Origin of the sequence: Streptococcus sp. 2021WUSS126, from assembly GCF_044427255.1 — a bacterium.
Classification (GTDB): domain Bacteria; phylum Bacillota; class Bacilli; order Lactobacillales; family Streptococcaceae; genus Streptococcus; species Streptococcus hashimotonensis.
The window spans coordinates 1-57,671 of record NZ_JAOTGI010000012.1; the positions used below are offsets into that span (position 1 = coordinate 1).

The 57,671-nt window shown below is 41.4% G+C and carries 51 protein-coding genes (1 of these 51 running past the window's edge); 41 read left to right on the top strand and 10 right to left on the bottom strand.

The window, feature by feature from the left end:
• From ODU39_RS06045 to ODU39_RS06110, 14 genes are all read left to right on the top strand, one after another.
• On the top strand, window positions 1-967 hold a 967-nt coding region (locus ODU39_RS06045), incomplete at its 5' end, for an IS110 family transposase (RefSeq protein WP_398581436.1).
• Between the two features lie 930 nt (window positions 968-1,897).
• Complete coding sequence (locus ODU39_RS06050) at window positions 1,898-2,713, top strand: gluconate 5-dehydrogenase (protein WP_105135053.1); 816 nt, start codon at window positions 1,898-1,900, stop codon at window positions 2,711-2,713.
• A 50-nt stretch (window positions 2,714-2,763) separates the two neighbouring features.
• On the top strand, window positions 2,764-3,405 hold the full coding sequence (locus ODU39_RS06055; RefSeq protein WP_002936092.1) for an RpiB/LacA/LacB family sugar-phosphate isomerase: 642 nt from the start codon (window positions 2,764-2,766) through the stop codon (window positions 3,403-3,405).
• Between the two features lie 16 nt (window positions 3,406-3,421).
• Window positions 3,422-4,423, top strand: a complete 1,002-nt coding sequence (locus ODU39_RS06060) for a sugar kinase (protein WP_205014820.1) — start codon at window positions 3,422-3,424, stop codon at window positions 4,421-4,423.
• Window positions 4,424-4,433: 10 nt separating this feature from the next.
• Window positions 4,434-5,075, top strand: coding sequence for a bifunctional 4-hydroxy-2-oxoglutarate aldolase/2-dehydro-3-deoxy-phosphogluconate aldolase (locus tag ODU39_RS06065; RefSeq protein WP_024399468.1), 642 nt, complete (start codon window positions 4,434-4,436; stop codon window positions 5,073-5,075).
• A gap of 286 nt (window positions 5,076-5,361) precedes the next feature.
• Window positions 5,362-5,796 carry a PTS sugar transporter subunit IIA gene (locus ODU39_RS06070; RefSeq protein ID WP_032505021.1) on the top strand — a complete coding sequence of 145 codons (435 nt, stop codon included), beginning with the start codon at window positions 5,362-5,364 and terminating at the stop codon, window positions 5,794-5,796.
• A gap of 11 nt (window positions 5,797-5,807) precedes the next feature.
• Complete coding sequence (locus ODU39_RS06075) at window positions 5,808-6,998, top strand: glycoside hydrolase family 88 protein (protein ID WP_105178646.1); 1,191 nt, start codon at window positions 5,808-5,810, stop codon at window positions 6,996-6,998.
• Window positions 6,999-7,007: 9 nt separating this feature from the next.
• Window positions 7,008-7,499 carry a PTS system mannose/fructose/N-acetylgalactosamine-transporter subunit IIB gene (locus ODU39_RS06080; RefSeq protein WP_024412368.1) on the top strand — a complete coding sequence of 164 codons (492 nt, stop codon included), beginning with the start codon at window positions 7,008-7,010 and terminating at the stop codon, window positions 7,497-7,499.
• 18 nt (window positions 7,500-7,517) lie between these two features.
• Window positions 7,518-8,294, top strand: a complete 777-nt coding sequence (locus ODU39_RS06085; protein WP_002936077.1) for a PTS mannose/fructose/sorbose/N-acetylgalactosamine transporter subunit IIC — start codon at window positions 7,518-7,520, stop codon at window positions 8,292-8,294.
• The gene (locus ODU39_RS06090; protein WP_002936073.1) at window positions 8,281-9,096 is read left to right on the top strand and encodes a PTS system mannose/fructose/sorbose family transporter subunit IID; all 816 of its coding nucleotides are present in this window, start codon (window positions 8,281-8,283) and stop codon (window positions 9,094-9,096) included. The genes ODU39_RS06085 and ODU39_RS06090 overlap by 14 nt, the downstream gene beginning before the upstream one ends.
• A 6-nt stretch (window positions 9,097-9,102) precedes the next feature.
• The gene (gene yajC, locus ODU39_RS06095; protein WP_024399466.1) at window positions 9,103-9,411 is read left to right on the top strand and encodes a preprotein translocase subunit YajC; all 309 of its coding nucleotides are present in this window, start codon (window positions 9,103-9,105) and stop codon (window positions 9,409-9,411) included.
• A 93-nt stretch (window positions 9,412-9,504) separates the two neighbouring features.
• Window positions 9,505-13,020, top strand: a complete 3,516-nt coding sequence (hylA, locus tag ODU39_RS06100; RefSeq protein ID WP_398580096.1) for a hyaluronate lyase — start codon at window positions 9,505-9,507, stop codon at window positions 13,018-13,020.
• Between the two features lie 256 nt (window positions 13,021-13,276).
• Window positions 13,277-15,253 carry a heparinase II/III family protein gene (locus ODU39_RS06105; RefSeq protein WP_398580097.1) on the top strand — a complete coding sequence of 659 codons (1,977 nt, stop codon included), beginning with the start codon at window positions 13,277-13,279 and terminating at the stop codon, window positions 15,251-15,253.
• 94 nt (window positions 15,254-15,347) lie between these two features.
• Window positions 15,348-16,349, top strand: coding sequence for a LacI family DNA-binding transcriptional regulator (locus tag ODU39_RS06110; protein ID WP_029188556.1), 1,002 nt, complete (start codon window positions 15,348-15,350; stop codon window positions 16,347-16,349).
• A 265-nt stretch (window positions 16,350-16,614) separates the two neighbouring features.
• Here ODU39_RS06110 and nrdF read toward each other — a convergent pair whose 3' ends face one another.
• The 3 genes from nrdF to nrdH form a co-directional block, all read right to left on the bottom strand.
• The gene (nrdF, locus tag ODU39_RS06115) at window positions 16,615-17,574 is read right to left on the bottom strand and encodes a class 1b ribonucleoside-diphosphate reductase subunit beta (protein WP_002936057.1); all 960 of its coding nucleotides are present in this window, start codon (window positions 17,572-17,574) and stop codon (window positions 16,615-16,617) included.
• Between the two features lie 305 nt (window positions 17,575-17,879).
• Complete coding sequence (gene nrdE / locus ODU39_RS06120) at window positions 17,880-20,039, bottom strand: class 1b ribonucleoside-diphosphate reductase subunit alpha (protein ID WP_029751857.1); 2,160 nt, start codon at window positions 20,037-20,039, stop codon at window positions 17,880-17,882.
• A 32-nt stretch (window positions 20,040-20,071) separates the two neighbouring features.
• Entirely contained in the window at window positions 20,072-20,290 is a 219-nt protein-coding gene (gene nrdH / locus ODU39_RS06125; RefSeq protein WP_004299071.1) for a glutaredoxin-like protein NrdH, read from the bottom strand.
• 386 nt (window positions 20,291-20,676) lie between these two features.
• Between nrdH and acnA the strand changes: the two genes are divergently transcribed.
• The 5 genes from acnA (at window position 20,677) to ptsP (ending at window position 27,802) form a co-directional block, all read left to right on the top strand.
• Window positions 20,677-23,346 carry an aconitate hydratase AcnA gene (gene acnA / locus ODU39_RS06130; RefSeq protein WP_398580098.1) on the top strand — a complete coding sequence of 890 codons (2,670 nt, stop codon included), beginning with the start codon at window positions 20,677-20,679 and terminating at the stop codon, window positions 23,344-23,346.
• Window positions 23,343-24,461, top strand: a complete 1,119-nt coding sequence (locus ODU39_RS06135; RefSeq protein ID WP_398580099.1) for a citrate synthase — start codon at window positions 23,343-23,345, stop codon at window positions 24,459-24,461. Before acnA ends, ODU39_RS06135 begins: the two co-directional genes overlap by 4 nt.
• A gap of 2 nt (window positions 24,462-24,463) precedes the next feature.
• On the top strand, window positions 24,464-25,645 hold the full coding sequence (icd, locus tag ODU39_RS06140; RefSeq protein ID WP_141600418.1) for an NADP-dependent isocitrate dehydrogenase: 1,182 nt from the start codon (window positions 24,464-24,466) through the stop codon (window positions 25,643-25,645).
• A gap of 155 nt (window positions 25,646-25,800) precedes the next feature.
• Window positions 25,801-26,064, top strand: a complete 264-nt coding sequence (locus ODU39_RS06145) for a phosphocarrier protein HPr (protein WP_002936050.1) — start codon at window positions 25,801-25,803, stop codon at window positions 26,062-26,064.
• Window positions 26,065-26,068: 4 nt separating this feature from the next.
• Entirely contained in the window at window positions 26,069-27,802 is a 1,734-nt protein-coding gene (ptsP, locus tag ODU39_RS06150) for a phosphoenolpyruvate--protein phosphotransferase (protein ID WP_105148367.1), read from the top strand.
• A 43-nt stretch (window positions 27,803-27,845) separates the two neighbouring features.
• Here ptsP and ODU39_RS06155 read toward each other — a convergent pair whose 3' ends face one another.
• Window positions 27,846-29,333, bottom strand: coding sequence for a DUF1846 domain-containing protein (locus ODU39_RS06155; protein WP_002936048.1), 1,488 nt, complete (start codon window positions 29,331-29,333; stop codon window positions 27,846-27,848).
• A gap of 271 nt (window positions 29,334-29,604) precedes the next feature.
• On the opposite strand from ODU39_RS06155, the gene ODU39_RS06160 reads away from it, so the two are divergent.
• Together ODU39_RS06160 and ODU39_RS06165 are read left to right on the top strand one after the other, a co-directional pair.
• A complete protein-coding gene (locus ODU39_RS06160; RefSeq protein WP_398580100.1) occupies window positions 29,605-30,873 on the top strand; it encodes an MFS transporter in 1,269 nt (422 codons plus the stop codon).
• Between the two features lie 11 nt (window positions 30,874-30,884).
• Window positions 30,885-31,925, top strand: coding sequence for a helix-turn-helix transcriptional regulator (locus ODU39_RS06165; RefSeq protein WP_136670368.1), 1,041 nt, complete (start codon window positions 30,885-30,887; stop codon window positions 31,923-31,925).
• Between the two features lie 191 nt (window positions 31,926-32,116).
• Here ODU39_RS06165 and ODU39_RS06170 read toward each other — a convergent pair whose 3' ends face one another.
• Complete coding sequence (locus ODU39_RS06170; RefSeq protein ID WP_398580101.1) at window positions 32,117-33,106, bottom strand: acyltransferase family protein; 990 nt, start codon at window positions 33,104-33,106, stop codon at window positions 32,117-32,119.
• Between the two features lie 188 nt (window positions 33,107-33,294).
• Here ODU39_RS06170 and rnc point away from each other — a divergent pair, with 188 nt between their 5' ends.
• From rnc to ftsY, 5 genes are read left to right on the top strand one after another with little or no spacing between them, the layout of a single operon-like run.
• Window positions 33,295-33,981: a ribonuclease III gene (gene rnc / locus ODU39_RS06175; protein WP_205014996.1), complete on the top strand. Its 687-nt coding sequence runs from the start codon at window positions 33,295-33,297 to the stop codon at window positions 33,979-33,981.
• 2 nt (window positions 33,982-33,983) lie between these two features.
• On the top strand, window positions 33,984-37,517 hold the full coding sequence (gene smc / locus ODU39_RS06180; protein WP_398580102.1) for a chromosome segregation protein SMC: 3,534 nt from the start codon (window positions 33,984-33,986) through the stop codon (window positions 37,515-37,517).
• On the top strand, window positions 37,514-38,323 hold the full coding sequence (locus ODU39_RS06185) for a Cof-type HAD-IIB family hydrolase (protein ID WP_398580103.1): 810 nt from the start codon (window positions 37,514-37,516) through the stop codon (window positions 38,321-38,323). The genes smc and ODU39_RS06185 overlap by 4 nt, the downstream gene beginning before the upstream one ends.
• On the top strand, window positions 38,313-39,125 hold the full coding sequence (locus ODU39_RS06190) for a Cof-type HAD-IIB family hydrolase (protein ID WP_024399453.1): 813 nt from the start codon (window positions 38,313-38,315) through the stop codon (window positions 39,123-39,125). Before ODU39_RS06185 ends, ODU39_RS06190 begins: the two co-directional genes overlap by 11 nt.
• Before the next feature lies 1 nt (window position 39,126).
• Window positions 39,127-40,401 (top strand): signal recognition particle-docking protein FtsY, encoded by a 1,275-nt coding sequence (ftsY, locus tag ODU39_RS06195; protein WP_398580104.1) that lies wholly within the window; start codon window positions 39,127-39,129, stop codon window positions 40,399-40,401.
• 45 nt (window positions 40,402-40,446) lie between these two features.
• Here the strand turns inward: ftsY and ODU39_RS06200 are convergent, their stop codons facing one another.
• The 5 genes from ODU39_RS06200 to ODU39_RS06220 form a co-directional block, all read right to left on the bottom strand.
• Entirely contained in the window at window positions 40,447-41,121 is a 675-nt protein-coding gene (locus tag ODU39_RS06200) for a DNA alkylation repair protein (RefSeq protein WP_398580105.1), read from the bottom strand.
• Between the two features lie 42 nt (window positions 41,122-41,163).
• Entirely contained in the window at window positions 41,164-42,651 is a 1,488-nt protein-coding gene (zwf, locus tag ODU39_RS06205) for a glucose-6-phosphate dehydrogenase (RefSeq protein ID WP_024407440.1), read from the bottom strand.
• Between the two features lie 78 nt (window positions 42,652-42,729).
• Window positions 42,730-43,545 carry a TIGR03943 family putative permease subunit gene (locus ODU39_RS06210; RefSeq protein WP_105242739.1) on the bottom strand — a complete coding sequence of 272 codons (816 nt, stop codon included), beginning with the start codon at window positions 43,543-43,545 and terminating at the stop codon, window positions 42,730-42,732.
• Entirely contained in the window at window positions 43,542-44,447 is a 906-nt protein-coding gene (locus ODU39_RS06215; protein WP_024407438.1) for a permease, read from the bottom strand. Before ODU39_RS06215 ends, ODU39_RS06210 begins: the two co-directional genes overlap by 4 nt.
• 1 nt (window position 44,448) lies before the next feature.
• Window positions 44,449-44,595: an SPJ_0845 family protein gene (locus tag ODU39_RS06220; RefSeq protein WP_002936026.1), complete on the bottom strand. Its 147-nt coding sequence runs from the start codon at window positions 44,593-44,595 to the stop codon at window positions 44,449-44,451.
• Between the two features lie 122 nt (window positions 44,596-44,717).
• Between ODU39_RS06220 and ligA the strand changes: the two genes are divergently transcribed.
• The 15 genes from ligA to ODU39_RS06295 form a co-directional block, all read left to right on the top strand.
• On the top strand, window positions 44,718-46,676 hold the full coding sequence (gene ligA, locus ODU39_RS06225; RefSeq protein WP_172030055.1) for an NAD-dependent DNA ligase LigA: 1,959 nt from the start codon (window positions 44,718-44,720) through the stop codon (window positions 46,674-46,676).
• A 10-nt stretch (window positions 46,677-46,686) separates the two neighbouring features.
• Window positions 46,687-47,730 (top strand): diacylglycerol kinase, encoded by a 1,044-nt coding sequence (locus tag ODU39_RS06230; protein WP_172030054.1) that lies wholly within the window; start codon window positions 46,687-46,689, stop codon window positions 47,728-47,730.
• Between the two features lie 136 nt (window positions 47,731-47,866).
• Window positions 47,867-48,067 carry a F0F1 ATP synthase subunit C gene (locus tag ODU39_RS06235; RefSeq protein WP_002936021.1) on the top strand — a complete coding sequence of 67 codons (201 nt, stop codon included), beginning with the start codon at window positions 47,867-47,869 and terminating at the stop codon, window positions 48,065-48,067.
• Between the two features lie 36 nt (window positions 48,068-48,103).
• Window positions 48,104-48,820, top strand: a complete 717-nt coding sequence (gene atpB, locus ODU39_RS06240) for a F0F1 ATP synthase subunit A (protein WP_002936020.1) — start codon at window positions 48,104-48,106, stop codon at window positions 48,818-48,820.
• 17 nt (window positions 48,821-48,837) lie between these two features.
• Window positions 48,838-49,344, top strand: coding sequence for a F0F1 ATP synthase subunit B (gene atpF, locus ODU39_RS06245; protein WP_002939801.1), 507 nt, complete (start codon window positions 48,838-48,840; stop codon window positions 49,342-49,344).
• A complete protein-coding gene (locus tag ODU39_RS06250; RefSeq protein ID WP_024400742.1) occupies window positions 49,345-49,878 on the top strand; it encodes a F0F1 ATP synthase subunit delta in 534 nt (177 codons plus the stop codon). It abuts the gene before it with no gap.
• Window positions 49,879-49,881: 3 nt separating this feature from the next.
• On the top strand, window positions 49,882-51,402 hold the full coding sequence (atpA, locus tag ODU39_RS06255; protein WP_032497571.1) for a F0F1 ATP synthase subunit alpha: 1,521 nt from the start codon (window positions 49,882-49,884) through the stop codon (window positions 51,400-51,402).
• 11 nt (window positions 51,403-51,413) lie between these two features.
• Window positions 51,414-52,292, top strand: coding sequence for a F0F1 ATP synthase subunit gamma (locus ODU39_RS06260; RefSeq protein ID WP_002936012.1), 879 nt, complete (start codon window positions 51,414-51,416; stop codon window positions 52,290-52,292).
• 19 nt (window positions 52,293-52,311) lie between these two features.
• A complete protein-coding gene (atpD, locus tag ODU39_RS06265; protein WP_024407431.1) occupies window positions 52,312-53,718 on the top strand; it encodes a F0F1 ATP synthase subunit beta in 1,407 nt (468 codons plus the stop codon).
• A 9-nt stretch (window positions 53,719-53,727) separates the two neighbouring features.
• Entirely contained in the window at window positions 53,728-54,144 is a 417-nt protein-coding gene (locus tag ODU39_RS06270) for a F0F1 ATP synthase subunit epsilon (protein WP_002936007.1), read from the top strand.
• Between the two features lie 59 nt (window positions 54,145-54,203).
• Window positions 54,204-54,428 (top strand): DUF1146 family protein, encoded by a 225-nt coding sequence (locus tag ODU39_RS06275; RefSeq protein WP_012775178.1) that lies wholly within the window; start codon window positions 54,204-54,206, stop codon window positions 54,426-54,428.
• A gap of 23 nt (window positions 54,429-54,451) precedes the next feature.
• Complete coding sequence (gene murA, locus ODU39_RS06280) at window positions 54,452-55,735, top strand: UDP-N-acetylglucosamine 1-carboxyvinyltransferase (RefSeq protein ID WP_105249204.1); 1,284 nt, start codon at window positions 54,452-54,454, stop codon at window positions 55,733-55,735.
• A complete protein-coding gene (locus ODU39_RS06285) occupies window positions 55,728-55,919 on the top strand; it encodes a DNA-directed RNA polymerase subunit beta (RefSeq protein ID WP_012775177.1) in 192 nt (63 codons plus the stop codon). The genes murA and ODU39_RS06285 overlap by 8 nt, the downstream gene beginning before the upstream one ends.
• A gap of 29 nt (window positions 55,920-55,948) precedes the next feature.
• Entirely contained in the window at window positions 55,949-56,788 is an 840-nt protein-coding gene (locus ODU39_RS06290) for a DNA/RNA non-specific endonuclease (protein ID WP_105106242.1), read from the top strand.
• A 186-nt stretch (window positions 56,789-56,974) separates the two neighbouring features.
• On the top strand, window positions 56,975-57,671 hold the beginning of the coding sequence (locus ODU39_RS06295) for an MFS transporter (RefSeq protein WP_398580106.1). It continues 857 nt past the right edge of the window; only the first 697 of its 1,554 coding nucleotides appear in the window; its start codon is at window positions 56,975-56,977; its stop codon lies beyond the right edge, outside the window.

A 57,671-nucleotide genomic window follows, 5' to 3' on the forward strand; every position in this document is an offset into this window, starting at 1 on the left:
ATGTGGCTACGAAGCCGGATGTCTTGGATTTACCCTATATCACCAGCTACAAGCTCACGGGATTCCCTGTATCGTGATGGCGCCTACAACGGTGATGAAGGAAGGATCTAAGCGTGTTAAGACTGATAAAAAAGATGCAGCTCAGCTCGCAAAAGCTCTGGCCTTTCGTAGCTATCGGCCTGTTCATATTCCTACTGTTGAGGATGAACAAGTCAAAGAATATATCCGCATGAGAACAGACCACAAAGTGGCTCTGAAGAAAATCAAACAACAAATTTTTGCCTTCTGTCTCCGACATGATTTTCGCTATACCAAGGGAAGCAGTAATTGGACACAGAAACATGTCCGCTGGCTCCATTCTCTAAATCCTAAGGGACTTTACGCAGAGATTTTGACAGAATACCTATTGACCTATGAGAAATTAGTAGATCAAATAGAACGGTATGATGCGCGAATTGTGCAACTGGCTCAAAGCGACAGTTATCAAGAGAAGATCTCTCAGCTTTCTTGCTTTATTGGCGTCAAAACACTAACCGCTCTTTCCATTGTGACGGAAATCGGTGATTTTAACCGCTTTGCGACAGCTCAACATTTTGCTTCTTATCTTGGGCTAACTCCTAGCGAAAATTCTAGCGGCGACAAGGAGAGAAGAGGTGCTATCACCAAAGTTGGGAATAGCTATGTGAGACGACTTCTGATAGAAGCTGCACAATCATTGGCTAAGGGAACGATTGGGTATAAATCCAAAGAATTGAAAAGGAGACAAAGTGGAAACCGAGTGGAGGTGATTGCTTATGCAGATAAGGCTAATGAACGCTTAAGAAGACGTTATCGCACACTTGTTCTAGGAAAAAATAAGAAACAAAATGTTGCTAAAACAGCTATTGCACGGGAATTATCTGGTTTTATTTGGGGGATGATGACAGAAATAAGGATTGAAATAATGTTTGAATGGAGAGTATCTTGAAGGAGTTTAGGACTTCAAGGTTTGAGTTATCTACGAAATGACTAAGTGGCACAATTGTGATACACGCTTATAGAGAGTAGGACTCGCGGCAGAACCATTGACCTGTAGGTAACCAATCCACGAATATCAGAGTGGCCAATGCCCGAAGCTAAGAACTAGGCTCTTTCTAGATACTTTTCATTTTTTATCAGTTCGATTGTTTTTACTTGACAAAGGGCTTTACATATCAGTCATTTAGTTTGCTTTTAGTACTCGCTTCAAAGGTTCGGGAGCCTTTGAAGGCTGGAGATAGGGCGAAACAAGTTCGCCTCAATAGCTACAGGTTGCTAGAACAGCCTAAAATCTGTTCTAGGTTGGAAATAAGGAAACGACGTTTCCTCGCTCGTCGAAGTAATTAAAGATAAACTGATATGACTATATAAAATGAATTACAGAATATATGATTGAGATAGATGGTACCTTGTTGCACGTTGCAACAGGGTATTTTTTATTTAGAGTAGTAAACACAGGGTAAAAATGTTAGTGTTTGAGTTCCTGTTAACATCTCGGAGGAGTGGTTGATTTTTCGAATATTCTGGAGATTGTTTGAGGTGGGAAATTGGTAGTAAGGGAGTCAGTCGTATCACTTCCCGCTCCCATTTTGTATGGTTTACTTTCGTGAATGTAGTATAGTCCATTTTGGATAGTATATGAATAATGACATGTAAAATGTTTACTAATGATTGATAAAATCGAAGAAGAAAATCATATTTGTGCTAAGTATATTTTATTGCTTGGGGAATGAAGATACTCGAATTTTATAAGATTATATCAAGATTCGTTTTGAAAGTATTTAAAATAAATGATAAAAATCGTTGACAAAACCGGTTTACTATATTACAATACAATTTGTAAACGCTTTAAAAAATAAAATACAAGGGAGTTACGAATATGAATCAGCAATTTTCATTGGATCAATTTTCTCTGAGAGGAAAAATTGCATTGGTAACAGGAGCATCGTATGGGATTGGCTTTGCGATTGCATCAGCCTATGCCAAAGCAGGGGCGACAATTGTTTTTAATGATATTAATCAAGAGTTGGTTGATAGGGGAATGGCAGCCTATAGGGCAGCAGGTATTAATGCGCATGGCTATGTTTGCGATGTAACTGATGAGGATGGAATACAGGCTATGGTTGCTCAAATTGAATCAGAAGTTGGAGTTATTGATATTCTAGTGAATAATGCTGGTATTATTCGTAGGGTTCCAATGATTGAAATGACAGCAGCTCAATTTCGTCAAGTTATTGATATTGACCTAAATGCTCCGTTTATTGTTTCTAAAGCGGTTATTCCATCTATGATTAAAAAGGGACATGGGAAAATTATCAATATTTGTTCCATGATGAGTGAGTTAGGACGAGAAACAGTGTCTGCTTATGCAGCGGCTAAAGGTGGGCTTAAGATGTTGACGAAGAATATTGCTTCGGAATACGGTGAAGCCAATATACAATGTAACGGCATTGGTCCTGGGTATATTGCAACTCCACAAACAGCTCCGTTACGTGAACTCCAGAAGGATGGTTCTCGTCATCCATTTGATCAATTTATTATCGCGAAGACCCCTGCAGCTCGTTGGGGTGAAGCTGAGGATTTGATGGGTCCAGCAGTCTTTTTAGCAAGTGATGCTAGTAATTTTGTGAATGGGCACATTCTTTATGTTGATGGAGGAATTCTAGCTTACATTGGTAAACAGCCGGAAGCGTAATAAACGAATTAACAAATTTAACAAATTTTGATATAAGAAGGGAAAAAACGATGAAAATTGCACTTATTAATGAAAATAGTCAGGCGGCTAAAAATAGTCTTATTTTTGAAACATTGAAGTCAGTAACAGATGCTAAAGGGTATCATGTTTTTAACTATGGAATGTATGGTAAAGAGGGAGAAAGTCAGTTGACTTATGTACAAAATGGTCTGCTGGCTTCAATCCTTCTAGTTAGTAAGGCAGCGGATTTTGTTATTACAGGTTGTGGCACGGGGGTAGGTGCCATGTTGGCGGCTAATAGTTTTCCAGGGGTAGTTTGTGGCTTTGCGGTAGATCCGACGGATGCATACCTCTTTTCACAGATAAATGGAGGAAATGCTTTGTCTCTGCCATTTGCAAAGGGATTCGGTTGGGGAGCTGAATTAAATCTCAAATTACTTTTTGAGCGACTGTTTGCAGAGGAAATGGGGGGCGGTTATCCCCGTGAACGCGTTATTCCAGAACAACGAAATGCCCGTATTTTGAATGAAATGAAAGCAGTCACCTATAAAGACTTACTGACAGTACTTCAAGAAATTGATCAAGATTTTTTGAAAGAAACTATTTCAGGTGAACATTTCCAAGAATATTTCTTTGCCAACTGTCAGGACGAGTCAATTGCAGCATATTTAAAAACAGTATTAGAAAGTTAAAGAGTGAGGGGCGGTTATGAAGAAGGTATTACTGATTGGTGAACCTTTAATTCGCATTACACCAACAAACTATCAAGAATTGACAGATGGTGTAGAAAGTCGTGTGTTTTTTGGAGGTTCAGAAATCAATGTCGCTTGTAATCTTCAAGGATTTGGATGTGAAACCAAGCTTTTGACCGCACTACCACAAGGCTCTCTAGGTGATAGATTTTTAGATTTCTTAGATGGGAAAGGGATTGATACTTCCAGTGTTCAACGTAAGGGGGAACGTGTGGGAGTATACTACATGGAAGCAGGATTTGGTTGCCGTTCTAGTCAAGTCTACTATGATCGGGGGCAGTCTAGTTTGGAAGCTATTCAAGTCGATCATTTTGATATGGATCAATTATTTTTAGAGGTTGGTTTGGTTCACTTTAGTGGTATCACCGTGGCCATTGGTTCAGCTGTTAGGGCATGGCTTGTTCAAGTATTAAAAGAAGCAAAGCGTCGTAAAATTCCGATTTCGATGGATCTTAATTGGCGTTCTAAGATGATTGGATTAAGAGATGCAAAAAAAGTGTTCTCGCAATTTGCGACCTATGCAGACTATTGTTTTGGTCTGGAACCTATTATGGCTAATGAAAAAGATTGGGAATTATTTGAAAGAGATACGGCTACTGTCCATACAATAAGAGAACGGATGCAAACTTTAAAGGAAGCCTATAAGTTTCAAGCAATCTTCCATACGATTAGGCAGACAGATGAACTAGGCAGAAATTTATATAAGGCTTACGGATTAGCTGATGAATTTTGTTGCTCTCAAGAATTGAAAACTCAGGTGTTACAACGTGTTGGCAGTGGTGATGCGTTTGTTGCTGGGGCATTATATAAATTGTTAGAGAGGACGTCGTTAAAGGCGATTTTAGATTTTGCTGTTGCTAGCGGAACTTATAAATGCAGCATAGAAGGGGATCACATGCGGCAATCTCTTAGCAAAGTTGAGTCTTTATTAGAGGGGAAAAATGACATTATACGATAAAGGAGAAAAAATGAGTCCATCACAAATTATTTCAAAATTGAAGGAGCAAGGGCTTGTTGTAGTCGTTAGAGGAGATGACAAAGAAGTCGGATTTAAGACGGCACAGGCCTGTATTGCAGGAGGAATTACAGCTATAGAGGTTGCTTATACAAATCCTGACGCGAATATGATTATTACAGAACTTAGTCGATGCCATAAAGATGATGTTTCTGTTTTAATTGGGGCTGGAACGGTTCTAGATTCTGTAACGGCCCGGCAAGCCATTATGGCGGGAGCAAGTTATATTGTTTCACCATCTTTTAATATAGAAGTTGCAAAAATCTGTCATCTTTATGCAGTGCCATATCTTCCGGGCTGTATGACTCTAACGGAGATTACAAATGCTTTGGAAGCAGGCTGTGAAATGGTTAAACTGTTTCCTGGTAGTGTTTTGGGGACAAACTATATTACTGCAATCAAAGGACCATTACCGCATGTTTCAATCATGGTAACCGGTGGAGTAAAGCTTAATAATGTTTCAGAATGGTTTAACGCTGGTGCAACTGTTCTTGGTATTGGTGGGGAATTTAATCAATTAGCTACTAAAGGAGAGTTCGGTACAATTCAAGAATTAGCGTCCTCTTATACAAGTGTTAGAGATAAGATGAAGTAGTTTATTTCAAAATAAGGACTGTATTTTAACGTTTTCACTTTCTCCTGCCTCCAACGGGGTTGAATGTGGGAGAAAGTGAGATGTTACAGGGGAAATTTTGAACGGAAACATGGAGAGATTTGGTGCTCCTGTTTATGAAAAGAGGGAGCTGGAGAATATTTTTTAAATAAAAGTCCAACAAAATATAAAACGCTTACATTTTTTTTATAAAATCTATTGACAAGTGGTTGTCAATAGTCTACAATACAAAGTGTAGGTAAACCGGTAAAGTTAAAAGGAGAGAATTATGATTAAAGTGATTGTCGTTGCTCATGGACAGTTTGCTAGTGGGATTCTTACTTCACTAAAGTTAATTGCAGGAGAGGTGGAGAATATTGAGGCAATTGATTTTAGTGAAGGAATGTCGGCGCAAGAACTAAAAGCACGCATCAAAGCAGCTATATTAGGCGAAAGAGAGGTTTTGATTTTAACTGATTTACTAGGAGGTACGCCTTTTAAAGTTAGTGTAGAATTAGCAGCAGAACAGAAAGAGCAGAATGTTGTCGTTCTTTCAGGTTTAAATCTTGCGATGATTTTGGAAGCGAATTTTTCACGGTTAACAGATGATTTAGAACAATTGGTTGGTAAATTGATTACCACTTCTAAAGATGGAATCGTTGATTCTGTCAGTCTGTTAGCAGAGGATAACCATGATGAAGAGTTATTTGAAGATGGTATATGAGGGAGAAATACATGATTAAGGACGTTTTGATTGAGTCAATTGCCAAAAAAAGAGAGTTTAGAAATTCCACTCTATTGAGTAAGAAAGAAGTTGAGGCTGCAATAGAATTGGCGATTCAACAACTTGTTATCAATTGTGAATATTTTGGTGAGTCGTTCCCGACTCCGGCCACATTTGATAACCATTATCCAAAGATGGATAATACAGAGTGGACAAATGGTTTTTGGACGGGCGCGCTTTGGTTAGGACATGAGTATTCTTTGAACAACAAAATGAAAGCGTTAGCAAAAAAGAATACGGCATCTTTCTTGGAACGTGTCAAACAAAGAATTGAATTAGATCATCATGATTTGGGATTCCTGTATTCACCATCAACGGTAGCTGATTATAAATTGACAGGTAGCAAAGAGGCTTTAGAAGCTTCGCTCTTGGCTGCTGATAAATTAATGGAGCGCTATCAAGAAAAGGGCGGTTTTATTCAGGCCTGGGGGCAACTTGGTAAAGCAGAAGATTATCGACTGATTATTGATTGTTTGTTGAATTTACAATTACTTTTCTTTGCTTATGAGGAGACAGGTGAGCAGAAATATTATGATGTAGCTCTTAGTCATTTCTACGCTTCTGTTAATACAGTTATTCGAGATGATGCTTCAACATTCCATACCTATTACTTTGACCCTGAAACAGGAAAACCGCTCAAAGGGGTTACTCGACAAGGATTTAGTGATGACTCTTCCTGGGCGCGTGGTCAATCTTGGGGTATTTACGGTATTCCGTTAGCTTACCGTAAAATTAAAGATCCCGCATGTTTAAATTTGTTTAAAGGAGTAACCAACTACTTTCTTAACCGTTTGCCAGAGGATAACGTTTCCTATTGGGACTTAATTTTTAATGATGGTAGTGGGCACGCTCGTGATTCTTCTGCGACAGCAATAGCGGTTTGTGGTATTCACGAGATGCTTAAATATTTGCCAGAAGTTGATGAGGACAAGGAAACTTATAAATACGCTATGCACACGATGCTACGGTCCTTGATTGATAACTATGCTAACCGTGAGTTAGCTCCAGGTCGCCCATTGCTTCTACATGGGGTCTACTCTTGGCATTCAGGAAAAGGTGTCAATGAAGGAAATACTTGGGGCGATTATTATTACTTAGAAGCTTTGCTTCGTTTTTATAAAGATTGGGAATTATATTGGTAGGAGGTTAAAATGGCAACACCAAATATTGTAATGGCTCGTATTGATGAGCGACTAATTCATGGACAGGGACAACTATGGGTTAAATCCTTAGGTTGTAATACTGTCATCGTGGCAAATGATAAGGTTAGTGAGGATAAGATTCAGCAGACATTAATGAAAACGGTTATTCCAGATTCAGTAGCTATGCGTTTCTTCCCTTTGCAGAAAGTGATTGATGTGATTCATAAGGCTAATCCTGCTCAAACTATTTTCTTAGTTATTAAAGATTTGCAAGATGCACTAACTTTGGTTAAAGGTGGAGTGCCAATCACAGAATTAAATATTGGAAATATTCATAATGCGCCTGGAAAAACGCAAGTAACACGGTCTATCTTTTTTGGTTCAGAAGATAAGGCTATAGTGAGAGAGTTGAACGATGTTTATAAGATTCGCTTCAACACAAAGACAACGCCTTCTGGTAATGATGGGGCAGTTGAAGTTAATATATTGGATTATATTTAAAAAATAAGGAGAATTATCATGACGATCAGTCTAATTCAAGCAGCTCTTATTGGTCTGTGGACAGCTTTCTGTTTTAGCGGTCTATTATTGGGGCTTTACACAAACCGATGTATCGTGCTTTCTTTTGGGGTCGGAATCATTTTAGGAGATCTACCAACGGCTTTAGCTATGGGTGCTATCAGTGAGCTGGCATACATGGGATTTGGTGTTGGTGCTGGGGGGACCGTTCCTCCAAATCCAATCGGACCTGGTATTTTTGGTACTTTGATGGCTATTACAAGTGCTGGAAAAGTAACACCAGAAGCAGCTTTAGCACTTTCAACACCTATTGCGGTAGGTATTCAATTCTTACAAACTTCAGCATATACTCTACATGCGGGTGCTCCAGAATCAGCTATCAAACATCTTCGTGCAGGAAACCTTTCTAAATTTAAACGTGTTGCAAATGGTACAGTGATTACTTTCGCCTTTTTAGGATTTGCTCTCGGTTTCTTGGGTGCCTATTCAATGGATACTCTTTTGAAATTGGTTGAAATGATTCCGCCAGTATTATTAACCGGATTGAGTGTAGCAGGTAAGATGCTTCCAGCTATCGGTTTTGCAATGATTTTGTCTGTAATGGCTAAGAAAGAATTGATCCCGTTTGTATTGCTTGGCTATGTTTGTGCAGCCTATCTACAACTGCCTGTAATTGGTATCGCAATTGTCGGTAGTATCTTTGCACTTAAAGAATTCTTTAATAAACCAGAACAAGTGGCAGTGAAACAGGAGGAAGCACACGATGACTGGATCTAAACTAACTAAAAAAGATTATCTCAACACATCTCTACGGGCCTTCTTCTTGCAGAATGGTTTCAATTACAGTAATTATCAAGGGATTGGCTATGCAAATGTCATGTATCCAGCTTTTAAGAAGCATTTTGGTGACGACAAAGAAGGATTAACTAAAGCTTTAGAAGAAAACTGTGAGTTTTACAATACCAATCCGCATTTTCTTCCATTCATTACTAGTCTTCATTTGGTCATGTTAGAAAATGATCTCCCAGAAGAAGAGACTCGTGGGATTAAGATGGCACTGATGGGGCCGTTGGCAGGGATTGGTGATTCACTTTCACAATTTGTATTAGCTCCCCTTTTGTCTACGATTGCTGCTTCTCTAGCAGGTCAAGGACTGGTTATGGGACCGATTCTTTTCTTCCTTGGAATGAACATTATCTTGACCTCTATCAAGTTGTTGACTGGTTTGTATGGCTATAAATTTGGTACCAGTGTGATTGATAAATTGAGTGACCAAATGGCAACAATTTCTAAGGTAGCTAATATCATCGGTGTGACAGTTATCTCTGGTTTAGCAGTAACCTTTGTAAAAATTTCGGTGCCAATTACCTTTGCGGCGGGTGAATTAACAGAAGGAGCAGATCAGAAAATTGTAACCATCCAGGGAATGTTAGACAAGATTGCCCCTGCATTGCTTCCTGCCTTGTTTACGATTTTAGTTTATTATCTCATCAAGAACAAGAAATGGACTACTTATAAATTGGTTATCTTGACCGTTATCATCGGTATTTTGGGTAGCTGGTTGGGCATCCTTGCATAAGCAATTATGGATCAACAAACACTCTACTATGCACTAATTATTTTAGTAGCTCTATCGACCATACTTCCTGTACTTACGTCTTATGTCAATCGTAAACGACAACAAAAAGCTCTTGAGGAGCAACTGGAAAAACGCCAACGCTACTTATCAACCTTACAGGCTGGAGATGAGGTTATCCTCTTCTCTGGACTGCATGGTAAAATTATCAAACTAACAGATAGCTTGGTAGAACTACAGATTGCAAAAGGCATTATTGTTTACGTTGAAAAAGAGTCGATTATGGGAAAAGCCAAAGAACTACTTTTTACGAAGTAGTTCTTCTTTCTTTAAGAGAGAAAAGCGATTGCGAAATAAAAAATGTTGTAGTAACATTGTTTTACACTGTATAAAAAAGGAGAGGAAATACCAATGGGGATTTTTACCAGTCAAACGAAGCGATATTATAGCATTCGTAAATATAAAATTGGAGTTTGTTCAGCTCTTATTGCGCTGTCTATATTGGGAACAAGGGTTGCAGCCAATCAGTTGCCAAGTACAGAAACAGCTAGTCCACAAACCAGTCAGTTAGTGGAAACCACTTCAGAAGCGACAGAAGTAGCTAATCATACGACAGAACCAGTAACGACAAGTGAGGTCAGCTCTGAAGCTAGTCCTGTTACGTCAACAGAAAGCCAGCCTTCAAGCACCGCTGTAGAAACTGTTGCCAGTCCGCAAGCTGTTCAGGCGACAAAAGAAGAGAAGAACCTAGTAGCCAATGGGGAGTTCATCAGTACAACGGCACCATCAGGAAACTGGAAAGAATCGGCTGCTACAGACTGGGAAACGTGGATTCCGAATGATATTAAAAAAGAAAATGGAGCTGTTTCTATTGATGATGGGAAACTTCATATTTCTTCAACAAATACTTACCGAGTGGCGGTGTACCAAACAGTGGATGTAGATCCTAGCAAGCGCTATCTCTTTAGCTATGATGTCGAAACCAAGGATCTGAAGGGGAGCGGTGTTCGTGTTCGCTTGCGCAGTTTGACTGCAGAAGGCAAGGATTTGAGCCAGCAAGAATTTACTTTCACAAATTTTGTGGCTGGTACACAACAAAGAAAGGTGGAGAAAGGGTTAACAGTTTCTCCCGAAACTCGTAAATTGAAGGTGGAGCTGTTTTTTGAGAATGGTATAGGCCAAGCCTGGCTGGATAACATCTCGCTGGTAGAATATGCTGAAAAAACACCAGAAACACCAGAGTCAAGCCCAGAACTTGTCCAACCTGAAACAGGGGAAATTACCCTTGCCAGCAATAAGGTTTACCTGCCTGTTCGCCCAGACCTGACCTATCGTATTGCGAATGCGACTGTGGCCACTGTGGAGAAAAATATGATTCGTCCGCTTGTGGCTGGAAAAACTCAGGTAGATATTTATGATAAAGACACCAAACTATCTAGTTTCGAGCTGACAGTTACGAAGCATCAAGCAACAGTCTTTGATACCTTAAGGAACAACTGGGAAGATATTTCTTTAGCCAATAAACGCTACCAATCTAATGATACTCAGATGAAAGCCTTTCTAGGGCGTTTAGATGCCGGCGTAGCTTCTTCTCTTAAAAAATGGGTTGAACCAACAGAGCAGGGCAAAACGATTTTCAACGATATTGACTTTAGTAAATCCAGCCACCTGACAACGGTCTATCGCCGCTTGGAGCAGATGGTCCAAGTAGTTGAGAATCCAGACTCAGCCTATTACCACGACCGCTCACTTATCGATTTGGTCAGAAAAGGAATGAACTGGCTTTACACCAATGTTTATAATGAAAATAAGTCAATTGATGGGAATTGGTGGGATTATGAAATTGGGACTCCGCGTGCAGTTGTCAATACATTAATCTACATGTATCCCTACTTTAGTCAGGAGGAGATTCTAACCTATACCAAACCGATTTCGAAATTTGTACCAGATCCAACCACTATCCGTAAAACATTGACCAATCCAGTCCCAGCAGTTGGTGGTAATCAGACGGATTTGAGCAAGGTGGCCATCTTGGAAGGAGCTCTTCGCGAAGATGCTGACCGTGTGAGGGCTGGTGCGCAAGGTTTGACAACGATTATGAAATTTGTAGATAAGGGAGAGGGCTTCTACAAGGACGGCTCCTTTATCGACCACACCAATGTTGCCTACACAGGAGCGTACGGAAATGTCCTCATTGAAGGTTTTTCACAGTTACTACCAGTTATTCAGCCAACGGAGTTTGCCCTCAAGGAAGAACAGACCAACATTCTTTATGAATGGATTGAAAAAGCCTTTATGCCAATATTGGTTCGCGGTGAATTGATGGATATGACCCGCGGTCGTTCCATCAGTCGGGCAACTGGTGAATCACATGTTCAGGCCATGGAGATTTTAAGGTCTTTGGTCCGCATTGCAGAATCGGCTCAGCCTGAGCAAAAAACCAAACTTCTCTCCTTTGTTAAGGCGCAGCTGACCTCTGATACCTTCTATGACAGCTACCGCAGCCTCAAATCCTATAAGGATATTGATTTGGTCAACAAGCTTTTAGCTGATAATCAAATCCCTGCTGAAGTGGATAAAGATTATATTGCAGCCTTCAACAATATGGATAAGTTTGTTTATCGAAGTGCTCAAGAAGGCTTTACCTTTGCTTTGTCCATGTACTCTTCTAGAACTCAAAACTATGAAGATATGAACAATGAAAACCGCAAGGGTTGGTATACAGCAGATGGTATGTTTTACCTCTACAATGATGATTTGAGTCATTACAGTAACCACTACTGGGCAACAGTTGACCCGTATCGCTTACCGGGAACGACAACGACCAAGGACAAACGAGAAGACGGCAGTGGCGAGGTAACTCTTGCAAGTGACTTTGTTGGAGCAAGCCAGTTAGGCAACCGCTTGGCGACGATTGCAATGGATTTCAATAACTGGAACAATAGTCTGACTGCTCGTAAGGCTTGGATTGTTCTGGGAAATAAGATTGTTTTCCTAGGTACTGATATACAGCATCAATCTGCTCAAGGCGCCGTGACAACGATTGAAAATCGTAAACTCTTGACCGGAGAAAAATATAGCTATTACATAAATGGCCAGCCAGTTGATTTGTCCAAAGAAGTAGTGACAGATAAGACTCAATCCTTTTACATGACCAATGGCAAGGACAATCAGTCCATCGGCTATGTCTTCTTGAACCAATTGCCGACTCATGCCAAGTTAGATCAGCGAACCGGCAAATGGAGCGACATCAACCACAATCAGTCCAAAGAAGAAGTGAGCAATTCCTTTGTTAGCCTATGGCATGAACATGCACAAACATCAAGTAACTATGCTTATGTCCTTGTTCCAAACCAATCTATGGAAAAAGTAAATCAGGCAGCTGCTAGTGTGAAATTGCTTCATCAAGACAGGGATTTGCAAGTGGTATACGACCAAGAACAGAATGTCTGGGGCGTTGTGAAATACACGGATACAGCCTACAAGCTGACAGATGATATTACCTTAACAGATGCCGGTTTGTATACCATTCAGAAAGTCGAAGGTGGCTATCGCATCGCCTTTTACAATCCGTCTACCCGAACCGTAAAGAATGGCATTGAGCTGACAAAGGCAGGTTCCAGTCTGACTGTTGAGATGGAGCCAACGGCGGCTTATCCATCCACTGTCTGGAAGGTTACTATGCCAGAAGGTTCTGATAAACAAACTGGAAGTGTCGAAAAAACAGAAAAAGAAGAAAAACAACTCAAGGAAAACCAACCAAGTTCAGAGGTGAAACAAGTGGTTCATCATGCCGCTGAAAAAACAAAGCCGAGTAAGCCCCGTCTGCCCCAGACAGGAGAAGAAGCAAGTCTAGGTCTTGGTTTCTTAGGTTTGCTAACCTTGGGGGCAGTGGTGGATTTCAAGTGTCGCAGATCGCACTCCTAAATGAAATTCGTGGGTGAAGGGGGAGCGTGAAAGAACTCGACGGATAAAAAAGTTCGTCAACAAGTCTTTATTTCTAGTTGTTGAGCTGAAACAGTCTATTCCCAGACTGTTTCACCCTCACCCCCGCATAGTTGATTAGATCAGATTTGGAGTGTGAAATACGAATTGCTGAGATTTGTTTTGGAACTCCTATCTCCAACCTTTAACAGTCCACTGAACTGTTAAAGCCGATCAATCACTGCGCTGAGATGTTGATATGAACTTTGAAGAGTGGATCTGGGCTTTGTCCAGCCTCTCTTCTTTTGGAGAAGCGATAGAGAAAGGACTTGTTATGCAAACAATATTCGAAAAAATAGTAGCTAATCAGTCAGCAGAGTCGGTCAAAACCTATATTCTCAATCAACAAGATGCAGCTTATAAAGAGCTTCTCCTTTCCTGTCAAAATTTATTAAATGATATTTTTATCTTTGAAGACAATTGGGATATGGAACCTTGTTCAGTCGGGTATCATCTTGCTCCTCTTGACTGGACAGCCGACTGCCATGGGGATGAGGAATGGACCTTTATGCTCAATCGGCAGGAATACTTGTGGAAATTAGTTTTGGCCTATCTGGTTGAAAAAGATTCGCGCTACATGGAGCAGGTTAAACGGTTTATCTTTAGTTGGATAGAACAAGTGACAGATTGGCATCCTAAAAGAACGAGCAGTCGCACCTTAGATACGGCTATCCGCTGTCTAAGCTGGCTCAATATTCTCCCATTTTTAATTGATTGGGGCGGACTAAGTGAAGCTGAGCGTAGCCAACTGTTAGTATCCATTCAAAAACAATTATTTTATCTTCACAGTCATTACCGTGCCAAAGATACGTTGAGTAATTGGGGAATTTTCCAGACTGGCGCAATGCTCTTGGCCCATGCTTATATCGGCGATCAGGTGGATTTAGTAGAGCTTCACCATTTTGCTCGTCAGGAAATCGAAGAGCAAATTCAAACTCAGATATTGGAAGATGGAACTCAGTTTGAGCAGTCTTTTCTCTACCATGTGGAAGTTTATAAACTCTTGCTAAGACTAGCTTTCAGCTTGCCAGATTATCGAAAACAGTGGACACCTATTTTGAAAAAGATGGCAGACTATGTCTTACAGATGACGGGACCAGATGGTAAAAGTGTGGCTCTTGGCGATAGCGATGTTCATTGTACTTCTGACATCTTACAGATGACTGCGATTTTCTTTGAAGATGGCACCTACCTAGTAGATAATTCCAAGCTAGATTTAGGCGTTCTCTTCTTGGTCGGAGAAAATGGCTTGCGCATATTTGAACACTTGACCGCTCAACCCAGCTCGTCAGGGGGACAACATTTTTCTGAATCAGGTCACAGTATTGTCAAAGAAGTGGACAGCTATTTATGTTTCAAGGCCGGTCCCATGGGAAGTGCCCACAGCCACTCTGACCAAAATAGCTTGTGCTTTTACCATAAAGGACAACCAATCGTAATTGACAGCGGTCGTTTCAGCTACCGTGAATGCGAGGAGCGCTACTTGCTTAAAAGTGCTTGGGCTCACAGCACTTGTATCCTTGATGACAATGCTCCAGAGCAGATAAAGGGTTCATGGGAATATGACACATATCCTCAGTTTATTAGTCACAGTTATAAGGGTTTTGAACGCTGTCATTGGATGCAGGGCATTTATCAGGCTCAGACCAGCCAAGGCTTGCCTTACTGGCATAAACGACAGCTCCTTATGGTTGGAGGTGATTTATTGCTGATAGTGGATAGCGTTGATTGCTCAGGCCAGCATGAGTTGACCAGTCAATTGATTTTAGATGAAAGGGTCAAGATTGGAGAAGAGCAGTTAAATGATCTTCGGCTATATAGCCAAAAGGATTTTGAAATCCAGAAAACCGTGCGTTCTCCCCGATACAACCAACTAGTAGAGACCAATAAACTGGTCAAAAAAGAGAGTTTTCGAGATCGATTAGTTACATTTACTCTATTAGCAGATGAAGCAATTCGTGTCAAGCAATTGCCAGTTTACCAAACAGACTATCATTTGATAGAAAGTGGTTTGGCTTTTAGCTGTCAAGGAAAGGGAATGAATATTCTGTTAGTGGTTTCTGATAATGATATATATAAGGGAGAGAAATTACTTCAAGTGGCTGGTTATAAGTTGAGAGGTAAGTGCTTAGTAGTGGATAGGGATAAGAGACAAGTTGTCCGACTCAAAAATTAGAAGGGACAGAAAAATACAGTCATTTCTGTGCAAAATAACTGATAAAGTACGGATAGTATGATAGAATAAAGTAATAAAAGGAGGTATCGGTAAGGTGTCAGAGAAGTTTACCATCAAAGATATTGCAGAACTGGCTCAGACTTCAAAAACAACAGTTTCCTTTTACTTAAATGGTAAATATGAAAAGATGTCCAAAGAGACACGCGAAAGAATTGAGAGAGTCATTCGCGAAACAGACTATAAACCCAGCGTTGTTGCGCGGAGCCTAAATTCAAAAAATACTAAGTTGATTGGAGTATTGATTGGAGATATTACAAATACATTTTCCAATCAAATTGTCAAAGGTATAGAAGAAGAAGCGCATAAGAGTGGCTATCAAGTTATCATCGGAAACAGCAATTACAATCAAGAAAGCGAAGATAAGTATATTGAGAGCATGCTGATGTTGGGTGTAGATGGTTTTATTATTCAGCCGACATCGCATTTTAGAAAATATTCGCGCATTATTGAGGATAAGAAAAAGCATATGGTTTTCTTTGACAGTCAACTTTACGAACATCGTACCAGTTGGATTAAGACAAATAATTACGATGCTGTCTATGATGCAACTCAACTATGTGTAGAAAATGGCTATCAAAAATTTATTCTTATTACAGCTGACATTAGTCGCTTAAGTACACGGATTGAACGAGCTACAGGGTTTATGGATGCTTTGTTAGATTGTAAACAAAGTTATCAAGATTTAACAATTGCAGATGAAAATACGGACATAGAGGAAATTAAACGTTTTCTTCAAGGGGTGGTAAATCCTCAGGAAAAGACCTTAGTGTTCGTTCCGAATTGCTGGGCGTTACCTTTAGTTTTTAATGCTATGAAAGAACTTAAATATGACTTTCCTCAGGTTGGTCTTTTGGGGTTTGACAATACTGAATGGACAAATTTTTCATCCCCTACTATCTCTACCATTGTTCAACCCGCTTTTGAAGAAGGGTGTCAAGCAACAAGGATGCTGATCAATCAGATTGAGGGTGGAAACCAAGTGGAACGACAGCAGGTTTTAGATTGTACAGTTCATTGGAAAGAATCTACATTCTAAGTTAAGTTAAATTTTACTTCTTAGGAAGAGGAGCAGAACGAAGTAGGATATTCGGATTGAGAGCTCACTGAAATCCTCCTTGACTCGCCTAATATATACAAAAAAATAGGAATTTTCCCTTAACTGGTGGGAGAATTCCTATTTTTATACCAATCTTCTTAAGATGGTATATCAATATTATGAATTATGATAGCGATATCATACATATGATTTAAAACTCAACAGATTTCTAAACCAGAAAAATAGAAATGATATTTTTCCAGATCTACAACCCATATAAATAATCATCATCTGTCATAGCTTCTACTTCACCAAGAAGATAGCCGTTACCAACTTGGGAGAAGAAGTCGTGGTTAGATGTACCGGTTGAGATACCGTTCATGATGATTGGGTTGACATCATCTGCTGAATCTGGGAAGAGTGGATCCTGTCCCAAGTTCATGAGAGCTTTGTTGGCATTGTAACGAAGGAAAGTCAAGACTTCCTCAGTCCAGCCAACTGCATCATAGAGGGAGCGTGTGTAGCCCTCTTCGTTTTCGTAGAGCTGGTAGAGCAAGTCGTACATCCAGTCGCGGAGTTTGTCCTGTTCTTCCTCGGACAATTCATTGAAACCAAGTTGGAACTTGTAACCGATGTAGGTACCGTGAACTGACTCGTCACGGATGATCAGCTTGATGATTTCCGCAACGTTGGCCAATTTGTTGTTACCAAGGTAGTAGAGTGGCGTGAAGAAACCAGAGTAGAAGAGGAAGGTTTCTAGGAAAACGCTGGCTACTTTCTTTTCAAGTGGTGTACCTGTTTCGTAGATTTCGTTGATAATCTTTGCCTTGCGTTGCAAGTATTCGTTGCTGTTGGTCCATTCAAAGATGTCTTCAATCTCAGACTTGGTGTTCAAGGTTGAGAAGATAGAAGAGTAAGACTTGGCATGGACTGACTCCATGAATTGGATGTTGTTGTAAACAGCTTCTTCGTGCGGTGTACGAATATCGTTGCGAAGAGCTTGGACACCTGTTTCAGATTGAAGGGTATCCAAGAGGGTCAAACCGCCAAAGACCTTACCAACCAGGTCTTTTTCTTCAGCAGTAAGTTTACGCCAGTCATCCAAGTCGTTTGATAATGGGATACGTGTATCGAGCCAGAATTGCTCGGTCAACTTTTCCCAAGTTGACTTGTCAATAACATCCTCAATGGCGTTCCAGTTTATGGCTTTGTAGTAGGTTTCCATCATATTCTCTTTCTTTTTCTTATACTTCAAATATTATATCACAAATAGATAGTAGCCTGTAAAAAAATCCCCTAAAAGGGATTTGTAATCGAGCGCTCATTAGTTGCTTCACATCATGAACGACAGTGTCGTAAGGTAGTCAGTACCGTTCATTCATTTGATGCTTTAGCATCAATGTCTTACGACACGTAGAAACTGAAGACGATATTTCTTCAGTTTCGGAGTTAGTGAGGTAGCTAGCTAATCCGCCGATAGCGGTTAGCGTAGATTAGCTAGTTGATTTATCAACAGCTAATCTTGCTACGTTAGATCACACAACTTTCACATTGATTTGCGCCGACTTCTTCGCCGTCATCGGTAAAGGTACGGATGTAGTAGATAGACTTGATACCTTTGTTGAAGGCGTAGTTACGAAGGATAGAGAGGTCACGTGTAGTTTGTTTGTTCTCTTTTTTCCATTCATAGAGTTCTTTTGGAAGTTCGCTGCGAAGGAAAAGAGTGAGCGACAAACCTTGGTCGACGTGTTCTGTTGCAGCAGCGTAGACATCGATGACTTTGCGCATATCCATATCGTAGGCAGACTTGTAGAATGGAATGGTTTCTGTTGCCAAGCCAGCTGCTGGATAGTAGATTTTGCCGATTTTCTTCTCTTGGCGTTCCTCAATCCGTTGTGTGATTGGATGAATAGAAGCAGAGACATCGTTGATGTAGCTGATAGAACCGTTTGGAGCAACAGCTAGTCGGTTTTGGTGGTAAAGACCATCTGCCATGACTTTCTCACGTAGGTCAGCCCAATCTTGTCCGCTTGGAATGAAAATCCCTTCAAAGAGTTCTTTGACACGCTCGGATTGTGGTTGGTAATCCCCAGTCACATACTTGTTGAAATAAGTGCCGTCTGCGTATTTTGATTTGTCAAAATTATGGAAGGTTGCCTTGCGTTCGCGGGCAATGTTATTTGATTCTACTAAAGTCCAGTAGTTGAGGAGCATGAAGTAGATGTTGGTAAATTCTACGGCAGTTTTTGAACCGTAATCAATCAAGTTCTGAGCCAGGTAAGAGTGAAGTCCCATAGCACCAAGCCCGATAGAATGAGCACGTTCGTTTCCAGCCTCGATAGACGGCACCGCAGAAATATGCGAATGGTCAGTCACGTAGGTCAGGGCACGAGTCATGGTACGGACAGAACGACCAAAGTCAGGCGATTTCATCAGGTTGACAATGTTGGTTGAGCCAAGGTTACATGACACATCTGTTCCCATAGTCAAGTATTCCTGAGAGTCGTTGATCACGCTCGGTGTCTGAACTTGAAGGATTTCTGAACAGAGGTTGGACATGATAATCTTGCCGTCAACAGGGTTGCTACGGTTGGCAGTATCGATGTTGATAACGTATGGATAGCCAGACTCTTGTTGTAGTTTGGAAATTTCTGTTTCCAAGTCACGTGCCTTGATTTTTGTCTTACGAATGCGAGGGTTTGCCACCAATTCATCGTATTTTTCTGTGATGTCAAGGTAGCTATAAGGGACACCGTATTCCAACTCAACTGAGTATGGGCTGAAGAGGTACATATCTTCGTTTTTACGTGCCAATTCGTAGAATTTATCAGGAACGGTGATACCGAGTGATAAGGTCTTCACACGAACTTTCTCATCGGCATTTTCTTTCTTAGTAGAAAGGAAGGAAATAATATCTGGGTGGAAAACATCCAGATACACTACCCCAGCCCCTTGGCGTTGCCCAAGCTGGTTAGAATAGGAGAAGCTGTCTTCGAAGAGTTTCATAACAGGAACAACCCCAGAAGCCGCCCCCTCATAGCCCTTGATTGGAGCACCTGCCTCACGCAAGTTGCTGAGGGAAATACCAACACCACCACCGATACGGGACAATTGCAGAGCAGAGTTGATAGAACGTCCGATCGAGTTCATATCGTCAGTGACTTGGATGAGGAAACATGATACCAACTCACCACGACGGGCACGACCTGCGTTGAGGAAAGAAGGAGTTGCTGGCTGGTAACGAAGGTGAATCATTTCGTTAGCCAAGTTCAAGGCCAACTCTTCATTTCCTTCTGCAAAATACAAGGCGTTGAAGAGAACGCGATCTTCCATACTTTCCAAGTAATAGGCTCCATCATTTGTTTTGAGGGCATACTGATTGTAGAACTTGTAAGCTGCCATGAAAGACTTGAAGCGGAAATTTTGGTCTTTCAAGAATTGATCAATTTTGATGATAAATTCTGGACTGTATTGGTCCAAAAACTCTTTTTCAAGGTAATTTTCTTCTAATAGATAAGCAATTTTGTCTAAAATACTATCAAATTGCTTGGTATTTGGGAGGACGTTTTCTTTAAAGAAGGCCTTAACCGCTTCTTGGTCCTTGTGGAGTGGGATTTGCCCATTAACAGGACGGTTGATTTCGTTATTTAAACGGAAGTAGGACACATCGCCTAGCTCTTTTAAACTCATAGTCGCAATCTCTTTCTATAAACAGTAGGGAGTTAAACCAAGGCTTTTAGTTTTCCTGGTTGAAAACCTGAGAAAACATCATTTTCAGTTTCGATAACAGGTGCAGCTGAGAAACCGAGACCTTTTACGTGATCGATAAATTCAGGCTGTTCATCTAGATTGATTTCTTTATAATCTACACTATGTTGGTCCAAGAATTTCTTGGTCATTTTACACTGTACACAATCATTTTTTGAATAGATCGTTACCATTCAATTTCTCCTTTGTCCATGAGGGATTAATAAAAAATCCCAATTTTGTTACCAATCTAGGATACAAGATTTTAAGGTTAAAGTCAAGAAGGAAGTTTATTTAAAATCACAAAATATAGTGCACAATATTTTTATAAAACACCATATATTGTACCTCCGCTCATTGCCACTAAGTCGAAAAATAGCGTTTACATAGCTGTTTCTATTTAGTTTGATAACCCTAACAATCTCTCAGTAAAATATAGATTAGCTTTTTTACAAATGTCATAATATTTTGAAGGAAATATTTGATGTTACAAAATGTAACATTTATGGTTATACATGTATTGAATATATATTACCTTTTGTACTATACTATTCAATAATGCTGAAAGAGGTTATAAAATATGGAAAAATCACATAGAAAAAGCTTGTTTCATAAAGGGAAAGAATATTCATATTATGCATTGGATTCGGTTTCAATAGAAGAAAAAGTGGATATTCATTCACTTCCCTATACCATTCGTATTTTATTAGAAAGTCTTTTCAGAAAAGAAGATGGTGTGGATGTTACAAAAAATCACATAATGGAGTTGCTTCATTATCAGGCTGCATCTCCTAAAGGAGAAATCCCCTTTAAACCTAGTCGTGTTATTTTGCAAGATTTTACAGGTGTTCCTGTTGTGGTAGATTTAGCCTCCATGCGTGATGCGGTGGTGAAAGCAGGTGGAAACCCTGAATTGATTAACCCAGAAATTCCAGTGGATTTAGTCATCGACCACTCTGTTCAAGTTGATTTTTTTGGGACTGAAGATGCTCTGGAGAAAAATATTGCCTTAGAGTTCGAGAGAAATAATGAACGCTATGAATTTCTGAAGTGGGCAGAGAATTCCTTTGAAAATTATCGTGCTGTGCCTCCAGCGACAGGAATTATCCATCAGGTAAACATTGAATTTCTAAGCGATGTTATTATCAACAAGGATGGCTTGCTTTATCCAGATTCTATGTTTGGTACAGACAGTCATACGACCATGATTAATGGTCTTGGTGTACTTGGTTGGGGTGTAGGTGGTATTGAGGCGGAAGCTGCAATGTTGGGTGAAGCATCTTATTTTCCTATCCCTGAGGTGATTGGTGTTCGCCTAGCTGGGCAATTGCCTAAGGTTGCTACTGCAACGGATTTGGCTCTTAAGGTCACTCAACTTCTACGTCAGGAAAATGTAGTTGGGAAGTTTGTCGAATTCTTTGGACCAGGTTTATCTTCTCTTACATTAGCGGATCGAGCAACTGTTTCCAATATGGCTCCAGAATACGGTGCGACTTGTGGCTATTTCCCGATTGATGAAGAAACTTTACATTATATGAGATTGACCAACCGTTCGGAGGAGCACGTGGAGTTGACAGAAGCCTATGTTAAGGCTAATTATTTATTCTATGATGCTGAACGTTTTCCGTCTTATAGCAAGGTTTTAGAATTGGATTTATCGACAGTAGTTCCATCTATTTCTGGTCCTAAAAGACCACAAGATTTGATAGAACTAACAGATGCAAAAGCAGAGTTTCAGGCTAGTTTAATACGTGAAGTAGGTGTGCGTGGATTTGGTTTGGAGGAAGCAGAGTTAGATAAAACAGCCACGGTTAAGTATGTTGAAGGAGAGGAGCAAATTCAAACAGGTCATGTTGCTATTGCGGCGATTACCTCATGTACAAATACCTCCAATCCGTATGTCCTTTTGGCGGCAGGATTACTGGCAAAAAATGCGGTAGAAAAAGGTTTGGCAGTTTCTAAGACGGTCAAGACGTCATTGGCACCAGGCTCAAAAGTAGTGACTGGCTATTTGAAAAAATCAGGTTTGCAGATCTATCTAGATGCCTTAGGGTTCAATTTGGTTGGTTATGGTTGTACAACTTGTATCGGTAACTCAGGTGATCTGCGTCCTGAAGTAGCAGAGGCGATTAAGGAAGAAGATTTATTGGTTTCTGCGGTATTATCTGGAAATCGTAACTTTGAAGGACGGATTAATCCATTGGTAAAAGCTAATTTCTTAGCGAGTCCACCACTAGTTGTTGCCTATGCTATTGCGGGGAATATGAATGTAGATTTAACAAGGGATCCGCTGGGGTATGGTGAGAAGCAACAAGCTGTCTACCTTGCGGACATTATGCCAAGTCGTGAGGAGGTAGACGACTACATTGAGCGTTATGTGACTCGTGACCTTTATAAGGAAGAATACCAACAGGTATTTACAGATAGTCAGGCTTGGAATGCGATTGAAACAAAGACAGATAAGAATTACAATTGGAATTCCTCTTCTACCTATATTCAAAATCCGCCCTATTTTGACAATATGCAGGCAGATTTATCCATAAAACCACTGGAAAATTTATCTGTTTTGGCTAAATTTGGCGATTCTGTAACGACAGATCATATTTCCCCGGCAGGGAATATTGCACGATTGAGTCCAGCCGCTCGTTATCTCGAAGAGAATGGTATTGTTTATAAGGATTTTAATTCTTATGGAAGTCGTCGTGGAAATCACGAAGTCATGATGCGTGGGACTTTTGCAAATATTCGTATAAAGAATGAGCTGGCAGATGGAAAAATTGGTGGTTGGACAAGAGTTGGTGATGAGATTCTTCCAATCTATGATGCGGCTATGAGTTATAAGGAAGCTGGTGTCGGTAGTATTGTTATTGCTGGTAAAGACTATGGGATGGGGTCAAGCCGTGATTGGGCAGCCAAAGGTTCAAGTTTACTTGGTGTGAAGGCTGTTCTTGCTGAGTCATTTGAGCGGATTCACCGTTCAAACTTAGTGATGATGGGTGTTCTTCCTTTACAATTTTTAGAAGGTCAGTCGGCAGAAAGTCTTGGCTTGACTGGACACGAAAGCTATACAATCGACTTGCCAGAAGATGTCGGTGTTGGTCAAATTGTAACAGTCCATGCGCAAACAGACGATGTTACAAAGGAGTTTCAAGCTCTGGTGCGGTTTGATGCGGAGGCGGATATTCGTTATTATCGCCACGGAGGTATTTTACCTATGGTAGTAAGAAAGAAACTAGGAGGAAAGGTATGACAGAAACGAATGGGTTAAAAGATGCGATTGCCTGTGATACGCGAATCAGTGCAATTGAAAATGACCGCTTGTCCTATGCAGGATATGACATTGCTGAATTGATGGAGAATAACGCTTCTTTTGAGGAAGTCATCTATCTTCTGTGGAACCTGCATTTGCCAACTCAGATTGAATTAAATTATTTTGAGAAAAGCCTGCGAAAAGAATATGCGATTTCAGATGCGGTAGAGCAATGTATTCTGATTCAATCGCGGCGACATTTGCATCCTATGAGCGTATTGCGTTCGACAGTATCTCTCCTTGGAGTATATAATGTACACGCTGAAGAGAATTCGTTAGAAGCTTTGTATGAACAATCTATTCAGATTATGGCCAAGGTTCCGACGATTATTGCAACATTTGCTCGTTTGAGACGCGGATTGGTTCCAATCGAACCGCAGTCTGATCTGGGTTTTGCGGCGAATTTTCTTTATATGCTGAATGGTGAGGAGCCGAGTGATTTGCAAATCAAAGCGTTTAACAAAGCTTTGGTGCTTCATGCTGATCATGAATTGAATGCATCTACTTTTGCTGCGCGTGTCACGGCATCAACGTTAACGGATTTATATTCTTGTGTCACCACGGCAATTGGGACTCTGAAAGGCTCATTGCATGGTGGTGCAAATGAACGAGTGTTTGACATGTTGCTAGCTATTCGTGAGAGTGGTGATACCGAGAGATATTTGCAGAAGAAGCTGGATTCGAAGGAAAAAATTATGGGATTTGGCCATCGAGTCTATAAAACGGTTGATCCTCGTCAAGAGTATTTGAAGGAGATGGCGCGTGATTTGACATTCGGAACAGATGATGAAGCATTTTATAGATTGTCAGAGGAAGTAGAGAGCTTTATTAAAAACAAAAAAGGTTTAATTCCAAACGTAGATTTTTATTCGGCGACAGTTTACCATGTGCTAGGTATTGATAGTGATATTTTTACATTGATTTTTGCAATGAGCCGTATGGCGGGGTGGATTGCACATGTCCAGGAACAACGGAAAAATAATAAATTGATTCGTCCGCGCTCTTCCTACTTAGGTGGTAGGAATTTGGTTTACATCCCGATTGGAAAGAGGTAAATATGGCAGAAAAAATCCTGATGAGAGAGGGACGGTTAATTGTCCCAGATTGTCCCGTTATTCCTTATATTGAAGGAGATGGTATTGGCAGGGATATTTGGTCAGTCAGTCAAAAAGTTATTGATGCTGCAGTGAAAAAAGCCTATGCAGGTCAACGTTCTATTCAGTGGAGGGAGGTTTTTGCAGGAGAAAAGGCTTATGAATTAACGGGAACTTCTTTGCCGAATGAGACATTGTCAATAATCCGTGAGTATTTAGTTGCAATCAAAGGTCCCTTGGGGACGCCGATTGGGAAAGGTCATCGTTCTCTTAATGTTGCACTTCGTCAAGAATTAGATTTGTATGCCTGTGTGCGCCCGATTCGCTATTTTAAGGGAGTGCCAAGTCCGCTGAAAGAGCCTGAAAAGACGGATATTACTATTTTTCGTGAAAATACAGAAGATATTTATGCAGGTATTGAATGGGAGGCTGGTTCAGATGAAGTTGCCAAAGTCATTTCCTTTCTGCAAGAAGAAATGGGAGTGATAAATATTCGTTTTCCAGAATCTTCAAGTATTGGTATCAAACCGATTTCGGAAGAAGGGAGTAAACGCCTCATTCGCTCTGCAATAGAATATGCCTTAGAACATCAACTGAAGATAGTGACCTTAGTTCATAAGGGAAATATTCAAAAGTTTACAGAAGGCGGTTTCCGCAAATGGGGTTATGAATTGGCGAAAGAAGAATTTGCTACAGAACTTGCAGAGGGGACTTTGGTAGTAAATGACATTATTGCGGATAACTTTCTGCAGCAGATTTTATTGGCGCCGGAAAACTTCCAAGTGGTTGCTCTTACAAATCTAAATGGAGATTATGCATCAGATGCTCTTGCGGCACAGGTCGGAGGAATAGGCATCTCACCAGGTGCTAACATTAATTATCAGACAGGTCATGCTATCTTTGAAGCGACACATGGAACTGCTCCTGATATTGCAGGGAAGAATCTGGCTAATCCATGTTCCCTCTTGCTTTCGGCTTGTATGATGTTGGAATATATAGGCTGGAAAGAAGCAGCTACTTTAATTATTCAGGCCTTGGAAGATGCTTTTATAAATAAAAATGTTACGCTTGATTTTGCTAAAATTTTGGACGTTGCTCATCTATCTACTAGTCAATTTTCAGAAGTTCTACTAGACTCTATTTAATGAAGAAAAAGTAAAATGAACCTCTCTTTGTATGACGGAAACATGAAAGAAAGGTAAAAAAATCTTGAAAATGATTTCAAAAAGTGGTATAATGTCCTTTGTAAGGGTTATCACAAATAACTCACAATTTTGTAAAAATAAAGGAGAATCCAAATATGGCTTCAAAAGACTTCCACATTGTGGCAGAAACAGGTATCCACGCACGTCCAGCAACTTTGCTTGTGCAAACAGCTAGTAAATTTGCTTCAGACATCACTTTGAACTACAAAGAAAAGTCTGTTAACCTTAAATCTATCATGGGTGTTATGAGTCTTGGTGTTGGTCAAGGCGCTGACGTAACAATCTCTGCTGAAGGTGCTGATGCTGACGATGCAATCGCAGCTATCACTGAAACAATGGAAAAAGAAGGATTGGCATAAGAATATGACAGAAATGCTTAAAGGAATCGCAGCATCAGATGGTGTTGCTGTTGCTAAGGCATATCTACTCGTTCAGCCAGATTTGTCCTTCGAAACTGTTACAGTTGAAGATACAAATGCAGAGGAAGCTCGTTTGGATGCTGCTCTAGAAGCATCTCAAAACGAGCTTTCTGTTATTCGTGAGAACGCAGTAGCTAGCCTAGGTGAAGAGGCCGCAGCCGTATTTGATGCACACTTGATGGTTCTTGCTGACCCAGAAATGATTGGTCAGATTAAGGAAACAATTCGTGCGAAGAAAACAAATGCTGAGACTGGTTTGAAAGAAGTTACGGATATGTTTATCGCTATCTTTGAAGGTATGGAAGATAACCCATACATGCAAGAGCGTGCCGCAGATATTCGTGACGTAGCAAAACGTGTATTGGCACACTTGCTTGGTGTTCGCTTGCCAAACCCAGCAACTATCGACGAAGAGTCAATCGTTATCGCGCATGACTTGACACCTTCAGATACAGCGCAATTAAACAAACAGTTTGTAAAAGCTTTTGTAACGAACATTGGTGGTCGTACAAGTCACTCAGCTATCATGGCTCGTACACTTGAAATTGCTGCTGTTTTGGGTACAAATAACATTACTGAAATCGTTAAAGACGGTGATGTATTGGCTGTTAACGGTATCACAGGTGATGTAGTGATTAACCCTTCTGACGAAGTGATTGCAGAATTTAAAGCAGCTGGTGAAGCCTATGCTAAACAAAAAGCTGAATGGGCTCTTTTGAAAGATGCTCAAACAGTTACAGCTGACGGCAAACACTTTGAATTGGCAGCAAACATCGGTACACCAAAAGACGTTGAAGGTGTAAATGATAACGGTGCAGAAGCTGTTGGTCTTTACCGTACAGAATTCTTGTACATGGACTCACAAGACTTCCCAACAGAAGACGAGCAATACGAAGCTTACAAGGCTGTTCTTGAAGGTATGAACGGCAAGCCTGTTGTGGTTCGTACAATGGATATTGGTGGTGATAAGGAGCTTCCTTACTTCGACCTTCCACACGAAATGAACCCATTCCTTGGTTTCCGTGCCCTTCGTATCTCTATCTCTGAGACTGGTAATCAAATGTTCCGTACTCAGTTGCGTGCCCTTCTTCGTTCATCAGTACATGGTAAACTTCGTATCATGTTCCCAATGGTTGCCTTGTTGACTGAATTCCGTGCAGCAAAAGCAATCCTTGATGAAGAAAAAGCAAACTTGTTGGCTGAAGGTGTAGCAGTTGCAGATGATATCCAAGTAGGTATCATGATTGAAATCCCTGCTGCAGCAATGCTTGCAGATCAATTTGCCAAAGAAGTTGACTTCTTCTCAATCGGTACGAACGACCTTATCCAGTACACAATGGCTGCAGACCGTATGAACGAGCAAGTTTCATACCTCTACCAACCATACAACCCATCAATCCTTCGCTTGATCAACAACGTTATCAAGGCTGCACACGCAGAAGGCAAATGGGCTGGTATGTGTGGTGAGATGGCTGGTGATCAACAAGCTGTTCCACTTCTTGTAGGTATGGGCTTGGACGAGTTCTCTATGAGTGCAACATCTGTACTTCGTACACGTAGCCTTATGAAGAAACTTGATACAGCTAAGATGGAAGAATATGCTCACCGTGCCTTGACAGAATGTGCAACGGCAGAAGAAGTTCTTGAACTTCAAAAAGAGTATGTTGATTTTGATTAATCATTGAAAAAAGCAGGGAATTGAATCCTTGCTTTTTGTGTGCTTAGTTTTTCTGATAAAACTTGTTGTGTTGGTAGATAGGGTCAAAGGTAAGATTGATACCTAATTTACGAAGGACACTCTTATCTTCATCAGATAAAATGACTGTTGAGTGAGCTTCACTACCATTTAATTGCCCTAATTCTTTCATGGCACGTGCAGCAAGAGGGCTGTCTTGTGCAGTAATGGCAAGGGCGTTAAGAATCTCACTTGCATCGAGTCGTGTATTGGTCTTATCCAGATAATCTGCCTTCAATTCTTGAATTGGACGGATGTAGTTTGGTTCGATGAGAAGTGTTTCATCATCGATGTTAGCAATTTGCTTGATGGCATTGAGAAGAACAGTTGCAGTTGGTTTGAGGAGGTCTGATGTTTTACCTGTTACAATCTCTCCAGTTGGCAACTGAATAGCAAGGGCAGGGCTAGTTGTCAGCTCTGCTTTTTCGCGTGCAGCGATAACAACCTTACGATCTGCTGGTGTCACACCGACTTCATTCATGAGGAGTTCAATCTTTTTAACTGCTTGCTCGCTCACCCGCTCTGCCTTGAAATCAACCAAGGTCTGGTAGTAGCGACGGATGATTTCTTGCTTGGATGCTTCGATCGCAGCCTCTTCGTCTACGATGGAGTAGCCCACCATGTTGACCCCCATGTCTGTCGGTGAGGCATATGGTGATTTGTTCAAAATACGTTCAAAGGTACGGTTGAGGACAGGGAATACTTCGATGTCACGGTTGTAGTTGACCGCAGTTTTGCCGTAGGTTTGCAGGTGGAAGGGGTCAATCATGTTGAGGTCGTCCAGGTCGGCAGTTGCTGCCTCATAGGCCAGGTTGACTGGGTGGTGGAGAGGCAAGTTCCAGACAGGGAAGGTTTCAAACTTAGCATAGCCTGATGTTACGCCATGCAGTTGGTCGTGGTAAAGTTGGGAGATACAAGTCGCTAATTTACCTGAACCAGGTCCAGGTGCGGTGACAACGACGAGATTGCGACTAGTTTCGATGTAGTCATTTTTGCCCATACCTTCTGGTGAGATGATGTGGTCAATATCAGAAGGATAGCCTTTGATTGGGTAGTGGAGATAGGACTTGATACCATGTTTTTCCAACTGCTTGCGGAAGGCGTCTGCGGCTGGTTGGTTGCGGTATTGGGTAATGACGACAGAACCAACATAAATATCAATATCATTGAAGGTGTCAATCAAGCGGAAGACTTCTTGGTCATAAGAAATACCCAAGTCACCACGTGCCTTAGAATGTTCGATGTTGCTGGCATTGATGGCGATGACGATTTCTACTTGGTCTTTCAACTCTTGGAGGAGTTTGATTTTGTTATCTGGTTCATAGCCAGGCAAAACACGGGCTGCGTGGAAATCTTCCAGCATTTTTCCGCCAAATTCCATATAGAGCTTGCCTTCAAACTGAGCAATTCGTTCTAAAATATGGTCACGTTGCAAATTCAAATATTTAGTTGAATCAAATGCGATTTTTTTCATCCAATAAGTCCTCCGATGATGTATTATACTTCGGGAAAAACAAAAATAGCTCCCTAAAACTAGAGAGCCTTTTCTCCGACCTCTCAAAAGAGGTGCCCGAACAATACTATAACAAACTGTGCTAATCTTGTCAAGAAAAAGTCAGATAGAAGGAAAATTAAACAAGTGTTTAAAAAATATTTAATTTTTATAAAATTAAGTATTGACTTTATTGAAATAAAGTGTAAAATAATATTAAACAAATATTTAATTGATGTTTAAGGGGATGTTTATGAAAAAGTTGATTCACAATAAATTATTTCTATCCAGCTTTGTAGCGGACTTGATTTCTAACTTTGGAGATACGCTTTACTATCTGGCCTTGATGAACTATGTTTTACTCTTACCAGATACCAAGTTTGCCCTGGCCATGATTACCGCTTCTGAAACCTTGCCGATTTTGGCAGGCCTCTTCATTGGAATCTGGGCGGATAAGACAAAAAATAAATTAGATACCATTCTAGCTACCCTTGTGATCCGTGTTGGTTTGTATGCCCTTGTTGGTTTCCTGATGGGATTTGCACCAGCCCTCTGGGTTGTGGCAGTGGTCTGCGTCATCAACTTCCTGTCTGACCTTGCTGGTCAATACGAAAACGGTCTCTATATGCCAGTCAGCTTGCGGGTTGTGGCAGCTGAAGACCGTGAAACAGCTATGGCTTTTAAGATGACGGTGAAAAGTCTTTTGCAAATTGCCTTCCAAGCTAGCGGTGCTATCCTCATCGGATTCATGTCTTACCAGAATCTCGCCTTCTTCAATGCAGGGACCTTCTTGGTCAGTCTTGCCATCATGGCAACCCTCCGTCCAGCTCTTGCCAAGCTACTGAAGGAAAATCCTATCCAAGAAGCTGAGCAAACAGAAACAGAAGCAGGACTTATCAAGGGCATGCGTAACAGTCTCAAAGAATCCTACCAAGCTGTTCAGAATATTCCAGTTCTCAAAGCGTCAATTGTGACCATTGCCAGCCTGAATGCCATTTTTACCGCACTTTCACCATTAGTTATTCTAAATATGAAGGAGTTCTCAGACTTTGTGATTGTCAATGCAGGAACAACCATTGCTTTGATTTCCATTTTCTTCTCAGTTGGTAGTATCTTGGGGTCAAGTATCGGTATGGCTTTGTTCAAAAATGTCAGCTTGATCAATCTCCTCAAGTTTTCTACTCTTATGCCTGTTTTACTTTTCTCGGGTTTCTTTCTCCACAATATTTATGTGGTACTGGCAGTGATCTTCGTAACGGCAGTGACACTGGGAATTTTCAATCCAAAAATGAGTGCTCTGGTTATGAATGAATTGCCGGAGGATAAATTAGCAACCGTTGGCGGAGGTATCGACACCTTCTGTCAAATCGGTATGGTAGCAGGTCAAGCCTTGGTTGCCCTTATGGTGACTCTTCTTTCTGCGACAAGTATTTCTCTCACCTTCCTCTTGCTTTCTGTGGGGTTGTTGGGCTATACTATTCTTGTGGGGCGTAGACCTAAAAATGAAGTAGCTCAAGTTTAGAAAGTTTGTGTATGAAATTAGATTACCGAGATTATAGAAGCGAGATTGTCGAAAAATTCTTTATTCCTTTAATTGTTACGGAACGTGAGGAACCGATTGAGGCGGATTTTTCACAGAAAGAAAAAGACATTCTCAAAGATGCTTTGGAAATTCGAGATGAAATAGAGGAAAAGCTGGCCGATTTTCGTCAGGAAGCCAATCAGGTCTTTGTCTGGGGGCAAATCTTTAACATTTTGCATAGTCTTTATTTCTATCTTTTGAATGATGGACAGGATCCAAAGACGGTTGAGGAAGCCTGTCAGTTGATTGTAAAGCTGTCTCAAGAAGAAGTAGAAGAGGCCATGCGGACCATGTTGGCGTCTGAAAATGACGGACGTCGTGAGAAGGACCTCAGCCTCATGGAACTCTTGGAAAAAACGGATAAAAAGCCAGCAGATAAGTGGTATTGGTCACTGGCCATTCGCAATCCTTTGGAAACTGTTGAGCGGTCTGTCACTCTCTTGGACAAGATGCTTCCAATCTATCAGCCTTACTTTGAAGAGGCAAGGGCGGAGCGTGAAAAATTTGCTCAGGAATTTGACATTGAAAAACTCTATCGAGAGTCCAAGCAGTTGTCCATGACTGGCTTGGATGCTTTAGGAGTGGAAACTGCTCAATTCTTCGTCCTCAGTCCTTGGAATTATTGGTTTGCTTATTATGGCAATGAACAATTTGACCATATGAAAGTCGCTCTTTTGGCTTCCTGTCGAATTGACCAGATTATGCTCTCAAATGACGAGCTGGATCTGGATGATTTGACAACGGCTCTTAAAGTCATCAGTGATAGCACGCGTTATCAGGTCTTGGTGGAGTTGACCAAGCCCCATGCCAAGAGCAAGGATATTGCAGAGCGATTGGCTATTACAGGGGCAGCAGTATCCTTCCACACTCAAAAGCTGATTAACGGCGACCTGCTTCTCTTTAATGCCAAAGACAAGAATGTCAAATACAGTGTCAATCGGGATTTACTCCAACAGGTGATTGATAAGTTGAAAGAGGATTTTGATTTGTAAAAAAGCCTTGTAAGTTAGATCTTACAAGGTTCTTTTGTGCTTATACTCTTCGAAAATCAAAATCAGACGTTGTTGACTTGATTTGATGAACTCAGTTCTATCCGCATCTTACGGTCACGAACCAAGTTCGTCTAATTTCCGACCTCCAACAGTCTATTCCCAGACTGTTGGAGCTAGTCTGTTTTTGATTTTCATTGAGTATTAATGATTAACCAGCTGAGCAGTTGGCAAGTGATGATGGTGATAAGGAAGACTAACCAACCTTGCTGTATTTTGGTCAGGGCACTAGTTTCTAGGAAGAAAAAGCTGATTTCGACTGGGATAACATGGATAAAATAATAATAGCTGGCGTATTCTTTGAGAAATTGGAATTTTTTCTGGCGGAAGAGGTCTGTGGTTAGGGTCCAGGCGACTAGATAGGCTGTGAATGGAATCAGGCTAAATAGAAAGTTCTTGTCGTAGCCCTGATTGAGATAGATGATTGTAGCCTCAAAAGTTAAAAGAGCTATGCAGACAAGTAGTTTGTTTTTTTGTCTGTATTGGAAAATGGGTTGATTGAGTTTGTCGGCTAGGTAAAAGCCTGTCAGGACAAAAATCGGTGCGTAGAAGAGGCCGTTACGGCTGGTGAAAAAGAAGGTTTTGTAGCTGTCAAATGCGGTCAGGAAAATCGATTCTGCTAGGTAGGAGGAGTAGGTTTCGACTGAGCCTAGAAGATATAGAAGGCAGGCTAGACAAGCTGTGATGCGCCAGCCCCATTTCTCCAAGGAAAAATGGACGAGGACAAGACCTAGAAAGAAAGCGGGCATGTACCAGAGTTGGTAGCTGGTGCCGGTGTAGGTCAGTCCGACTAGGAGTGCGAGGGGATAGTAGGGGAAGGGGATTTCTTGGAGTGTTAGGTAGATGAGGTAGAAGGGGAGGTAGAGGATGGACCAGGTCAGGTATTGTTTGCTGTAGCGGATGAGGTATTGTTTGGAGAGGCTGGGGTAGTTGCGTCGGAGGAAGAAGCTGGCTGTGACCATGAAGTAGGGAACGACCATGCGACTAAAGATGGATTTTTGGATAAAGTGGAGCTGGTCTGCTTCAAATAGCCTGCGACAATGGAGGGCGATGACTAAAATAGCTCCGATGAACTGGATGAGGGAGAGCAGTGATGTATTGAGTGGTTTTGTCTTATTTTGCATGTTAACATTTTTCTTTTTTCTTCCATTTTATCGAAATCTGATGAATATGTAAATGTTTGCAAAAAGATGTGGAGAGGTGCTGGCTGAAACTTAGTTGACAAGAGAAGTCCAGTGGAAAATATGGTATAATGTTAGGACGGAGTAAATGTAAACCATCTATTTCGTTTAAGTTAGAAAGGAGCATATAGATGAAAGATTTACATGCAAAATTATTGGCTGATTTTGGGATTGATTTTTCGGATTTGAATTTATTAGAAACGGCTTTTACCCATACTTCTTATGCCAATGAGCATCGCCTTCTAAAAATTTCACATAATGAGCGCTTGGAATTTTTAGGAGACGCTGTTCTCCAGTTGATGATTTCCAAATATCTCTATCAAAAATATCCTGATAAACCCGAAGGTGAGATGTCCAAGTTGCGTTCGACCTTTGTACGTGAGGAGTCTTTGGCTGGTTTTTCGCGTGCTTGTGGTTTTGATCGGTTTCTTCGTCTTGGTAAGGGTGAGGAGAAATCTGGCGGACGCAATCGCGATACCATTCTAGGAGATGCTTTCGAGGCGTTCTTAGGAGCTCTGCTATTGGACAAGGGGGAAAAGACCGTGGAGGAATTTATCCATAAGGTCATGATTCCTCGCTTGGAAAAAGGGAATTTTGAGCGCGTGACCGACTATAAGACTGCTTTGCAGGAAATTTTGCAGGTCAATGGTGAGATTGCTATTTCGTATCAAGTAATAGCTGAGTCTGGTCCTGCCCATGATAAGACCTTTGAAGTGGAGGTATCTGCTGATCAGCGTGTGATTGGTCGTGGTCGTGGTCGCTCTAAGAAATTAGCTGAACAAGCCGCCGCCAAAAATGCTGTGGAGGCTAGAGGATAGGTATGTATCTAAAATCAATTGAAATGCAGGGCTTTAAGTCCTTTGCGGATAAGACCAAAGTCGTCTTTGACCGTGGAGTGACTGCTGTTGTAGGGCCGAATGGTTCTGGCAAGTCCAATATTACAGAAAGTCTACGTTGGGCCTTGGGAGAGTCGTCTGCTAAAAGCTTACGTGGAGGCAAGATGCCCGATGTTATCTTTGCAGGAACGGAAAGCCGCAAGGCTCTTAACTATGCCTCAGTTGTCGTGACCTTGGATAATTCTAGCGGATTTATCGTGGATAAGGCTAAGGAAATTAAGGTTGAACGCCACATTTATCGTTCTGGTGATAGTGAGTACCTGATTGATGGGAAAAAGGTTCGCCTACGGGATATTCATGATCTTTTCATGGATACTGGCTTGGGTCGGGATTCTTTCTCCATTATTTCTCAAGGACGGGTAGAGGCCATTTTTAATTCCAAACCTGAGGAACGCCGTGCAATTTTTGAAGAGGCGGCAGGGGTCTTAAAATACAAGACCCGTAAGAAAGAAACAGAAAGTAAGCTGGCACAGGCCCAGGGCAACTTGGACCGCTTGGACGATATTATCTATGAACTGGATAATCAGGTCAAACCATTGGAGAAACAGGCACAAACTGCTAAGAAATTTCTAGAATTAGATGGTCAACGTAAGGAATTATACTTAGATGTTTTGGTGGCTCAGTTGTCGCTTGGTAAGGAAAAGTTATCGGAAAAAGAAGCCGAACTAGAATCTGTCAAAACTGAATTGACTAGCTACTACAAACAGCGTTCTGAGCTGGAGCAAGAAAATCAGAACTTGAAAGAGAAGCGCCACCGCCTGTCAGAACAATTGGAGCGTGAACAGGCAGTTCTGTTGGATTTGACCAAGTTAATCAGTGATTTGGAGCGAAAAATTGAGGTCCATAAACTGGAATCTAGTCAAAACGAATCAAGTCGTCAAGAAGCGCAGGCGCGTTTGGAAAACTTGTTGACTCGACGAGAGCAGTTGGCAGAACAGATTGAGCAAAAGCAAGAAACACTTGCGCAATTAGATAGTTCCTTGTCTAGTTTGAAAGAAGATATTGCTGCGGTAGACAAAGAAATTTCCTACTTTTCAGAAGATCCTGATCAGGTTTTAGATCATCTGCGTGAACAGTATGTTGCTCTGATGCAGGAAGAGGCAGAAGCTTCAAACCGTCTGACCAAGATTCAGCAGGATATTGCCAATCAAATCAGTCTTTCTGAGAGTAAATCTGAAGACTTGGCACGCTTGCAGACGGAAAAACAAACAGCTCAAGAAGTACTTGATAAGAGTCGGAAAAGTTTAGAAGAAGCTGATCAGGTTTTACGCCAGTTACTTGAGAGCTATCAGACCCAAAAAACAGAATTGGATCAAGCCCAGACTGCTTATCAGGCTGAGCAAGGTCGCTTGTTTGATTTGCTGGATCAGTTGAAAGGCAAACAGGCTCGCCAGTCTAGTTTAGAAGCTATCTTGAAAAATCACTCCAATTTTTACGCGGGGGTTAAGGCTGTCTTACAGGCGGCACCAAGCTTAGGAGGAATTATTGGAGCAGTCAGTGAACAACTGACCTTCGATACTCGTTACCAAACGGCTTTGGAAATTGCTCTTGGTGGTGCTAGTCAAAATGTCATCGTTGAAGATGAAGCGACTGCTAAACGAGCTATCGCATTTTTGAAAGAAAAACGGCAAGGACGGGCAACCTTCTTACCTCTGACAACCATCAAGCCACGTCAGCTTTCTGGACAGCAAATCACTTTACTAGAATCTTCCGATGGATTTTTGGGGCTTGCAAGTGATTTGGTGACTTATCAGCCAAATTTAGATGCGATTTTCCAAAATTTGCTAGGCACTATCGCAATTTTTGATACCATTGACCATGCCAATCAGGCAGCGCGGGCAACCAAGTTTCAAGTGCGTATGGTGACCATGGATGGAGCGGAAATCCGTCCTGGTGGAGCCTTTGCTGGTGGTAGCAATCGAAATAACAGCACGACCTTTATCAAACCAGAACTCGATGCTCTTTTAGGAGAAATAGCAGAGCTGTCTAGCCAGTTGCAGGAGCAAGAAAGCTTGGTTGCAGCTAAGAAAACTAGCTTAGACCAGACCAGAGAAGCCTTGGAAACGATTAAGGCGGAGGGGGAAGAAGCTAGATTGAACCAGCAGAGCGCAAGGATTCATCAGGAACAGGCAGAAAATAGACTGGCTCAGCTATCAGCCCAGTATGACCTGCAAATGAGTCAGGTTAGTCCGACCATTTTGACTGAGCTAGAAGAGGCTGCTGCTAAGGAAGAAGTAAATGTCCAAGCCTTGAATGAGAAAAAACTAGCCTTGGATCAACAAATCAATCAAGTCCGTGATAATCGCGACAGTATTCAAGAAAGCTTGCAGAAACTACAGACTCAGAAGAGTCAACTAACTTTGGAACAGGCTGAACTCACTAGCCAACTTCGTTTTGAACAGACAGATCTGAGACGTTTGCAAGAAGAAAAAGTGGTTGCAGATAAGGAAATTTCTCTTTTAGAGGATATGATTGACCAGAAGCTAGAAGCTCTTGAAGATACTAGTATTGAGATTCTTGAAGAACAATTGCAGGCGGCATCTGATAAGCAAAACCAGACCAATCAGATTTTAATTCGCTTAAAGTTTGAATTGGAAGATATTGATGGGCAGTTTGAAGACTTGGAAGAAAGATTGCAACAAGTTCGGACTAAGAATGATGACTTGATTCGTAAGCAGGCTAAGTTAGAGGCGGATTGTGAGCAAGCGGGCGATAAATTACGGACTTTACTTGGTAATTTGACCGAGCATTTTAAATTGAGTTTTGAAGCTGCCCAGTCTCAGGCCAAGGAAGTTGAGAATCTTGCAGTTGCTGAACAAAGCCTCAAAGACCTAGAAAGAGCTATTCGTGCTTTGGGTCCAGTCAATTTGGATGCTATTGAGCAGTATGACGAGGTTAATAATCGCCTTACCTTCCTCAATGAGCAACGGACAGATATTTTGTCGGCGCGTGATTTACTACTAGATACTATCCACGAGATGGATGATGAAGTCAAAGAGCGCTTCAAGGTTACTTTTGAAGCTATTCGCGAAAGCTTTAAGCAGACATTCAAACAAATGTTTGGCGGTGGTTCAGCGGATTTGATTTTGACAGAAGGTGACCTATTGACTGCGGGTGTGGAGATTTCAGTTCAGCCTCCGGGTAAGAAAATTCAATCTCTCAATCTTATGTCAGGTGGCGAAAAAGCCCTTTCGGCCCTCGCTCTGCTATTTTCCATTATCCGTGTTAAGACCATTCCTTTTGTAATTCTCGATGAGGTGGAGGCAGCCTTGGATGAGGCAAATGTCAAACGTTTTGGTGACTACCTCAACCGTTTTGATAAGGAGAGTCAGTTTATCGTCGTGACCCACCGTAAAGGGACCATGGCGGCAGCGGATGCCATGTATGGGGTGACCATGCAGGAATCTGGCGTGTCCAAGATTGTTTCCGTTAAGCTGAAAGATGTGGAGAAATTATGATTAACAAAATTTACGCCAGTGATATGGATGGTACCTTTTTACGAGAAGACCATAGTTTTGATAAGGACCGGTTTCGTCGTATACTGAATCAGTTTAAAGAAAAAGGTTATTTATTTGTGGCAGCAAGTGGGCGATCTATGCAAAGCCTGAAACTTGTTTTTGAAGATTTTGTAGATGAAATCGGTTTTGTGGCAGAAAATGGTTCAATCGTTGAATATCAGGGGCAGACTATCTTTATGGATGATCCAATTAGTCCTGAAATCTATCTGCCGATTATCGCGGGTATTGATGCAGGTCCCTTTGGTAGCAGTCGGTCCATGGTGCTGTCTGGCCTCGAAAACTTTTATTTATTAAAAAATGCTGAGCCTCAGTTTTTAGAAGCGATGACGAATTATTACGCACATTTTCGATTGGTAGACACATTTGAAGAAGTTCGAGAAGAGATTATAAAAATCAATGCCAAATTTTCTCCTGAGGAAATGGACGATGCCAGACGATGGTTAAATAATACATTTGAAGGTGTAACGGCCATGACAACTGGTTTTGACAATATTGATATAATTCCAAATGGTTCAAATAAATCAGTTGGTTTGAGTCATCTCTGTGCTCATTTTGGAATTACCCGTCAGGATGTAGTGGTATTTGGTGATAATCAAAATGATTTGGATATGTTTGACTTTGCAGGTCTAGCTCTTGCGACAGAAAATGCAAGAGAGGAAGTGAAAGCTCGGGCAGATTTGATGATTGGTCATTGCAATGATGGAGCAGTATTAGCCTATTTAGAGGAGGAAGTAAATGGCAATTAAGTTGATTGCATTGGATTTAGATGGAACACTTCTGACATCGGACAAACGGATTTCAGAAGCTAATAAAAAGGCCTTGCAGGCAGCGCGTGAGCGTGGAGTTTATGTAGTTCTGACAACAGGGCGTCCTTTACAAGCTATCGGTACTTTTCTAGAAGAACTAGATCTGCTAGGGGAGAATCAATATTCGATTACATTTAACGGTGGTCTAGTCCAGGAAAATACAGGTCGGGTTTTGGATAAGGTTGGCTTCACTATTGAAGATGTGCGCACCATCCGTCGTGTGACAAATGATTTGGACCTGCCTCTGGATGTTCTTTATGGTGGCGATGTCTATTCGCTACCATCAGCCCATGAATCACTTTATCTAACTTGTAATCCATTGCTTAATAAAATTGTGGCAAGTGATGAGGAAATGCCAGAAGATTTTGTCTACAATAAGGCAGTCTCAGCTGTAGATGCAGCATTTCTAGATGGACAAATTCCAAAAATTCCTGCAGAACTTCACGAGCGCTTCGAGATTTTCAAATCGCGTGATATTCTGCTCGAATGGAGTCCAAAAGGTGTCCACAAGGCAAATGGTTTGGCTAAGTTGATTGGACATCTGGGGATTGACCAGTCAGAAGTGATGGCCTGTGGTGATGAAGGTAACGATCTTTCGATGATCGAATGGGCTGGTCTGGGCGTTGCCATGGCTAATGCGACTGATGAAATCAAGTCTGCGGCCAACCTTGTCCTGCCAAAAACCAATGATGAAGATGGCATTGCTTGGGCCATCGAGCACTATGTATTGAATGAGGACTAGTATGGGATTATTTGATCGATTATTTGGACAAGAAAAACAAGAGGAGCAAGTCGCTCTTGTTGAAGAAGTAGAAACAGAGCAGTCGGCTTCTAGCGAAGATACTGTAACTATTGAGGTTGAGTCAGCTAGTCAAGAAATGGAAGAGATCCAGTCTGAAGTAGTAGAGTCTGAATTGACTGCCGAGCAAGAAGCTCAGAAACAACGGACCTTAGACATGATGGCTCAATATTATGCAGCCAAAGAAGCTGCTGCGGCTCGAGTGAAGGAAGCGCAGGAACAAGGCTTTGACCCTGCTATTCAAACCAAAGTCAAGGAAGAGCCCGTTGAGGAAGTTGTTCCAGTAGAGCAAGAAAGTGAGCAGGACAAGTACCAGCGTACCTTGAAAAAGACGCGTACAGGCTTTGGGGCGAGGCTCAATGAATTCTTTGCCAATTTCCGTTCGGTTGATGAAGAATTTTTCGAAGAGTTGGAAGAAATGCTGATTTTGTCAGACGTAGGTGTGCAAGTTGCTTCTACTCTGACAGAGGAGCTCCGCTATGAAGCCAAGCTACAAAATGCCAAGAAGACAGATGAACTCCGTAGGGTCATCATCGAAAAATTGGTGGATATTTACGAAAAAGATGGTCAATTCAGCGAGCAAATCAATTTTCAAGATGATTTGACAGTCATGCTCTTTGTCGGTGTCAACGGTGTTGGGAAGACGACTTCTATCGGTAAGTTAGCCTACAAGTACAAGCAGGCTGGCAAGAAGGTCATGTTGGTTGCAGCGGACACCTTCCGTGCGGGGGCGGTAGCCCAGCTGGTCGAGTGGGGTCGCCGTGTCGATGTGCCAGTGGTCACAGGTCCAGAAAAGTCAGACCCAGCTAGCGTGGTCTTTGATGGGGTAAAACGTGCCGTGGCAGAAGGCGTGGATATTCTCATGATTGACACTGCAGGTCGCTTACAAAATAAAGAAAACCTCATGGCAGAGCTGGAAAAAATCGGTCGCATTATCAAACGGACCCTGCCTGATGCACCGCATGAAACCCTTTTAGCACTGGATGCCTCCACAGGTCAAAATGCCCTCAGTCAAGCCAAGGAATTTGCAAAAATTACCCCATTGACAGGCTTGGTCTTGACCAAACTAGATGGTACTGCAAAAGGTGGTGTTGTTCTTGCCATCCGTCAGGAACTGGATATTCCTGTTAAACTGATTGGTTTCGGTGAGAAAATTGATGACATCGGAGAATTCAAATCCGAAGAGTTCATGCGTGGGCTCTTGGAGGGATTGGTGTAGAATGAAAAAAGTAGTTAACTGTGACAGTTAGCTACTTTTGTGTTTTCATTTTTTCCGCAATAAAGCTTCTATCCAGTCTGGTGCGTAGGCAGAAGTACAGCCTTTTGGTACTTTCATGTCTGCATAGACAGCTAACTGCTGACCGATTGCAAGGCCTTGTTCTAGATAGTCGGGGTAAGCAACGGCAATCTCCACCAAGCACTGGTTCATGGTCCATTGGATAAGTGGTTCTGCATTCTGTAAATGCTGGCGAATATGGTCTAGAGTCTCTTCAATTTCTTGATTTGTTGCTGTTTTTCCAGCAAAGTATTTGGCACGAAGGAACCAACCAAGTCGCTGAAAAATTGCTTGGTCTTGGATGAGTAAGTATTCCTCCCAGTCTTTGCTATCCTTGCGTTTGCTAAGAATGATGGAAGCTAGCTTATCGAGGACGTTGACCGAAACTTGTTCATTTAGGCAGGCTTCTAAAACAGCAGAAGTCAGCTGGTCAGGTTTTGTTTTGGCAATTTGAATAGCTAAATATTGTGACTCAAGGACACCTGTTTGCCAGAGTGGAGCAAACAAGTCCAGTCGATTTTTATAGGCCTTGGCGATACCAGAAATAGCTCCCATCGGAACGCCGTAGTAGGGCTTAGTTTCGCCAATTTTTTCATAACGCTTGAGGGTGCCAGCATGGCTGGCTGCTTCAAGTTGGGTGAGAATAGTGTTTAATTCAGTCATAAATATCTCCGAAAAAAACTGGATTGCTCCAGTTTTCATGTGTTATTTTAACAAGCCACGTTCACGATACCACACATCAGGTGTCCAGACCCACTTGCAACCGTAGCTTTCTAGCAAATCAAAGGCAGCCTCAGGTCCCATAGTTCCAGCTGGATAGGTGTGGAGTGGGACTTGGTTGCTTGCCCACAAATCAACAATGCGGTCAATCAAGCTCCAGCTTGCTTTCACTTCTTCCCAATGGCTAAAGTTAGTAGAATCACCATTTAGGACATCGTAAAATAGTTTTTCGTAGGCTTCAGGTGAATTTCCAAGAGCAGTTGCATTGTGGCGGAAGTTGAGTTTGGCAGGAGTAAGTGCAAAGTGAGAACCAACTTCCTTACCGTTGATAGAGAGCATGAAGCCTTCAGTTGGTTGGATGAAAATGGTCAAGACATTGGCCTCAGAAGGTTGACCAAAAATATCTTCCGCATGCTTGAAGGTGATGGTCACGCGTGTGCCCTTTTCTGTCAGGCGTTTACCTGTACGGAAGAAGAAAGGGACATCACGGAAACGGTCAGTATCAACGAAGAAGACACCTCCTGCAAAGGTTTCTGTCTGAGAAGCTTCGGCAATATTTGGTTCATCCAAGTAGCTAACGTAGTCTTTTCCGTCGATGGAACCTGCTGCATATTGACCACGGATGAAGTTGCGTTTGAGGTCCTCATCAGAAGGCTGACGAAGGTGTTGGAAGACCTTGATTTTTTCAGCGCGGACATCTTCCTCCTTGAAGCTGGCTGGCTTATCCATTGCTAGAAGGGAAAGAACTTGAAGGGCATGGTTTTGCACCATGTCTTTTAAGGCGCCAGAATGATCGTAGTAGCCCCCACGATCCTCAACACCAATGGCTTCAGCGAAAGTGATTTGAACATTGTCAATATAGTCGCGGTTCCAAATATGCTCAAAAATGATATTGGCAAAGCGAACCGCAAAGATATTTTGCACCATTTCCTTGCCTAGGTAATGATCGATACGGTAGATTTGGTCTTCATTGAAGGCTGCTGCCAATTCATCATTGAGTTTGGTAGCTGTAGCAAGGCTAGTTCCGAAAGGTTTTTCAATAATCAAGCGTTCAAAACCTTGTCCATCAACGATTTGCTCAGATTTGAGGTGTTTGGCAATGGTTCCGAAAAATTCAGGTGCCATAGAGAGGAAGAAGACCTTGTTGTGCTGGGTATCGTATTTTTCACACAAGTCGTCCTGTAATTTACGAAGAGCTACATAATGTTCCGTGTCATTGACATCGTGGCTTTGGTAGTAGAAATGACTAGCAAATTCATGAGCTTGACGTGGTGTGTCAGGCAGATCACCTAGTGATTCAATGACGGTTTGCTCAAAAAATTCCTTGGTCCAGGGTCTGCGAGCTGTACCAATTACTGCAAAGTTTTCCTTGATGTGTCCAGCCTTATAGAGGCGGAATAAAGATGGGTAAAGTTTGCGTTTGGCAAGGTCGCCACTAGCACCAAAAATTGTAAACAATACATGTGATGACATAATTTCATTCCTATCTGTTGAGTATAGACACTATTATAGCATAAATTGTCAGAAAATTCACTTTTTGAATTGGAATTATTAGAAAACACGGTAGACATACGGGGAATCTGGCTGTTCAATCTGGACAATAGATTGCAATTCTAAAGTTGGAAGGTTTTGTTTCAACGATGTGTGGTAGGAAACCTTGATTGTTCCTCTGGCTTTTATCCAAGTATTGTTAGGAAATTCTGTGGTAGCACCCGTAGAGAGTAAGCCATATACCCCAGAATCAGCGATGCAGTGAATAATACCAAAGCGGAAAAGGAAAAATTGCTGGCTATTGTCAGGATCATTATAGACAAATCCAATCATTTCAATCGTTTTTCCTGAAAATTCCGTAGGATAGTCGTAGATTGCTTCCATCACTTCCATATAGTTTTCATTAGTAACGATAATGGTTTCTTCAGCCAAGTATTTATCAGCAATTTCACGCATCTGGTTTTGATAGGCAGATTTCGTAAAATAAATAGAGGTATCAGGCTTGAGATACTGAACAGTCGTCCCTTCTTGGTTTTGTGTGTTAGCATCGTTTTCTGCTGCTAGTGGGAAATGATAGCCCTTGGCAGCAACAGTTGTTGAATCCAGGCTTACCGTGGGAAAGAGCCAGGCTATAGCAAGAGGAATGAGCAATAGTCCAATGCTTGATAGTTTGGCAATTTTGCTTTTTAAATGGCTATGTACTCGAATTTCTTTTACCCAGACATACAATTGTACGATGGCAAGTATGAAAGATAAAACCATGGATAGATAGGCTAGATAGCTATAGTGCAGATTGATGTATTGGTCTAATTTTCCAGAGACATAAAGATACATGGTCATCTCAAAATAGCCTGCAAGAATTAAAAAACGAATCATACTACACCTCCAAGTATCAGACTATATCCCAAAATAACGAGAGTGATAGTAATGATAAAACCGGCTATAAATTTCCCCTTGAAATAATGTTTCATCATGAGCAAGTTTTTAACATCCACCATGGGTCCGATAACTAAGAAAGCCATTACTGGGGCGAATCCGAAGCTGGATAGTAGTGATGCACCAATAAAGGCATCGGCTTCAGAACATAGGGAGAGAAGAAAGGCCAGCAACATCATCAGTAAAATAGCTGTTAATGGACTGTGACCGATGGTAGTCAGGACAGCAGTTGGAATATAGACTTGTACGAGACTGGCAAAGAGACAACCAAAGACTAGGTAACGTCCCGTATCAAAAAATTCATCAATGGCATGAATAAGTGCGAAGCCAACTTTTTGCCAGCTGGTTTTATCTGAATAATCATGCTGGTGATGGTCAAATTTGCTTCCTTTAAGAATTGGTCCTTTTACGAAAAAACCAAGAATGATTCCCAATACTAGGGATACAATGATGGCTCCTAGGGCTCTATAGAAGGCGAAAAGTAGGGAATTGCCAAAAGCGGTAAAGGTTGCAAAAAGGACGATGGGATTAATCACAGGAGCTGTTACTAAAAAGGGAACAGCAGTGTAACTAGGTACTTTTTTCTCTAATAGCCGATTGACAATAGGGACAATACCACATTCGCAAGACGGAAAAATGAAGCCGATAAAGGTTCCAAATAGAATGGCAAGAAACTTGTTCTTGGGAAGGAGTTTATGGACTTTTTCAGGGGTGATAAACACATCAATAAAGCCAGAAATCAATGCTCCAATCAACACAAAGGGCAAGGCTTCAATCATGATAGACAGGAAAATAGCCCCCGCCTGTAGGACGGAGGTAGGTAATTGATCAAGACCGAACATATTATTTTTTATCCTGATTCAAGTTGTTTTTCTCGGAATTTTCTTTTGATTTTGGATCAGGATACTCAATTTCTTCCAATTTTTCAAATGAAGCAAATTCTTCCAGCATCTTTTCTAAATCATCTTGTCGTTTATAGGTTACAGCCATAGGGCACCTCCAAAAATTTTATATACACATTATACATTTTTTACTAAAAATTATCTAAAGGAATCTGTTTTTATTGAAGCGCAAATATAGTTCGCACCCTCAAATCATGATATAATATTCTTATGAAAACAAGAATATCAGAATTAGTTAGCGTGCTCAATCAATACGTTAAAGAGTATTATCAATTGGACCAACCTAGCGTATCAGATGCAGAATATGATACGCTTTATCGTGAATTAGTAGAACTGGAAACAGCTCATCCAGAACTGATTTTACCAGATAGTCCTACCCATCGGGTCGGGGGAAAGGTGCTAGACGGATTTGAAAAATATAGTCATGTTTATCCTCTTTTTAGTTTGCAGGATGCCTTTTCTCGTGAAGAATTAGAAGCTTTTGACCAGCGAGTTCGCAAGGAATTTCCTCAAGCAACTTATATCTGTGAATTGAAGATTGATGGTCTATCTATTTCCCTGACCTATGAAGCGGGTAATTTAGTCGTGGGTGCTACACGTGGTGACGGTAGTGTCGGTGAAAATATCACAGAAAATCTCAAACGAGTGGCGGATATTCCTTTGACCCTACCCGAAGCTGTGGACATCACTGTCCGAGGTGAGTGTTATATGCCAAAGGCTTCCTTTGACCGTGTTAACAAACAGCGTCAGGAGGCTGGTGAAGCTGAATTTGCTAATCCGCGTAACGCAGCGGCAGGAACTCTTCGCCAATTAGACACAGGTGTCGTGGCCCAGCGTGGACTTGCAACATTCCTTTACCAAGAGGCTAGTCCATCTGAAGCGACTAGTCAGTCCGATGTGCTTCGCAAGTTAGATACTCTGGGATTTGTGACCAACCACGAATATTGCTTGGCGGAGTCGATTGATGACACGTGGGATTTTATTGAAAAAATAGCAGAGCGTAGAGATGATTTACCCTATGAGATAGATGGTGTTGTCATCAAGGTAAATGATTTAGCTATACAAGAAGAACTAGGATTTACAGTAAAAGCGCCACGATGGGCAGTAGCTTACAAGTTTCCAGCTGAGGAAAAAGAAGCAGAAATCTTGTCGGTTGATTGGACTGTTGGCCGGACAGGTGTTGTGACACCAACTGCCAACCTTAGTCCTGTTCAACTGGCAGGAACGACTGTCAGTCGAGCGACTTTGCACAACGTAGACTATATCGCCGAAAAAGATATTCGTATTGGCGATACGGTCATTGTTTATAAGGCGGGAGATATTATTCCAGCAGTTCTGAAAGTGGTGGATAAATATCGAAAAGAGCAAGAAATCATGCCCATTCCTAGTCATTGTCCGTCTTGTCAGAGCGACCTACAACACTATGAGGACGAAGTTGCCCTCCGCTGTATCAACCCTATTTGTCCTAGCCAGCTGATGAGCAAGTTGGAACATTTTGCAAGTCGGGATGCCATGAACATTGCGGGACTGGGTAGTTCAATCGTTGAAAAACTCTTTGGAGCAGGTTTGGTACACGATGTTGCTGATATTTATAAATTAACTGTTGATGACCTATTGACTTTGGAAGGTTTCAAAGAAAAATCAGCTGACAAGCTCTATCAAGCCATTCAAACTTCTAAGAGCAACTCAGCAGAACGCCTCCTATTTGGACTAGGTATTCGCCATGTCGGCAGTAAGGCAAGTAAGATTTTAGTAGAAAAATTTGGCGATTTAGAAACCTTAGCATTTGCTGAACAAGAAGCAATTGCTTCGCTAGAAGGTCTTGGTCAGGTTATTGCTAAGTCCTTGACAACTTTTTTTGCTAGTGAGGGTGCGCAGCAACTTTTAGCTGAACTTAAGGAAGCTAAGGTAAACTTGACCTATCTCGGACAAGTAGTAGATAAAAATGCTGCGCTATCGGGTATGACAGTTGTGCTGACTGGTAAATTGGAGCGAATGAAACGAAACGAAGCCAAAGCCAAATTAGAAGCTTTAGGGGCAAATGTAGCAGGATCAGTTTCTAAAAAAACTAATCTTGTGGTTGCTGGAACAGATGCTGGTAGTAAATTGACCAAAGCACAGGAACTAGGTATCGAAATAAAAGATGAGGCTTGGTTGGAGAGCTTGTAAAGGTAAAACGATGGAAGAAAGAAAACGTGCTAGACTAATATATAATCCGACCTCAGGTCAAGAAATCATGAAGAAAAATGTAGCCGAAGTATTGGACATTTTGGAAGGTTACGGTTATGAAACTTCAGCTTTCCAAACAACTGCTGAGAAAGACTCTGCAAAAAATGAGGCTACACGTGCGGCACTTGCGGGCTTTGACTTGATTATTGCGGCTGGTGGAGATGGAACGATCAATGAAGTCGTCAATGGAATTGCTCCGCTTGAAAAACGTCCGCAGATGGCCATCATACCGACTGGCACCACCAATGACTATGCGCGTGCCTTAAAAGTGCCCAGGGGAAATCCTGTAGAAGCAGCTAAGGTTATTGGTAAGCAGCAGACCATTTTAATGGATATTGGTTTAGCCAAAAATCAAAAAAATGGTTTTCATCAAGAACATTATTTTATCAACATTGCTGCAGCAGGTACACTTACGGAATTGACCTACAGTGTTCCAAGTCAACTTAAGACCATGTTTGGCTATTTGGCCTATGTGGTAAAAGGAGCAGAACTCCTGCCACAAGTACAATTTACACCTGTTCATGTAGAGCATGATGAGGGAGTGTTTGAAGGCTCGGTTTCAATGATTTTTGTTGCCTTAACCAATTCAATTGGAGGTTTTGAACAGATTGTTCCAGATGCTAAGTTAGATGATGGTAATTTTACCTTATTGATGGTTAAAACAGGGAATTTATTTGAAATTCTGCATCTGATTCGTCAAGTCTTAGACGGTGGCAAACACATTGATAGTGATCTAGTTGAATACATAAAAACCAAGAGCCTATCCATCGAAAATCTGAACCCAGATAACCGTCTACTGCTCAATCTAGATGGAGAGTTTGGTGGGGAAGCCCCTGTACGTCTGTACAACCTATCAAACCATATAGAGTTTTTCGCAGATACAGATCTGGTTTCTGACCATGCAATCACTCTTGATACTGATCAGATGAATCGAGAAGATATGGCCAAACGATTCATTGAAGAAACAGACCATATTGATGAAGCTATTAAATAGGAAGAAAAGATGAAACCGTCTTTTCTTTTTATTTTGTAAAAATGAATTAAACGCTTACAATGGCGGTATTTTCTTGACAAATAGATGTTTTAGGAGTATCCTTACATGGTATTAAATTTTAAAAGGAGAATTCGTTATGAGTTTAGGCGCATTGGCCCTTGGATTGGCCTGTCTTGGTGTAAGTATCGGTGAGGGACTGTTGGTGGCTTCATACCTTAGTTCGACTGCACGTCAACCAGAAATGCAAAGTAAATTGATGGCTGGTGTATTTTTGGGTGTTGCCTTTATCGAGGGAACTTTCTTCGTAACCTTGGCTATGACATTTGTCTTGAAATAGTAGAAAATAGAGAAATAGAAAAGGGGGGAACCTCCATTGGAAGAACATTTAAGTCCAACCCTTACCCTTGGTCCCGTAACCTTTGACCTGACCATGGTATTGGTTTCTGTCATTACCATTTCCATTATTTTCTTACTTGTTTTTTGGGCTAGTCGTCGGATGGAGCTCAAGCCAAAAGGAAAACAGAATGTTTTGGAGTACGTTTACGAATTAACCATCAATTTTACAAAAGGGAATCTTGGCGATGCGGAAGCAAAGCGGTATTCCTTGTTCTTCTTTACAGTCTTTACTTTTCTTTTGGTTGCCAATAATCTAGGTTTGATGACCAAATTGGAAACAGCAGAAGGACATAATTTGTGGACTTCTCCAACGGCCAATATGGCTTATGATTTCGGTTTGGCAACAATTGCAACAGTATTTTGTCATGTTGAAGGTATTCGTCGTCGTGGCTTCAAGGCGTACCTCAAATCTTTTGTGACACCCTGGGCTATGGCTCCAATGAACATTTTGGAAGAAGTGACCAACCTTGTGTCGCTTGCTCTTCGTCTGTACGGTAATATTTATGCTGGTGAAGTGCTTGTCTCTCTTCTTCTACAATTATCTCAACAAAGTGCACTTGCATATCCAATTGCCTTTGCTCTAAACGTTGTTTGGACAGCATTTTCTGTATTCATTTCATGCTTGCAGGGATATGTATTTATCATGTTGGTATCTATGTACTTAAATAAAAAAATCAGTAGTGAGAGTGAATAGGAAAGGGAATGACAACTATGGCAACAACTATTACAATGCAATCTAGTACCATTCTTGGAAACTTTATCTTGGTAACAGTCTCATTTGCAGTACTTATTATTCTTATTCGTGTTTTTGCATGGGATAAAATTACAGGTATTTTTGAAGAACGTGCCAATAAGATTGCAAATGATATTGATGCTGCAGAAGAAAAACTAACAGCAGCAGCGAACCTTGTTCAACAACGTGAAGACGAGTTGGTACAGGGACGTATTGAAAGTCAAAAGATTATTCAAGACGCGGTTGAACGCGCAAAACTAGAGAAAAAACGTATTCTTGAGCAAGCAGATGTTGAAATTCAAGGATTGAAGCAAAAAGCTCAATTGGAAATTGAAGCTGAAAAACGTGAAGCACAAGAAAACTTGCGTGTTCAAGTTGCTGAATTGGCAGTTGATCTTGCAAGCAAAATTATTTTGGAAGATTTGGACCAACAAGCTCATAGTAACTTGATTGACCGTTATTTGGACAAACTAGGAGACAAGTAGATGAACGCTAGAGAAAATGCCATCGTGCAAAAATATGCTCTATCATTTGTTGAAAAAGTCAGTGATCATGCAGATATTTGGGATATGTATGACCAGATTTCTGACTTGATTTCCATCATTCATGATAGTAAGCTGAATCGACTCTTGCTGTCAGCGACAGTGTCGAGAGAAGAAAAGGCTGACTTTGTAAGGACGGTACGTCAATCTAGTTTCTGGCAAATCAATGACTTGATTGAAGATGTTATTCGTGATGGTCATGCAGACTTGCTTCTTGAAACCCTTGAGCGTGTCCAATTACAAATCAGTAAATTTAAAAATGAATTTGAAGCCCGTGTGGTTTCGGTCTATCCGTTGACAGAAGCTCAAAAAGAGCGTCTCCGTCACTTGGTAGAACAACGATTTTCCTTGCGTGTACGCAATATCACGGAAGAACTTGATCAAAGTCTCCTCGGTGGTTTTATTGTAACGGTTAACCATAAGGTAATCGATGCAAGCGTTCGGACACAGTTGAAGGACGTTAGAAAAAAACTTTAGAAAATAGAAAGTGGTGTTCTTTTGATTAATGCACAAGAAATTAGCGCTTTACTAAAACAACAAATTGAAGGCTTTCAGCCTGACTTTGACTACACAGAGACTGGTGTCGTAACCTATATCGGTGACGGTATCGCCCGTGCGCAAGGTCTTGACAATGCCATGAGTGGAGAGCTTTTGGTATTTGAAAATGGCACCATTGGTATGGCACAAAACTTAGAAACCAACGATGTTGGTATCATTATTCTCGGACAATTTACCGATATTCGTGAAGGGTCAGTTGTTCGTCGTACTGGTAAAATTATGGAAGTACCAGTTGGTTCGGCTTTGATTGGTCGTGTCATCAACCCACTTGGTCAACCTGTGGATGGTCTTGGTGAAATTCGTACTAGTAAGACTCGTCCGATTGAATATCCAGCACCAGGTGTTATGCAACGTAAGTCGGTTAATGAACCGCTTCAAACTGGTCTTAAGGCGATTGACGCTTTGGTTCCGATTGGTCGTGGTCAGCGTGAATTGATTATCGGTGACCGTCAGACAGGGAAGACATCTGTAGCTATTGATGCTATTCTCAATCAAAAAGGCCAAGACATGATTTGTATCTATGTGGCTATCGGTCAGAAAGAGTCAACTGTTCGTACTCAGGTTGAAACGCTTCGTCAATATGGTGCTTTGGATTACACAATCGTAGTAACTGCATCTGCTTCACAACCCTCTCCATTGCTTTTCTTGGCTCCTTATGCTGGTGTTGCAATGGCAGAAGAGTTCATGTACGAAGGCAAACACGTCTTGATTGTTTACGATGATTTGTCAAAACAAGCGGTAGCTTACCGTGAATTATCTCTCTTGCTTCGTCGTCCTCCGGGTCGTGAAGCCTATCCAGGGGATGTATTCTACTTGCACAGTCGTTTGCTAGAGCGTTCAGCAAAGGTTTCAGATGAATTGGGCGGTGGCTCTATTACAGCTCTACCATTTATCGAAACACAAGCGGGAGATATTTCAGCTTACATCGCTACCAACGTGATTTCAATCACGGATGGACAAATCTTCTTGAAGGACGATTTATTCAACTCTGGTATCCGTCCAGCGATTGATGCGGGTTCTTCTGTATCACGTGTAGGTGGTTCTGCACAGATTAAGGCCATGAAAAAGGTTGCAGGTACCCTTCGTATCGACTTAGCTTCTTATCGTGAATTAGAGGCCTTTACGCAGTTCGGCTCAGATTTGGATGCGGCAACTCAGGCAAAACTCAACCGCGGTCGTCGAACTGTGGAAGTCTTGAAGCAGCCATTGCATAAGCCACTCCCAGTTGAAAAACAAGTTTTGATTTTGTATGCTTTGACAAATGGCTTCTTGGATTCAGTGCCAATTGATGACATTTTGGCATTTGAAGAAGAACTGTACGCATATTTTGATTTGCACTACGATGGTCTTTTGGATGTTATTCGCACAACAAAAGATCTTCCTGACACAGATGAATTGAATGCTGCTATCCAAGCTTTCAAAGACCAGTCTGTCTTTAAGTAAAGGAGTGAATAATGGCAGGTTCTCTCAATGAAATCAAGTCAAAAATTGCATCAACTAAGAAAACCAGTCAAATCACCGGTGCCATGCAGATGGTTTCGGCTTCTAAATTAGCCAAATCAGAGCAATTAGCGCAATCCTTTCAGATCTATGCTAGTAAGGTTCGTCAGATTACAACGGATCTCTTGCGTGGAGAATTGATGGCTTCAGATACAAGCAATCCAATGCTGATTCGCCGTCCAGTTCAAAAATCGGGTTATATTGTCATTACCTCTGACAGTGGACTAAAAGGTTCTTATAATTCCAGTATTTTGAAGGCTGTGATGGGGATGATTGAACAGGACCATGACTCGAAAGATGAGTATGAGATTATTGCTATTGGTAGTATGGGAGCAGATTTTTTCCGTGCTCGTGGTATCAATCCTGTCTTTGAATTGCGCGGTTTAGCAGACAACCCAAGTTTTGAAGAGGTTCAAAAAATCATTTCTAAGTCTGTTGAGATGTACAAGAATGAACTCTTTGATGAGTTGTATGTTTGTTATAACCACCATGTCAATAGTTTGACCAGTCAGGTGCGTGTACAACAGATGCTTCCTGTAGAAGATTTGGACCACAATGAAGCAGATGGTTATACAGCTACCTTTGAGTTGGAACCAAACCGTGAGGTTATTTTGGAACAACTCTTGACTCAATATGCAGAATCAACTATTTATGGAGCGATTTTGGATGCCAAAACTGCTGAAAATGCAGCAGGTATGACAGCCATGCAGACAGCAACGGATAATGCTAAGAATGTCATTAACGATTTGACAATCCAATACAATAGGGCTCGTCAGGCAGCGATTACTCAGGAAATTACTGAGATTGTAGCTGGTGCCTCAGCCCTTGAGTAATAGAAATAGAGGAAATAGAATGAGTTCAGGCAAAATTACTCAGGTTGTCGGACCAGTTGTAGACGTTGCGTTTGCAGCAGAAGATAAACTTCCTGAGATTAACAACGCACTCGTTGTATATAAAAATGATGATTCCAAACAAAAAGTCGTGCTTGAAGTGGCTTTGGAACTTGGTGATGGCGTTGTACGGACCATTGCCATGGAATCAACGGATGGATTGACACGTGGGATGGAAGTTCTCGATACAGGTCGTCCCATCTCTGTTCCAGTCGGTAAAGAAACGCTGGGTCGTGTCTTCAATGTGTTGGGAGATACCATTGACCTTGAAGAGTCTTTTCCGGCAGATTTTGAACGTGAGCCTATCCATAAGAAAGCGCCAGCTTTTGACGAATTATCTACTTCAAGCGAAATTTTGGAAACAGGGATTAAGGTTATCGACCTCCTAGCACCTTATCTAAAAGGTGGTAAGGTTGGTCTCTTCGGTGGTGCCGGTGTTGGTAAAACCGTTCTTATCCAAGAATTGATTCACAATATTGCCCAAGAACACGGTGGTATCTCTGTATTTACCGGAGTTGGCGAGCGTACCCGTGAAGGGAACGATCTTTACTGGGAAATGAAAGAATCAGGTGTTATTGAAAAAACGGCCATGGTATTTGGTCAGATGAATGAGCCACCAGGAGCCCGTATGCGTGTTGCTCTTACTGGTTTGACCATTGCGGAATACTTCCGTGATGTGGAAGGGCAGGATGTTCTTCTGTTCATCGATAATATCTTCCGTTTCACTCAGGCTGGTTCAGAAGTGTCTGCCCTCTTGGGTCGTATGCCATCAGCCGTTGGTTATCAGCCAACACTTGCAACTGAGATGGGACAATTGCAGGAGCGTATTACATCAACCAAGAAGGGTTCTGTTACATCTATTCAGGCTATTTACGTACCTGCGGATGACTATACAGACCCAGCTCCAGCGACAGCTTTCGCTCATTTGGACTCGACTACCAACTTGGAACGTAAGTTGACTCAGCTTGGTATCTACCCTGCGGTGGATCCATTGGCATCATCATCTCGTGCGCTTTCTCCACAAATCGTTGGTGAAGAGCACTATGCAGTGGCTATGGAAGTAAAACGTGTTCTTCAACGTTACCAAGAATTGCAAGATATTATTGCCATTCTCGGTATGGATGAATTGTCAGATGAAGAGAAGACCTTAGTTGGTCGCGCTCGTCGTATCCAATTCTTCCTCTCTCAAAACTTCAACGTTGCGGAGCAATTTACAGGTATGCCAGGTTCTTATGTGCCAGTAGCTGAAACGGTGAAAGGCTTTAAGGAAATCTTGGACGGCAAACACGACCATCTACCAGAAGATGCCTTCCGAAATGTTGGTTCAATTGAGGATGTGGTCGCTAAAGCTGCTAAAATGAAATTCTAGAGGTGGCTTATGGGACAAATGACTGTACAAATCGTAACACCAGACGGTATCAAATATGACCATCATGCAGCATTTGTTTTGGTCAAAACGGTTGATGGTGAGATGGGTGTCTATTCTGGACATGAAGAACTGATTGCAGTTTTGGAAATCGGTGAAATGAAAGTGCGTCGTGTTGATGATGAAAACCATGTAGACTGGATTGCGGTCAATGGTGGAATCATTGAAGTCAACAAGGATATTATTACGGTCATTTCTGATTCCGCTGAGCGGGAACGGGATATTGATATTAGTCGTGCGGAACGTGCCAAATTGCGCGCGGAACGTGAATTGGAAGAAGCACAGACTGCTCGTAATATTGATATGGAGATGCGTGCAACAGTCGCCCTCCAACGTGCGATAAATCGTATTCGTGTTGGAAAACATTAATCTATATGGAATTGAACTTGGTTCAGTTCCATTTTTTAATTTCATGGTATAATGGAAACATGGTAATTTCAATTTTACAGTTTTTTAGTCATATATTGTTTATCTATCTGGCTCATCATCTCTTGGTTACAACAGTTGATTGGTCACGGTGGTTGAAGGTAACGGGGGACAATCAGCGTAAAATCAATTTGCTGATTCTCTTTCTGGCAATAGCACTGGGGTACTTGGTCTCGACTTTCTTTTTAGAATTGTTGATGATGGGACGCTCTTTTGCAAATATGTGATTTAAGTAAGAAAAGGATAAGAAATGGATACAATTATTGTTACAGGTAGTAAAAACGGTTTGAAAGGACAGGTTGAGATTGAGGGGGCGAAGAATGCCGTTCTGCCTTTATTGGCAGCAACAGTTCTAGCAAGTCAAGGGCAAACCAAATTGACTCAGGTTCCTATTTTGTCTGATGTCTATACAATGAATAATGTTGTACGTGGTCTGGGAGTTCGTGTGAAATTTGACGAGGAAACAAAGACTATCGATATTGACGCAACAGGTAAACTTGGTAGTGAAACTCCTTATAAGTATGTGAGTCAAATGCGTGCCTCTATTGTTATTCTTGGTCCGATTTTGGCACGCAATGGCTATGCTAAGGTTTCTATGCCAGGAGGTTGTACAATTGGTAGTCGTCCAATAGATTTGCACTTAAAAGGTTTGCAAGCTATGGGGGCTAAAATTAAACAACGAGCTGGTTATATTGAAGCGAGTGCAGATAACTTGCAGGGAGCTCATATCTATCTTGATTTCCCAAGTGTTGGGGCAACGCAAAATTTGATGATGGCTGCAACTCTGGCGCAGGGTACAACGGTATTGGAAAATGCAGCGCGAGAACCTGAAATTGTTGACTTGGCTATTTTCCTAAACAAAATGGGGGCCAAAGTTAAGGGGGCAGGCACAGAGACGATTACGGTTACTGGTGTAGAAGAATTGACTGGCGCAGAACACCAAGTGGTGCAAGATCGTATCGAAGCGGGTACCTTTATGGTGGCAGCAGCAATGACTGGTGGCGATGTCTTGGTGAAAGATGCGGTCTGGGAGCACAACCGTCCACTCATTTCTAAGATGTTGGAAATGGGAGTTGAGGTGACGGAAGAAGCTGAAGGGATTCGAGTTTGTTCGCAAGTGGATAAGCTTAAACCTGTAACAGTAAAAACCTTGCCACACCCAGGCTTCCCAACGGATATGCAGGCTCAATTTACAGCCCTAATGGCAGTTGCAAAGGGTGAATCTACCATGATTGAAACGGTATTTGAGAATCGTTTCCAGCATTTGGAAGAAATGCGTCGGATGGATTTGCATTCGGAAATTTTACGAGATACAGCTATCATCACGGGAGGACAAGCTCTGCAAGGTGCTCAGGTTATGTCTACTGATTTACGAGCAAGTGCCGCTTTGATTCTGGCTGGTTTGGTTGCTGAAGGTGAGACGATTGTAGGTAAATTAACGCACTTAGACCGAGGTTACTATCGTTTTCATGAGAAATTAGCTGCTTTAGGTGCAACGATTGAACGTGTGAGTGGAGAAGATGAAAATGGATAAGGATAATCTTAGCTATGTTGGTAAAAATTTAATCTTAGTAGCAGTTGTTTTGTTGATTGCTATTTTGGTGTTTATTTTAGGATTAATGGTTGGTTACGGTGTCATAGGAGATGGAGACAATGTATTTGCGGTGTTGTCACCAGCTAAGTGGCAAGAACTAATCGGTAAATTTACAGGAAAGTAGGCTGGACCTGCTTTTTTGATGGAGAGAAAATGGCGAAGAAAAATGTAAAAAAACAAGCAATGAGTCTGCTCAGCTTATTGGCTACGATTGTTGTAGTAGCGGGTGGCTATCTTTTAAGTGATAACAAGAGCAGTAACGTTGCTGATTATTCCTATTATGTCAATCAGTCTAAGGCAAGTGAGAGTACACCTAGTCAGGAACTGGCTAGTTCGGTATTGACAGAAGATGTAAAAAAACAACTGGGGAATTCGATTGAATGGAATGGTGCTGGAGCATTTATTATTAACGGGAATCAAACGGATTTAGATGCATCGGTTGCCAGTGTTCCTTATGGTGATAATAAGACTAAAACAGTCCAGGGAGAAACGGTTCCAACAGTAGCCAATGCGCTTTTAGCCAAATCTACACGTCAGTATAAGGACCGTGAAGAAACAGGAAATGGTCGGACTTCTTGGACACCTGCGGGTTGGCACCAGGTCCATGATTTAACTGGAGAATATGACCATGCAGTGGACCGTGGTCACCTCCTAGGTTATGCTTTGATTGGTGGATTGTCTGGTTTCGATGCTTCAACCAGCAATCCTAAGAATATTGCAGTTCAAACAGCTTGGTCCAACCAAGCTAATGACCAAACTTCAACTGGGCAGAATTATTTTGAAAGTCAGATTCGGCGGGCCTTGGATAAAAATAAGCGTGTCCGCTATCGTGTGACCTTGGTGTATGCTGAGAGTGAAGACCTTGTTCCTGTCGGAAGCCATCTAGAGGCAAAAGCAGCAGATGGTAGCCTAGAGTTCAATGTGTTCGTTCCAAATGTGCAGAGTGGCTTGAGTATTAATTATCATAGTGGTGAAATCACGGTGAATCAATAAATAGTCAGACGAATTCTCTCTTGCTAAATCAAATATATCAGACGATTTTCACGTAAAATCGTCTTTTTTTGCGTATAATTAAAAATATTTACAAAAACAGTTGACAAATCATCTGATGAATATTAGAATATAGTTAAAGAAAACGCTTACAACTTTGTCGTAGAAAACATTTAGGAGGAATTTCCAATGGAAAAACATGTTGAGCAACGTGTCGAAGACGTTACTTATAACAAAGCCAAGTTATGGCAAATCATATTATTTGCGATGAACAATTCATCGACGAATATTTACTTGGTTGCCTTTACTTTCGTGACTTATTTATCGACAGGTGTGCTTGGTCTTGCAGCCCTGTTTGTTAGTCAACTCATGGGCTATATTCGTATCTTTGATGGTTTCATTGATCCTACAATCGGAGTTATCATTGATAAAACGGATACTAAGTTTGGTAAATATCGTCCTATCTTGGTTTTGGGGAATATCATTACAGCAGCTTCTCTTTTTATGATGTTAGGTTTAAGTGGAGTTAGTGAGAGTCTCCGTCTTCCTCTATTCATCCTTGTTTTGATTATCCATAAAATTGGTTATTCATTGCAACAGACTATTACAAAAGCAGGACAAGTTGCGCTTACCAATGATCCAAAGCAACGTCCAATCTTTAATATTGTTGATGGTATTGCCACAACTGTGTTGATGACTGGTAGTCAGGTTGTTGTGTCAGGGACATTGGTTCCGAAACATGGCGGTTTCACTCCAAGTTTCTTCCAAGAATTGTTCCTCGGTGTAGTAGTAATTTCAGCTGTTCTGGGTATTCTTGCTATTATCGGTATTTGGGAGAAAGACAACAAGAAATACTTTGGTCTTGGTGAGAAGACACAAGAAACGA

Coding starts and splice junctions, on each gene's coding strand:
- ODU39_RS06145 (WP_002936050.1), top strand. CDS start 25,801: ATGGCTTCAAAAGACTTCCACATTGTGGCAGAAACAGGTATCCACGCA.
- ODU39_RS06250 (WP_024400742.1), top strand. CDS start 49,345: ATGAACGCTAGAGAAAATGCCATCGTGCAAAAATATGCTCTATCATTT.
- ODU39_RS06220 (WP_002936026.1), bottom strand. CDS start 44,595: ATGGCTGTAACCTATAAACGACAAGATGATTTAGAAAAGATGCTGGAA.
- ODU39_RS06070 (WP_032505021.1), top strand. CDS start 5,362: ATGATTAAAGTGATTGTCGTTGCTCATGGACAGTTTGCTAGTGGGATT.
- murA (WP_105249204.1), top strand. CDS start 54,452: ATGGATACAATTATTGTTACAGGTAGTAAAAACGGTTTGAAAGGACAG.
- ODU39_RS06160 (WP_398580100.1), top strand. CDS start 29,605: ATGAAAAAGTTGATTCACAATAAATTATTTCTATCCAGCTTTGTAGCG.
- ODU39_RS06260 (WP_002936012.1), top strand. CDS start 51,414: ATGGCAGGTTCTCTCAATGAAATCAAGTCAAAAATTGCATCAACTAAG.
- atpF (WP_002939801.1), top strand. CDS start 48,838: ATGGCAACAACTATTACAATGCAATCTAGTACCATTCTTGGAAACTTT.
- ptsP (WP_105148367.1), top strand. CDS start 26,069: ATGACAGAAATGCTTAAAGGAATCGCAGCATCAGATGGTGTTGCTGTT.
- yajC (WP_024399466.1), top strand. CDS start 9,103: ATGGATCAACAAACACTCTACTATGCACTAATTATTTTAGTAGCTCTA.
- ODU39_RS06210 (WP_105242739.1), bottom strand. CDS start 43,545: ATGATTCGTTTTTTAATTCTTGCAGGCTATTTTGAGATGACCATGTAT.
- ODU39_RS06050 (WP_105135053.1), top strand. CDS start 1,898: ATGAATCAGCAATTTTCATTGGATCAATTTTCTCTGAGAGGAAAAATT.
- ODU39_RS06155 (WP_002936048.1), bottom strand. CDS start 29,333: ATGAAAAAAATCGCATTTGATTCAACTAAATATTTGAATTTGCAACGT.
- atpD (WP_024407431.1), top strand. CDS start 52,312: ATGAGTTCAGGCAAAATTACTCAGGTTGTCGGACCAGTTGTAGACGTT.
- ODU39_RS06165 (WP_136670368.1), top strand. CDS start 30,885: ATGAAATTAGATTACCGAGATTATAGAAGCGAGATTGTCGAAAAATTC.
- smc (WP_398580102.1), top strand. CDS start 33,984: ATGTATCTAAAATCAATTGAAATGCAGGGCTTTAAGTCCTTTGCGGAT.
- rnc (WP_205014996.1), top strand. CDS start 33,295: ATGAAAGATTTACATGCAAAATTATTGGCTGATTTTGGGATTGATTTT.
- icd (WP_141600418.1), top strand. CDS start 24,464: ATGGCAGAAAAAATCCTGATGAGAGAGGGACGGTTAATTGTCCCAGAT.
- nrdE (WP_029751857.1), bottom strand. CDS start 20,039: ATGAGTTTAAAAGAGCTAGGCGATGTGTCCTACTTCCGTTTAAATAAC.
- ODU39_RS06270 (WP_002936007.1), top strand. CDS start 53,728: ATGGGACAAATGACTGTACAAATCGTAACACCAGACGGTATCAAATAT.
- ODU39_RS06275 (WP_012775178.1), top strand. CDS start 54,204: ATGGTAATTTCAATTTTACAGTTTTTTAGTCATATATTGTTTATCTAT.
- ODU39_RS06235 (WP_002936021.1), top strand. CDS start 47,867: ATGAGTTTAGGCGCATTGGCCCTTGGATTGGCCTGTCTTGGTGTAAGT.
- acnA (WP_398580098.1), top strand. CDS start 20,677: ATGGAAAAATCACATAGAAAAAGCTTGTTTCATAAAGGGAAAGAATAT.
- ODU39_RS06085 (WP_002936077.1), top strand. CDS start 7,518: ATGACGATCAGTCTAATTCAAGCAGCTCTTATTGGTCTGTGGACAGCT.
- ODU39_RS06215 (WP_024407438.1), bottom strand. CDS start 44,447: ATGTTCGGTCTTGATCAATTACCTACCTCCGTCCTACAGGCGGGGGCT.
- ODU39_RS06170 (WP_398580101.1), bottom strand. CDS start 33,106: ATGCAAAATAAGACAAAACCACTCAATACATCACTGCTCTCCCTCATC.
- ODU39_RS06065 (WP_024399468.1), top strand. CDS start 4,434: ATGAGTCCATCACAAATTATTTCAAAATTGAAGGAGCAAGGGCTTGTT.
- ODU39_RS06185 (WP_398580103.1), top strand. CDS start 37,514: ATGATTAACAAAATTTACGCCAGTGATATGGATGGTACCTTTTTACGA.
- ODU39_RS06200 (WP_398580105.1), bottom strand. CDS start 41,121: ATGACTGAATTAAACACTATTCTCACCCAACTTGAAGCAGCCAGCCAT.
- hylA (WP_398580096.1), top strand. CDS start 9,505: ATGGGGATTTTTACCAGTCAAACGAAGCGATATTATAGCATTCGTAAA.
- ODU39_RS06135 (WP_398580099.1), top strand. CDS start 23,343: ATGACAGAAACGAATGGGTTAAAAGATGCGATTGCCTGTGATACGCGA.
- ODU39_RS06190 (WP_024399453.1), top strand. CDS start 38,313: ATGGCAATTAAGTTGATTGCATTGGATTTAGATGGAACACTTCTGACA.
- zwf (WP_024407440.1), bottom strand. CDS start 42,651: ATGTCATCACATGTATTGTTTACAATTTTTGGTGCTAGTGGCGACCTT.
- ODU39_RS06055 (WP_002936092.1), top strand. CDS start 2,764: ATGAAAATTGCACTTATTAATGAAAATAGTCAGGCGGCTAAAAATAGT.
- nrdF (WP_002936057.1), bottom strand. CDS start 17,574: ATGGAAACCTACTACAAAGCCATAAACTGGAACGCCATTGAGGATGTT.
- ODU39_RS06105 (WP_398580097.1), top strand. CDS start 13,277: ATGAACTTTGAAGAGTGGATCTGGGCTTTGTCCAGCCTCTCTTCTTTT.
- ODU39_RS06075 (WP_105178646.1), top strand. CDS start 5,808: ATGATTAAGGACGTTTTGATTGAGTCAATTGCCAAAAAAAGAGAGTTT.
- ligA (WP_172030055.1), top strand. CDS start 44,718: ATGAAAACAAGAATATCAGAATTAGTTAGCGTGCTCAATCAATACGTT.
- ODU39_RS06060 (WP_205014820.1), top strand. CDS start 3,422: ATGAAGAAGGTATTACTGATTGGTGAACCTTTAATTCGCATTACACCA.
- ODU39_RS06285 (WP_012775177.1), top strand. CDS start 55,728: ATGGATAAGGATAATCTTAGCTATGTTGGTAAAAATTTAATCTTAGTA.
- ODU39_RS06090 (WP_002936073.1), top strand. CDS start 8,281: ATGACTGGATCTAAACTAACTAAAAAAGATTATCTCAACACATCTCTA.
- ftsY (WP_398580104.1), top strand. CDS start 39,127: ATGGGATTATTTGATCGATTATTTGGACAAGAAAAACAAGAGGAGCAA.
- ODU39_RS06290 (WP_105106242.1), top strand. CDS start 55,949: ATGGCGAAGAAAAATGTAAAAAAACAAGCAATGAGTCTGCTCAGCTTA.
- nrdH (WP_004299071.1), bottom strand. CDS start 20,290: ATGGTAACGATCTATTCAAAAAATGATTGTGTACAGTGTAAAATGACC.
- ODU39_RS06080 (WP_024412368.1), top strand. CDS start 7,008: ATGGCAACACCAAATATTGTAATGGCTCGTATTGATGAGCGACTAATT.
- ODU39_RS06230 (WP_172030054.1), top strand. CDS start 46,687: ATGGAAGAAAGAAAACGTGCTAGACTAATATATAATCCGACCTCAGGT.